Annotated in this window: 39 protein-coding genes and 3 pseudogenes; 33 read left to right on the top strand and 9 right to left on the bottom strand. The window is 70.5% G+C overall.

Going from position 1 to position 42,829, the window contains the following annotated elements:
• Window positions 1–119: 119 nt before the first annotated feature.
• Window positions 120–776: a bifunctional DNA primase/polymerase gene (locus WH07_RS12700; RefSeq protein ID WP_046499630.1), complete on the bottom strand. Its 657-nt coding sequence runs from the start codon at window positions 774–776 to the stop codon at window positions 120–122.
• Window positions 777–1,203: 427 nt separating this feature from the next.
• Here WH07_RS12700 and nsdA point away from each other — a divergent pair, with 427 nt between their 5' ends.
• From nsdA to ffh, 5 genes are all read left to right on the top strand, one after another.
• A complete protein-coding gene (nsdA, locus tag WH07_RS12705) occupies window positions 1,204–2,682 on the top strand; it encodes a transcriptional repressor NsdA (RefSeq protein WP_046499632.1) in 1,479 nt (492 codons plus the stop codon).
• A 311-nt stretch (window positions 2,683–2,993) separates the two neighbouring features.
• On the top strand, window positions 2,994–4,283 hold the full coding sequence (locus WH07_RS12710) for an ammonium transporter (protein WP_046499633.1): 1,290 nt from the start codon (window positions 2,994–2,996) through the stop codon (window positions 4,281–4,283).
• Entirely contained in the window at window positions 4,280–4,618 is a 339-nt protein-coding gene (locus tag WH07_RS12715; RefSeq protein WP_046499635.1) for a P-II family nitrogen regulator, read from the top strand. Before WH07_RS12710 ends, WH07_RS12715 begins: the two co-directional genes overlap by 4 nt.
• 39 nt (window positions 4,619–4,657) lie before the next feature.
• Window positions 4,658–7,108: a [protein-PII] uridylyltransferase gene (locus WH07_RS12720; RefSeq protein ID WP_046499637.1), complete on the top strand. Its 2,451-nt coding sequence runs from the start codon at window positions 4,658–4,660 to the stop codon at window positions 7,106–7,108.
• A 235-nt stretch (window positions 7,109–7,343) separates the two neighbouring features.
• The gene (gene ffh, locus WH07_RS12725; RefSeq protein ID WP_046499638.1) at window positions 7,344–8,900 is read left to right on the top strand and encodes a signal recognition particle protein; all 1,557 of its coding nucleotides are present in this window, start codon (window positions 7,344–7,346) and stop codon (window positions 8,898–8,900) included.
• A gap of 202 nt (window positions 8,901–9,102) precedes the next feature.
• Here the strand turns inward: ffh and yhfZ are convergent, their stop codons facing one another.
• Entirely contained in the window at window positions 9,103–10,041 is a 939-nt protein-coding gene (gene yhfZ / locus WH07_RS12730) for a GntR family transcriptional regulator YhfZ (RefSeq protein WP_079023175.1), read from the bottom strand.
• 473 nt (window positions 10,042–10,514) lie between these two features.
• On the opposite strand from yhfZ, the gene WH07_RS12735 reads away from it, so the two are divergent.
• The 17 genes and pseudogenes from WH07_RS12735 (at window position 10,515) to WH07_RS12815 (ending at window position 23,962) form a co-directional block, all read left to right on the top strand.
• Complete coding sequence (locus WH07_RS12735) at window positions 10,515–11,108, top strand: hypothetical protein (protein WP_046499640.1); 594 nt, start codon at window positions 10,515–10,517, stop codon at window positions 11,106–11,108.
• 198 nt (window positions 11,109–11,306) lie between these two features.
• Complete coding sequence (rpsP, locus tag WH07_RS12740) at window positions 11,307–11,753, top strand: 30S ribosomal protein S16 (protein ID WP_046499642.1); 447 nt, start codon at window positions 11,307–11,309, stop codon at window positions 11,751–11,753.
• A 2-nt stretch (window positions 11,754–11,755) separates the two neighbouring features.
• Window positions 11,756–11,995 (top strand): RNA-binding protein, encoded by a 240-nt coding sequence (locus WH07_RS12745; RefSeq protein ID WP_030753580.1) that lies wholly within the window; start codon window positions 11,756–11,758, stop codon window positions 11,993–11,995.
• Between the two features lie 86 nt (window positions 11,996–12,081).
• Window positions 12,082–12,654, top strand: a complete 573-nt coding sequence (gene rimM, locus WH07_RS12750; protein WP_046499645.1) for a ribosome maturation factor RimM — start codon at window positions 12,082–12,084, stop codon at window positions 12,652–12,654.
• Complete coding sequence (gene trmD / locus WH07_RS12755; protein ID WP_046499647.1) at window positions 12,651–13,472, top strand: tRNA (guanosine(37)-N1)-methyltransferase TrmD; 822 nt, start codon at window positions 12,651–12,653, stop codon at window positions 13,470–13,472. The genes rimM and trmD overlap by 4 nt, the downstream gene beginning before the upstream one ends.
• A 131-nt stretch (window positions 13,473–13,603) precedes the next feature.
• Window positions 13,604–13,954 (top strand): 50S ribosomal protein L19, encoded by a 351-nt coding sequence (rplS, locus tag WH07_RS12760; protein WP_046499649.1) that lies wholly within the window; start codon window positions 13,604–13,606, stop codon window positions 13,952–13,954.
• A gap of 83 nt (window positions 13,955–14,037) precedes the next feature.
• Window positions 14,038–15,012, top strand: coding sequence for a signal peptidase I (lepB, locus tag WH07_RS12765; protein WP_079023176.1), 975 nt, complete (start codon window positions 14,038–14,040; stop codon window positions 15,010–15,012).
• Window positions 15,005–16,086: pseudogene (gene lepB, locus WH07_RS12770) on the top strand (signal peptidase I); the annotation flags it as partial. The gene lepB (WH07_RS12765) and the pseudogene lepB (WH07_RS12770), both read left to right, overlap by 8 nt.
• Entirely contained in the window at window positions 16,004–16,975 is a 972-nt protein-coding gene (gene lepB, locus WH07_RS12775; RefSeq protein ID WP_046499693.1) for a signal peptidase I, read from the top strand. The pseudogene lepB (WH07_RS12770) and the gene lepB (WH07_RS12775), both read left to right, overlap by 83 nt.
• 206 nt (window positions 16,976–17,181) lie before the next feature.
• Window positions 17,182–17,937: a signal peptidase I gene (lepB, locus tag WH07_RS12780; RefSeq protein ID WP_046499653.1), complete on the top strand. Its 756-nt coding sequence runs from the start codon at window positions 17,182–17,184 to the stop codon at window positions 17,935–17,937.
• A 55-nt stretch (window positions 17,938–17,992) separates the two neighbouring features.
• Entirely contained in the window at window positions 17,993–18,469 is a 477-nt protein-coding gene (locus WH07_RS12785; protein ID WP_106409561.1) for an NUDIX hydrolase, read from the top strand.
• A gap of 55 nt (window positions 18,470–18,524) precedes the next feature.
• Window positions 18,525–18,833 carry a DUF2469 domain-containing protein gene (locus WH07_RS12790; protein WP_014675276.1) on the top strand — a complete coding sequence of 103 codons (309 nt, stop codon included), beginning with the start codon at window positions 18,525–18,527 and terminating at the stop codon, window positions 18,831–18,833.
• Window positions 18,834–19,042: 209 nt separating this feature from the next.
• A complete protein-coding gene (locus WH07_RS12795; RefSeq protein WP_046499699.1) occupies window positions 19,043–19,474 on the top strand; it encodes a YraN family protein in 432 nt (143 codons plus the stop codon).
• Window positions 19,474–21,102 carry a YifB family Mg chelatase-like AAA ATPase gene (locus WH07_RS12800; RefSeq protein ID WP_046499657.1) on the top strand — a complete coding sequence of 543 codons (1,629 nt, stop codon included), beginning with the start codon at window positions 19,474–19,476 and terminating at the stop codon, window positions 21,100–21,102. Before WH07_RS12795 ends, WH07_RS12800 begins: the two co-directional genes overlap by 1 nt.
• The gene (gene dprA / locus WH07_RS12805) at window positions 21,099–22,265 is read left to right on the top strand and encodes a DNA-processing protein DprA (RefSeq protein ID WP_046499658.1); all 1,167 of its coding nucleotides are present in this window, start codon (window positions 21,099–21,101) and stop codon (window positions 22,263–22,265) included. Before WH07_RS12800 ends, dprA begins: the two co-directional genes overlap by 4 nt.
• Window positions 22,266–22,506: 241 nt before the next feature.
• The gene (gene whiG, locus WH07_RS12810) at window positions 22,507–23,343 is read left to right on the top strand and encodes an RNA polymerase sigma factor WhiG (protein ID WP_046499660.1); all 837 of its coding nucleotides are present in this window, start codon (window positions 22,507–22,509) and stop codon (window positions 23,341–23,343) included.
• Window positions 23,344–23,404: 61 nt separating this feature from the next.
• Window positions 23,405–23,962 (top strand): TetR/AcrR family transcriptional regulator, encoded by a 558-nt coding sequence (locus WH07_RS12815; protein WP_046499662.1) that lies wholly within the window; start codon window positions 23,405–23,407, stop codon window positions 23,960–23,962.
• A 256-nt stretch (window positions 23,963–24,218) separates the two neighbouring features.
• On the opposite strand, the pseudogene WH07_RS37440 reads toward WH07_RS12815, so the two are convergent.
• A pseudogene (locus WH07_RS37440) lies at window positions 24,219–24,650 on the bottom strand (peptidoglycan DD-metalloendopeptidase family protein); the annotation flags it as partial.
• 276 nt (window positions 24,651–24,926) lie between these two features.
• On the opposite strand from WH07_RS37440, the gene rpsB reads away from it, so the two are divergent.
• The 9 genes from rpsB to WH07_RS12860 all read left to right on the top strand — a co-directional run bounded on the left by rpsB (window position 24,927) and on the right by WH07_RS12860 (window position 34,863).
• Complete coding sequence (gene rpsB / locus WH07_RS12820) at window positions 24,927–25,814, top strand: 30S ribosomal protein S2 (RefSeq protein ID WP_046499664.1); 888 nt, start codon at window positions 24,927–24,929, stop codon at window positions 25,812–25,814.
• 97 nt (window positions 25,815–25,911) lie between these two features.
• Window positions 25,912–26,748 carry a translation elongation factor Ts gene (gene tsf / locus WH07_RS12825; protein ID WP_046499666.1) on the top strand — a complete coding sequence of 279 codons (837 nt, stop codon included), beginning with the start codon at window positions 25,912–25,914 and terminating at the stop codon, window positions 26,746–26,748.
• A gap of 158 nt (window positions 26,749–26,906) precedes the next feature.
• A complete protein-coding gene (gene pyrH, locus WH07_RS12830; RefSeq protein ID WP_046499667.1) occupies window positions 26,907–27,671 on the top strand; it encodes a UMP kinase in 765 nt (254 codons plus the stop codon).
• A gap of 127 nt (window positions 27,672–27,798) precedes the next feature.
• On the top strand, window positions 27,799–28,356 hold the full coding sequence (gene frr, locus WH07_RS12835) for a ribosome recycling factor (protein WP_046499668.1): 558 nt from the start codon (window positions 27,799–27,801) through the stop codon (window positions 28,354–28,356).
• Window positions 28,356–29,441 (top strand): phosphatidate cytidylyltransferase, encoded by a 1,086-nt coding sequence (locus tag WH07_RS12840; protein ID WP_046499670.1) that lies wholly within the window; start codon window positions 28,356–28,358, stop codon window positions 29,439–29,441. The genes frr and WH07_RS12840 overlap by 1 nt, the downstream gene beginning before the upstream one ends.
• A gap of 123 nt (window positions 29,442–29,564) precedes the next feature.
• Window positions 29,565–30,671, top strand: a complete 1,107-nt coding sequence (gene rlmN / locus WH07_RS12845; protein ID WP_046499672.1) for a 23S rRNA (adenine(2503)-C(2))-methyltransferase RlmN — start codon at window positions 29,565–29,567, stop codon at window positions 30,669–30,671.
• Between the two features lie 348 nt (window positions 30,672–31,019).
• On the top strand, window positions 31,020–32,090 hold the full coding sequence (locus tag WH07_RS12850; RefSeq protein ID WP_046499674.1) for a thiamine ABC transporter substrate-binding protein: 1,071 nt from the start codon (window positions 31,020–31,022) through the stop codon (window positions 32,088–32,090).
• A 110-nt stretch (window positions 32,091–32,200) separates the two neighbouring features.
• Complete coding sequence (locus WH07_RS12855; protein ID WP_046499676.1) at window positions 32,201–33,814, top strand: ABC transporter permease; 1,614 nt, start codon at window positions 32,201–32,203, stop codon at window positions 33,812–33,814.
• Window positions 33,814–34,863, top strand: a complete 1,050-nt coding sequence (locus WH07_RS12860) for an ABC transporter ATP-binding protein (protein WP_046499678.1) — start codon at window positions 33,814–33,816, stop codon at window positions 34,861–34,863. Before WH07_RS12855 ends, WH07_RS12860 begins: the two co-directional genes overlap by 1 nt.
• Before the next feature lie 90 nt (window positions 34,864–34,953).
• Here WH07_RS12860 and WH07_RS12865 read toward each other — a convergent pair whose 3' ends face one another.
• The 4 genes from WH07_RS12865 to WH07_RS12880 form a co-directional block, all read right to left on the bottom strand.
• Window positions 34,954–36,105, bottom strand: coding sequence for a hypothetical protein (locus tag WH07_RS12865; RefSeq protein ID WP_046499680.1), 1,152 nt, complete (start codon window positions 36,103–36,105; stop codon window positions 34,954–34,956).
• Window positions 36,087–36,815, bottom strand: a complete 729-nt coding sequence (locus WH07_RS12870; RefSeq protein ID WP_046499701.1) for an ABC transporter ATP-binding protein — start codon at window positions 36,813–36,815, stop codon at window positions 36,087–36,089. The genes WH07_RS12865 and WH07_RS12870 overlap by 19 nt, the downstream gene beginning before the upstream one ends.
• Window positions 36,816–37,055: 240 nt before the next feature.
• Complete coding sequence (locus WH07_RS12875) at window positions 37,056–38,435, bottom strand: aspartate aminotransferase family protein (protein WP_198533794.1); 1,380 nt, start codon at window positions 38,433–38,435, stop codon at window positions 37,056–37,058.
• Window positions 38,420–38,935 (bottom strand): Lrp/AsnC family transcriptional regulator, encoded by a 516-nt coding sequence (locus WH07_RS12880; protein WP_046499681.1) that lies wholly within the window; start codon window positions 38,933–38,935, stop codon window positions 38,420–38,422. Before WH07_RS12880 ends, WH07_RS12875 begins: the two co-directional genes overlap by 16 nt.
• A 184-nt stretch (window positions 38,936–39,119) precedes the next feature.
• On the opposite strand from WH07_RS12880, the gene WH07_RS12885 reads away from it, so the two are divergent.
• Complete coding sequence (locus WH07_RS12885) at window positions 39,120–40,559, top strand: gamma-aminobutyraldehyde dehydrogenase (protein WP_046499683.1); 1,440 nt, start codon at window positions 39,120–39,122, stop codon at window positions 40,557–40,559.
• Window positions 40,560–40,655: 96 nt separating this feature from the next.
• Here WH07_RS12885 and WH07_RS12890 read toward each other — a convergent pair whose 3' ends face one another.
• Window positions 40,656–41,429, bottom strand: coding sequence for a glycerophosphodiester phosphodiesterase (locus tag WH07_RS12890; RefSeq protein ID WP_079023180.1), 774 nt, complete (start codon window positions 41,427–41,429; stop codon window positions 40,656–40,658).
• Window positions 41,414–42,439 (bottom strand): adenosine deaminase, encoded by a 1,026-nt coding sequence (locus WH07_RS12895; RefSeq protein WP_046499686.1) that lies wholly within the window; start codon window positions 42,437–42,439, stop codon window positions 41,414–41,416. The genes WH07_RS12890 and WH07_RS12895 overlap by 16 nt, the downstream gene beginning before the upstream one ends.
• A gap of 152 nt (window positions 42,440–42,591) precedes the next feature.
• Between WH07_RS12895 and WH07_RS12900 the strand changes: the two are divergent.
• Window positions 42,592–42,829 (top strand): annotated as a pseudogene (locus tag WH07_RS12900) (DUF4190 domain-containing protein); the annotation flags it as partial.

A 42,829-nucleotide genomic window follows, 5' to 3' on the forward strand; every position in this document is an offset into this window, starting at 1 on the left:
GGGTGCCCGAGGGGCGGGAGGGCATCCCAGCGCCCCGCCTCTCGGTTTTTCTCGTTCTTACGGGTTCTGCTGCTGATCTACGGAGTTCTCCCCGCGGAGCCGGTCCTACGAAGCCGGTCCTACGAAGTCGACGACCGGTGGCAGATGTACGCCAGGGTGCCCAGCAGCAGCCGGGCCTGGGGCGGGTCGGCGGCGGTGTCCAGCGACGGAGGACGCAGCCAGCGGACCGGACCGAGACCCGGCACCTCCGAGGGCGGCGCCGGCACATGGCTGCCCGGCCCCAGGCCGTGCAGGTCCAGATCGGCGTCGTCCCAGCCCATCCGGTAGAGCAGCTCAGGCAGTTCGGTCGCGGCGCCGGGCGCGACGAAGAAGTACGTACGGCCCGTCGGCGTCGCCAGGACCGGGCCCAGCGGCAGCCCCATCCGTTCGAGCCGCACCAGCGCGCGGCAGCCCGCCTGCTCCGCCACGTCGATGATGTCGAAGCCGCGGCCCACCGGCAGCAGCACCGCCGCGCCCGGCGCCCCCGACCAGGCCCGGGTGACCTCGTCCAGCGTGGCGCCCGCCCGGACCTCGGGGCGGAAGTCCAGCGGATGCGCCCCCGGCGCCGCGCAGTCCGCCGCGCCGCAGGAGCACCGGCCGCCCGCGGCGCGCGCCCCCGGCACGACGTCCCAGCCCCAGAGCCCGGTGTACTCCGCCACCGCGGTGCACTCTGTCGCGCGGCCGCGGCGCCGTGAGCCGGACCGCATCTCCCGGATGCCGCCGATCGTGAAGCCCATGCCCCCTCCAACGGGTCGTACTCACCGGTGGTTACGTCTCGCAGTCTGCCCGTGACACTCCGTCGCCACCGGGGCGGTACGGGCGGCGCCAAGGGGCACTCGGGGGAGTGCGCCCGGCAGCGCGCGCCCCGGCGTGCGACGTTCCGCCCGCCGCTGATCATTGTGTGTCAAGTGAATCGCGCCCCGTCATAGGCGAGTTCATTCGAAGGGGTGGCGAATGGTGGCGTTTGTGGAATCACCCTCGCTGGACGGGTGATCGTAGGATTACTTTCAGTGCACGGACCGTGGGGAAATCCACACGCGTGGGTATGCCGGGGGCATCCCGGTTTCCTGTTCGACGGGGCTCAACCCCGGGACAGGCGGCCGCGATTCACGGCATTCTGGTACCGGTTCGCGCGACAGGGCTTCAGCGGATGGGGGCGTTCCAGTGGGCGGCAGCGGCGCAGGCGGTACGAATACCGGCAAGCGTCCGAATGGGCATCTCGCCTCGTGGTTCGTGCGCAGCGGCTGGTCGAAGGGCGAGCTGGCGCGTCAAGTCAACCGCAGGGCGCGCCAGATGGGCGCGCACCACATCAGTACGGACACCTCGCGGGTGCGCCGCTGGCTCGACGGCGAGCAGCCACGCGAACCGATCCCGCGCATTCTCTCCGAGCTGTTCTCCGAGCGATTCGGTTCGGTCGTGAGTATCGAGGACCTCGGGCTGCGCACCGCGCACCAGTCGCCCTCGGTCTCGGGCGTCGATCTGCCCTGGGCGGGACCGCAGACCGTGGCCCTGATCAGTGAGTTCTCACGGAGCGATCTGATGCTGGCGCGGCGCGGCTTCCTCGGGACCTCGCTGGCGCTGGCCGCGGGCCCCGCCCTGGTCGAGCCCATGCAGCGCTGGCTGGTGCCCATCCCCTCGGGTGATCCGGGCGGCCCCGGGATCGAGCCCGTACCCTCGCAACGGCCGTCCAAGCTCTCCGGGCCCGAGCTGGAGCTGCTGGAGTCGACCACCGCGATGTTCCGGCAGTGGGACGCGCAGTGCGGCGGCGGTCTGCGGCGCAAGGCGGTCGTCGGCCAACTCCACGAGGTCACCGACCTGCTCCAGGAGACACAGCCCGAGGCCACCGCGCGACGGCTCTTCCGGTGCGCGGCCGAGCTGGCGGAGCTGGCCGGCTGGATGAGCTATGACGTCGGTCTCCAGCCCAATGCCCAGAAATACTTCGTCCTGGCCCTGCACGCGGCGAAAGAAGCGGGGGACAAGCCGCTCGGCTCGTACATCCTCTCGTCCATGAGCCGCCAGATGATCCATCTGGGCCGGCCCGACGACGCGCTGGAGCTGATCCATCTCGCGCAGTACGGGAGCCGCGGCTGCGCCACGCCCCGGACCCAGGCCATGCTGTATGCGATGGAGGCACGCGCGTACGCAAACACCGGACAGCCCGGAAAGTGCAAGCGGGCGGTGAGAATGGCCGAGGACGCGTTCTCCGACGCGGGGCTCGACAGCGAGCCGGAGCCCGACTGGATCCGCTTCTTCACCGAGGCCGAGCTCAACGCGGAGAACGCCCACTCGTACCGCGATCTGGCCTATGTCGCAGGCCGCAGCCCCACCTACGCCTCCCTCGCCGAACCGCTGATGCGGCGCGCCGTCGACCTGTTCGAGAAGGACGACGAGCACCAGCGGTCGTACGCGCTGAACCTGATCGGCATGGCCACCGTCCATCTCCTCAAGAAGGAGCCCGAGCAGTCCACGGCCCTGGCCCAGAAGGCGCTGAAGGTGGCGCGCAAGGTGCGCTCCGAGCGGGTGAACACCCGGCTGCGCAAGACCGTGGACACCGCCGCCAGGGACTTCGGCGATGTCGCCGGGGTCGCCGAACTCACCGATCTGCTCACCGCCCAGCTTCCCGAATCCGCCGAAGCCGTCTGAGCCGGCGGGCCCCCGTGCCCGCCTCCGGAACCCCGGCCGCGGCCGTCACCCCGTACAGTCCGACACGGCTCCCCCGCCGCCAGGTCAGCAGGGTGCGGGCCGCGGCCGGTTTCCGATGTCCGCAGAGGGTGTCCAGGGCCGCCGCGGAGATCCGGTGGTTCATCGGCTCGTAACACGGGTGACGCCTTCGTCACGGGTGTGAAACATCGAGCGGCACTGGCCGAAACCGCGTTGCGCCAATCTCCTCAGCACAGTCGGCCCATACCTTGAGCATCCGCACGGGCCGTTCCGACCGCGAGGAGACGCTGGCCTTGAATGGCGCAGATACCGCATTCGTACTGATCAGTGCCGCGCTCGTCATGCTGATGACGCCCGGCCTGGCATTTTTCTACGGCGGCATGGTGCGGGTGAAGAGCGCCCTCAACATGCTCATGATGTCCTTGATCTCGCTCGGTATCGTCAGTGTGCTGTGGGTCCTCTACGGATACTCGCTCACCTTTGGTGACGACATCGGCGGCGGGCTCCTCGGCAACTTCGACCATGTCGGCTTCCAGGGCATTTCGGTCGACTCCCTGACCGGGGGCAAGGAAGGCATTCCGGTCTTCGCTTTCGCTCTCTTCCAGCTCATGTTCGCCGTGCTCACTCCGGCACTGATAAGCGGTGCGCTCGCCGACCGTGTGAAGTTCAGCGCCTGGGCGCTGTTCATCACCCTCTGGGTCTCCGTGGTGTACTTCCCGATCGCCCACTGGGTGTGGCAGTCCGACGGCTGGCTCTTCAAGCTCGGCGTGATCGACTTCGCCGGTGGTACGGCGGTCCATATCAACGCCGGTGTGGGCGCGCTCGCCGCCGTACTCGTCGTCGGCAAGCGGATCGGTTTCAAGAAGGACCCGATGCGGCCGCACAATCTGCCGCTGGTCGTCCTCGGCGCCGGTCTGCTGTGGTTCGGCTGGTTCGGCTTCAACGCCGGTTCCGCGCTCGCCGCCAACGGCACCGCCGCCATCATGGCCTTCAACACGCAGATCGCCACCGGCGCCGCGATGCTGGGCTGGCTGATCTACGAGCGCATCCGCCACGGCGCGTTCACCACGCTGGGCGCCGCCTCCGGCGCGGTCGCCGGCCTGGTCGCCATCACCCCGTCCGGTGCCGCGGTCAACCCCTTCGGTGCCCTGCTCATCGGTGTCGTCGCCGGCGCGGTCTGCTCCTGGGCCGTCAGCCTCAAGTTCAAGCTCGGGTACGACGACTCCCTCGACGTGGTCGGTGTCCACCTCGTCGGCGGTGTGATCGGCACCCTGCTCGTCGGTCTTCTCGCGGTCGACGGTGTCGGCGGCGGTTCGCAGCTCGGCAAGCAGGCCGTCGGAGCCTTCTCGGTGATGGCGTACTCCTTCGTGGTCTCCTGGATCCTCGCCAAGATCGTCGATGTCACCATCGGCTTCCGCGCCTCCGAGGACGACGAGACCAGCGGTGTCGACATGGCCTTCCACGCCGAGACCGCGTACGACTACAGCGCGGTGGGTGGATCGCCCTCGGGACGTAGTAGCGTCCCCGCCGCCAGCCAGGACGGGACCATCGCCTCGGCGACCAACAAGAAGGTGGACGCATGAAGCTCATCACCGCAGTCGTGAAGCCGCACAGGCTGGACGAGATCAAGGAGGCCCTCCAGGCCTTCGGCGTCCACGGGCTCACGGTCACGGAGGCCAGCGGATACGGCCGGCAGCGCGGCCACACCGAGGTCTACCGGGGTGCGGAGTACACCGTCGACCTCGTACCGAAGATCCGTATAGAGGTACTGGTCGAGGACGACGACGCGGAAGAGCTGATCGACGTGGTCGTGAAGGCCGCCCGCACCGGCAAGATCGGTGACGGGAAGGTATGGAGCGTCCCGGTCGAGACCGCGGTCCGGGTCCGGACCGGCGAGCGCGGCCCGGACGCACTCTGATGACCTGCCGGTCGCGGCACTAGAGACGGGAACGACTGGGTGACGAGCCTCGAAGAGACGACCGGCCGGGCGGACTCGGGACCCAGCGGGTACGCGGCGGCACGGCTGCGCCTTCTCCAGGAGAAGGCCCAGCCGGGGCCGCCGCGCCGGGCCGCCCTGGCGCGGCTCACCGACGACTGGCTGAACGCGCTGTTCGGCACCGCCGCCCAGGAGGCCGGGGTGCGCGGCGCGGCCCTGGTCGCGGTCGGCGGATACGGACGCGGCGAGCTGTCGCCGCGCAGCGACCTCGATCTGCTCCTCCTGCACGACGGCAAGGCGGGACCCGGCGCCATCGCCGCCCTCGCCGACCGGATCTGGTACCCGGTCTGGGACCTCGGGCTCGCCCTCGACCACTCCGTACGCACCCCCGCCGACGTACGGAAGACCGCGGCCGAGGACCTCAAGGTGCAGCTCGGACTTCTCGACGCCCGGCATGTCGCCGGTGATCTGGGCCTGGTCACCGGGGTGCGGACCGCGGTCCTCGCCGACTGGCGCAACAGCGCGCCCAAGCGCCTGCCCGCCCTCGACGAGCTGTGCCGGGAGCGCGCCGAGCGCCAGGGCGAACTGCAGTATCTGCTGGAGCCCGACCTCAAGGAGGCCAGGGGAGGTCTGCGCGACGCCACCGCCCTGCGCGCCGTCGCCGCGTCCTGGCTCGCGGACGCGCCCCGCGAAGGGCTCGCCGACGCCCGCCGCGCGCTCCTCGACGTACGGGACGCCCTCCATCTGACCACCGGCCGCGCCACCGACCGGCTCGCCCTCCAGGAACAGGACCCGGTCGCCGAGGAACTCGGCCTGCTCGACGCCGATGTCCTGCTGCGCCAGGTGTACGAAGCCGCGCGCACCGTCTCGTACGCCTCGGACGTCACCTGGCGCGAGGTCAACCGGGTGCTGCGGTCCCGGTCCGTACGCCCACGGCTGCGCGCCATGCTCGGCAGCAGGCCCGCCCCGGAGCGCACCCCGCTCGCCGACGGTGTCGTCGAGATGGACGGCGAGGCCGTTCTCGCCCGTACGGCCCGCCCGGAGCGCGACCCCGTACTGCCCCTGCGCGCCGCCGCCGCCGCGGCCCAGGCGGGACTTCCGGTCTCCCTGCACGCCGTACGGCATCTCGCCGCCGCCGCGAAACCGCTGCCGGTGCCCTGGCCCGCCGAGGCCCGCGAGGAACTCGTCACGCTGCTCGGCGCCGGCGAGGCCACCGTCCCCGTGTGGGAGGCCCTCGAAGCCGAAGGACTGATCACCCAGCTCCTGCCCGACTGGGAGCGGGTCCGCTGCCGCCCCCAGCGCAACGCCGTGCACACCTGGACCGTAGACCGCCATCTCGTCGAGACCGCCGTGCAGGCCTCCTCGCTCACCCGCCGGGTGAGCCGCCCCGACCTGCTGCTCGTCTGCGCCCTGCTGCACGACATCGGCAAGGGCTGGCCCGGCGACCACTCCGTGGCCGGCGAGGTCATCGCCCGCGATGTGGCCGCGCGGATCGGCTTCGACCACGAGGACATGGGCGTCATCGCCACGGTCGTACGCCACCACCTCCTGCTCATCGACACCGCGACCCGGCGCGATCTGGACGACCCCGCGACCGTCGCCTCGGTCGCCGCCCGCATCGGTTCGGTCACCACCCTGGAACTGCTGCACGCCCTCACCGAGGCCGACGCGCTCGCCACCGGGCCCGCCGCCTGGTCGTCCTGGCGTGCCTCGCTCGTCGGCGATCTCGCCGCGCGGGTCGCCGCCGTCCTCGAGGGCGACGCCCCCGCCGAGCCCGAACCCGCCGCGCCCAGTGCCGAACAGGAGCGGCTCGCCGTGGAGGCGCTGCGTACGGGCGGTCCGGTCCTCGCGCTGCACGCCCAGCCCGAGCCCCCGCTGGAGGACGGCGCGCCGGAACCGGTCGGCGTCGAACTGCTCATCGCCACGCCCGACCGGCCGGGAGTCCTTCCCGCGGCGGCGGGGGTGCTCGCCCTGCACCGGCTCACCGTACGGGCGGCCGATCTGCGCGCCGTCGAACTGCCCACGGAGCTGGGCGGCACCACCGATGTGCTGCTGCTGAGCTGGCGGGTCGCCGCCGAGTACGGCTCGCTCCCGCAGGCCACCCGGCTCCGCGCCGATCTCGTACGCGCCCTGGACGGCTCACTCGACATCCCGGCCAGGCTCGCCGAGCGTGAGGCCGCCTACCCGCGGCGCCGGGGTGTGCAGGCGCCGCCGCCCCGGGTGACGGTCGCGCCGACCGCCTCGCAGCTCGCCACGGTCATCGAGGTCCGTGCCCAGGACGCGCCGGGGCTGCTGCACCGGATCGGCCGCGCCCTGGAGGAGGCGGCGGTACGGGTGCGCAGCGCGCATGTCTCGACGCTCGGCGCGAACGCCGTGGATACCGTCTATGTCACCCGCGCCGACGGCTCCCCGCTTCCCGAGCCGGACGCGACGGCCCTGGCACAGGCACTGGAGGACGTGTTGCGTGGGTAACCGTGCGTGCGCGTGATCGTTGTTTCGGACGTCGACGCCGCGCATGCAGGGATGTTCCACCCAGTCAGCAGATCCTCAAGATCGCTAACGAACGATCCCCGCGAATGCGGGGCCGCAAGCCGGCAAGAAGGCCTCGTCCGGGTATTTCCATCGGGCTGGGGCCTTCCTGTTTGCCCGGCCGGATACTCTGGAGAGCAATTCACTTCGCCCCCGACCCTGAGGACCCACGAGCGCTGTGTTCGATACCCTCTCCGATCGCCTCTCAGCGACTTTCAAGACCCTTCGCGGCAAGGGGCGGCTGTCCGAGGCGGACATCGACGCCACCGCGCGCGAGATCCGTATCGCCCTCCTCGAAGCGGATGTCGCACTGCCTGTCGTCCGCGCCTTCATCGCGAATCTCAAGGAACGGGCTCGCGGTGCCGAGGTCTCCCAGGCGCTGAATCCAGCCCAACAGGTCCTCAAGATCGTCAATGAGGAACTGGTCGGCATCCTCGGCGGTGAGACCCGGGTCCTGCGCTTCGCCAAGCAGCCGCCCACCGTGATCATGCTCGCCGGCCTCCAGGGCGCGGGCAAGACCACCCTCGCCGGAAAGCTGGGCCTCTGGCTCAAGGGCCAGGGCCATACGCCGCTGCTCGTCGCCGCCGACCTCCAGCGCCCCAACGCCGTCAACCAGCTCTCCGTCGTCGCCGACCGCGCGGGTGTCGCCGTGTACGCGCCGGAGCCGGGCAACGGCGTCGGCGACCCGGTCACGGTCGCCAGGGACTCGATCGAGTACGCGAAGACCAAGCTGCACGACGTGGTGATCGTCGACACCGCGGGCCGCCTCGGTATCGACCAGGAGCTGATGAAGCAGGCCGCGGACATCCGCGACGCCGTCAGCCCCGACGAGGTGCTCTTCGTCGTCGACGCGATGATCGGCCAGGACGCGGTCAACACCGCGGAGGCGTTCCGCGACGGGGTCGGCTTCGACGGTGTCGTCCTCTCCAAGCTGGACGGTGACGCCCGGGGCGGCGCGGCCCTGTCGATCGCGCATGTCACCGGCAAGCAGATCATGTTCGCGTCCAACGGCGAGAAGCTGGAGGACTTTGACGCCTTCCACCCGGACCGTATGGCGTCCCGCATCCTCGACATGGGTGACCTGCTCACCCTGATCGAGCAGGCGGAGAAGACCTTCAGCCAGGCCGAGGCCGAGAAGATGGCCTCCAAGCTGGCGAGCAGCAAGGGCGGCAAGGACTTCACGCTCGACGACTTCCTGGCGCAGATGGAGCAGGTCAGGAAGATGGGCAGCATCAGCAAGCTGCTCGGGATGCTGCCCGGCATGGGGCAGATCAAGGACCAGATCAACAACATCGACGAGCGGGACGTGGACCGTACCGCCGCGATCATCAAGTCCATGACCCCCGGCGAGCGCAACGACCCGGTCATCATCAACGGCTCGCGCCGGGCCCGTATCGCGCGGGGTTCCGGGGTCGAGGTCAGCGCGGTCAAGAATCTGGTGGAGCGGTTCTTCGAGGCCCGCAAGATGATGTCGCGGATGGCTCAGGGCGGCGGGATGCCGGGAATGCCCGGGGTGCCAGGAATGGGTGGCGGCCCCGGCCGTGCGAAGAAGAAGCAGAAGCCGGCCAAGGGCAAGCAGCGGTCCGGGAACCCGATGAAGCGGAAGGCCGAGGAGCAGGCGGCTGCGGCACGGCGCGAGGAGGCGGCGCAGGCGGGCGGGGCGTTCGGACTGCCGGCCGGGGACCAGGGCAAGGACTTCGAACTGCCGGACGAGTTCAAGAAGTTCATGAGCTGACCGGCCCCGCGATGGACCTGCGGCCGGCCTCGCGGGCCGGGTTCGCGGGCCTACGGGTTCCGCGCGGCTCAGTCGGCTGCGCCACCGTCTCCCGACTGAAGTCCGCGCCCATCATGTCGTCGGACGATCGGACAGTAACCAGGATTCTGTATTCTTAGTCGCGCCCTGAGTCCTCCGTACAGCTCCTCCGATGTCCGCGGGCTCAGTACGAGGGGGTGCGCACACCGTTCAGTACCTCGGTCTGGAGCGTGGTGACGACGGACAGGTCGAGGGAATCCCGTACGGCCTCCAGCGCCTTGGCGCCCTCGGTTCTGCCGATGATCGCCGCATGCGAGTTGCGCAGCGCCAGATCGCGGGTGACGTCGTCGCCCAGCGGCAGCACATCCACCCCCGGCCCGAGCCGGCCCTGTGCCTCGTCCAGGTTCCAGACGGTCGCGTCGGCCAGATCGTCTTCGAACAGTTCACGGAGCTGCATGTACGAGGCCTCCACCCAGGTGATGTCGTCGCGCCCGGCGAACGCGCGCTCGGCGAGCATGCGCTGGTCCTCCGAGGCGTGGTCGACGGCGACCCGCAGCCCCGGGGTGTCCGGCGAGGAGCCGTGCCGCAGCAGGAGCCCGTGCGCCCCGACGTAGGTGGCGGGTCCGAGATCCGCCACCAGTTCGACCGGATGCTCCTCGATCAGCCGGTCGGCCGCGAAGCGCGAGAGCACCACCAGATCGACCTTGCCGTCGAGCAGAGCGGTGGTACGGGCACCCGCGCCCCGCATGAACGTGATCGCGAAGGGCGCCCCGGCCTCCTCGAAGGCGGCGCGCAGCCCCGTGGCGAGCCCCTCGTACCGACGGGAGTACGGCAACGGCATCGCGGCCAGCAGTGTGCCGAGCCCGGAGAGCCGCCACAGCGTCGAGCGGTCGGAGCGGACGAGGAAGGTGCCGAGATGGCCCCGGGCGGTCGTCTCGACGGCCCCGGCGCTCTCCAGAAGCCGGAGCGCTGCCTGCACCGTCCCGTTCCCGACCCCCAGCTCCGCCGCGAAGTCACGGACCCGGGGCAGCCGGGTGTCCGGTTCGTGGTTCAGCAGCAGCACGGCGAGCTGTCGTGCCGCCAGGCCATTACGGGTCAGAAAACGCTCGTCCAGGCCGGTCACGGAACGGACAGTAAACAGGATCCTGGATACTGGCAAGAGTCCCCGGCACGATCCCTCGCCCCCGGCATGATCCCTGGAAGCGGAGCCCGGGGGCCGAAAACGAGCGGTGGTCCGGGCGCCGGGGCGGGGCGGTTTCGGAAATAGAAAGCGCTCCCGGTACTGTCGCCGTCGTGGCCCGAGCCCCGTCACCGCAGGGCGCCGCCCCGGCCCCGTCGCACCTGCCCGCCCGCGTACCCCGCCCGGCGAACGGCGGGGACGGCGAAGACAGCGAGAAGACCGGCCAGACGTAGATCGTCTACGCGTCCCGGCGTACGCGGCGCTACGTACCACCTTGGGGCGAGCTGTGAGGCTTCTCCGCAGTTCGACGCACCCGCCCTCGTCAGGACGCATCAATGGCAACTGACGGGTACGTGAAAATTATTTGGGATGCCCCGTAATGGAACCCGGGAGGGCTCCGGCTCGTTGTTCACGACGTGAGCACGACACCACCTGTTCTCGCCGCAGAGCTGGCACAGGCGTGGGCCGATATTCAGCGGTCCCACCCCGAGCTGCCGGATCTCGCCGCGCCAGAGTCCCTGATCGGAGAGTCCTCGTCCGCCTGCGGCGCCGAGCTCTCCTTCGAACGACTGCTTCATGAAGCGGTCCATGGCATCGCCGCAGCCAGAGGTGTCCGCGACACCTCGCGAGCGGGCCGTTATCACAACCGCCGATTCCTTGCGATCGCCGAGGAGATGGGCCTCGACCATCCCGAGGAGCCGCATCCCAGCAGCGGTTTCTCCCTGGTCTCGCTCAGTCCCGAGGCCAAGCGCCGATATCGCCCCACCATCGAGCGGCTCCAGCGCGCCCTCAAGGCGCACACGGTCGCGACGGCCGCCGACACCAAGCGCAGCTTCCGCGGTCCGGCCGCCCGGCACGGCTCGTCCGGTGGCGGGGTCCGCGTCAAAGCCGTCTGCGACTGCGGCAGAAACGTACGGGTCGTCCCGTCGGTCCTCGCCCAGGCGCCGATCATGTGCGGTGGCTGCGGAAAGCCGTTCCGTATCCCGGAGGTCGTGGGCGCCGCGAGCTGAACACCCGGGCACCGGAGCGGGACACCCGCGACGTCCTGCCGTGGTGCGCGCGTGTGGCAGAATGGCGAGCTGTACTCGACAGTCGCACAGGACCCCTCTCTCCTCCGGCTGACGCGTCCATCGGGCGGATCGGGTACCGCAACCCCACGCGGCATCCCGTTGTGCCCAACCACGTCAAGACCAGGAGACACCACTCCAGTGGCAGTCAAGATCAAGCTGAAGCGTCTGGGCAAGATCCGTTCGCCTCACTACCGCATCATCGTCGCCGACTCCCGTACCCGCCGCGACGGCCGGGCCATCGAGGAGATCGGTCTGTACCACCCGGTGCAGAACCCCTCGCGCATCGAGGTCGACTCGGACCGCGCGCGGTACTGGCTGTCCGTCGGCGCCCAGCCGACCGAGCCGGTCCTCGCGATCCTCAAGCTCACCGGCGACTGGCAGGCGCACAAGGGTCTGCCGGCCCCCGCGCCGCTGCTCCAGCCGGAGCCGAAGGCCGACACGCGCGCCCTCTTCGAGGCCGCCGCGAAGGACGCCGGTGACGAGCCCAAGGGTGAGGCGATCACCCAGAAGGCGAAGAAGTCCGACAAGAAGGCCGACGAAGCCGGGACCGAGTCCTCGGCCGCCGCCGAGTCGACCGAGGCCTGAGCATGCTCGAGGAGGCTCTCGAGCACCTCGTGAAGGGCATCGTCGACAACCCGGACGACGTGCGGGTAGCCTCGCGCAACCTGCGCCGTGGCCGTGTGCTGGAGGTCCGGGTCCACCCCGACGACCTCGGCAAGGTGATCGGCCGCAACGGCCGCACCGCACGCGCTCTGCGGACCGTCGTGGGCGCCATCGGCGGCCGTGGCATCCGCGTCGACCTCGTCGATGTGGACCAGGTCCGCTGACAGAGCTGGAACACCGGCACGGGCCGGGGAGGGCCACACCGCCTTCTCCGGCTTTTGCTGCTTTTGGAAAAGAAAAGGTGCCTGTAGTGCAGTTGGTGGTCGGGCGGGTGGGCCGCGCCCATGGGATCAAGGGCGAGGTCACCGTAGAGGTGCGTACGGACGAGCCCGAGGTACGGCTCGGACCCGGCGCCGTACTCGCCACGGACCCGGCGGACGCCGGACCGCTCACGATCGATTCGGGCCGGGTGCACAGCGGCAGACTGCTGCTGCGCTTCGAGGGCGTACGGGACCGTACGGGCGCCGAGGCGCTGCGCAACGTGGTGCTGATCGCCGAGGTCGATCCCGGGGAACTCCCGGAGGACCCGGACGAGTTCTACGACCACCAGCTCATGGACCTGGACGTGGTGCTCGCCGACGGCACCGAGATCGGCAGGATCACCGAGATCACGCATCTGCCCTCGCAGGACCTGTTCATCGTGGAACGGCCCGACGGCAGCGAGGTGATGATCCCGTTCGTCGAGGAGATCGTCACGGAGATCGATCTGGAGGAGCAGCGGGCCGTCATCGAGCCGCCGCCGGGACTGATCGACGACCGCGCGGAAGTCGCCGGTGAGCGCGGTACGTCCGGCCGTGACGCGTCCGGCGGGGACGGCTCATGAGAATCGACGTCGTCACGATCTTCCCCGAGTACCTGGAGCCGCTGAACGTCTCGCTGGTCGGCAAGGCCCGCGCGCGCGGCCGTCTCGACGTCCATGTGCACGACCTCAGGGAGTGGACGTACGACCGGCACAGCACCGTCGACGACACCCCGTACGGCGGCGGGCCCGGCATGGTCATGAAGACCGGGCCCTGGGGCGACGCCCTCGACGAGATCCTGGCGAGCGGGTACGAGACCGGGGCGCACGGCCCCGCCCTGGTCGTCCCCACCCCCAGCGGCCGCCCGTTCACCCAGGAAGTGGCCGTGGAACTGTCCGAGCGGCCCTGGCTGCTCTTCGCACCCGCGCGGTACGAGGGCATCGACCGGCGGGTCATGGACGAGTACGCCACCCGTCTGCCGGTCTTCGAGCTGTCCATCGGTGACTACGTCCTGGCCGGCGGGGAGGCCGCCGTACTGGTCATCACCGAGGCGGTGGCCCGGCTGCTGCCCGGAGTCCTCGGCAACGCGGAGTCGCACCGCGACGACTCCTTCGCCCCCGGCGCGATGGCGGATCTGCTGGAGGGCCCGGTCTACACCAAGCCGCCCGAGTGGCGTGGGCGCTCCATCCCGGACGTCCTGCTCAGCGGCCACCACGGCCGTATCGCGCGCTGGCGCAGGGACGAGGCGTTCCGGCGGACGGCACTCAACCGGCCCGATCTGATCGAGCGCTGCGACCCGAAGGCCTTCGACAAGAAGGACCGCGAGATCCTCTCGATCCTGGGCTGGGCACCCGAGCCGGGTGGCCGATTTTGGCGCAGGCCCGAGGCCATGGAAGAATAGGCCGATGCCGTACGTCCGGTGTGCGCCCCTGCCACAGGGGGAACGACGCCCGCCCGACGCGAACGGCACCCCGAACTCTCCTCCAGACATCCGCCGATGACCTGTGGCATCGGCGAGGAAGCAGAACCGTCATGTCCAGCCTGCTCGACACCGTCGACGCCGCCTCGCTCCGCAGCGACCTCCCCGCCTTCCGCCCCGGTGACACGGTCAACGTGCACGTGAGGGTCATCGAGGGCAACCGCTCCCGTATCCAGCAGTTCAAGGGCGTGGTCATCCGCCGCCAGGGCTCGGGCGTCCGCGAGACCTTCACGGTCCGCAAGGTCTCCTTCTCCGTCGGTGTGGAGCGCACCTTCCCGGTGCACAGCCCGATCTTCGAGAAGATCGAGCTGGTGAGCCGCGGTGACGTCCGCCGCGCCAAGCTCTACTACCTGCGCGAGCTGCGCGGCAAGGCCGCCAAGATCAAGGAGAAGCGCGACAACTGAGCCGCGCCTGCCGGGCGGACCGGGCTTGGCGTTCGTCACGTCGCGCCCGGGTCCACAGGGGCGCCGGATAAGCTCTGGCCCCGATGGACACCGAAGCACAGCACACGGAGCGCGACCGCTCTTCCGGAGCCCCGCTGGGGACGGGGGGGCGGTCGCGCTCCGTGCGTTCGTCAGAGGGGCTGTCCACCCCCGCTGTCGTGGCGCCGCGGGTGACGGGGGCACGAAGGTTCTCCCGGCTCCCGGGGCTGGGGCTGGGGCTGGGGCTGTCCAGGTATTCCGGGCGCTCAGGACTCTCCGGGCCGTCAGGACTTTCCGGTCTGTCTGGTCTGTTCGGTCTGTCCGGGCTTTCGTGGCGCAGAGCCGGGCTGAGCGGGCTCCTCTGCGCGGTTGTCGTCCTGCTCTTCAGCGCCTTCGTGGTGCAGCCCTTCCTGATTCCCAGCGGCTCGATGGAGCCCACGCTCCAGGTCGGGGACCGGGTGCTGGTCAACAAGTTGGCGTACCGTTTCGATACCGGGCCGGAGCGCGGTGATGTGGTCGTCTTCGACGGCACCGGTTCCTTTGTCCAGGAGCCGCCGGAGGAGAACCCCGTCGTCGGGCTGCTGCACGGGGCCGCCGCGGCTCTGGGGCTCGCCGAGCCCGCCGAGACCGACTTCGTGAAGCGCGTCGTCGGCGTCGGGGGCGACCGGGTGGTCTGCTGCGACAAGGGGGGCAGGGTCGAGGTGAACGGCCGGGCCGTGGACGAGCGGCGCTATCTGTACCCCAGGGACACGCCCTCCCGGGTCCCCTTCGACATCGTCGTACCAGCGGGCACGCTGTGGGTCATGGGCGACCACCGGGCCAACTCGCGCGACTCCAGGGACCATCTCGGCGACCCGGGCGGCGGCATGGTGCCCGTCGACAAGGTCGTCGGACGGGCGGACTGGATCGGCTGGCCGCTCGGCCGCTGGTCCTCGCTGGAGCGCTCCGACGCCTTCCGGTACGTACCGGCCCCGGGTGTCCGGGACGTACCGGCTCCAGGCCTCCAGGACGCACCGGCCCCGGGCGGCGCCCATGGGTAAGCGTGGCCGGCCCGCGGCCCATGGCTCGGACACCAGACTGCCCACCGGCACCCGGCCCACCAGCGGCCGGGCGCTACCGGGCCGTGCGGAGCGGCGCAAGCTCGCCCGCCGGGTCAAGCGGCGCCGCCGCAGGTCCGCGATGGCCGAGATACCGATTCTGATCACCGTGGCGCTGCTGATCGCGCTCGTCCTCAAGACCTTCCTGGTGCAGGCCTTTGTGATCCCCTCGGGTTCCATGGAGCAGACGATCAGGATCAGCGACCGCGTCCTGGTGGACAAACTGACCCCCTGGTTCGGCTCCAAACCCGAGCGCGGCGATGTGGTGGTGTTCAAGGACCCGGGCGGCTGGCTCGACGACGAGCAGCCCCCGCCGGACAACTCCCCGTTCGTCGTCAAACAGGTCAAACAGGCGCTGACCTTCATCGGACTGCTGCCCTCGGCCGACGAGCAGGATCTGATCAAGCGGGTCGTCGCGGTCGGCGGCGACACCGTCACCTGCTGCGACAAGGACGGCAAGGTTTCCGTCAACGGTGTGCCGTTGACCGAGCGGTATCTGCACCCGGAGAACGTGCCCTCGCAGGTGCCCTTCCAGGTCCAGGTGCCGGAGGGGCGGATCTTTGTGATGGGCGACCACCGGTCGAACTCGGCCGACTCGCGCTTCCATCTCAGGGAGGAGTTCCGCGGCACGGTCTCCGAGGACGGGGTGGTGGGCCGGGCCGTCGTCATCGCCTGGCCGTTCGACCACTGGCGCGGCCTGGAGGAGCGGGAGACGTACGCTTCGGTGCCGGACGCGCGTGCCGCGCCGACGACGGCGCGGGGAGCGTCGAATAGTGTGTCTTCCCAGGATCTCAACGGATTGATCCGGCTCCCGAGCCCTGCGGAACTCCCGCTCGTTATGGGAGTGGTGGGCCTGTCCCGTATCGGTGGCAGGCGGTCGCGCCGCGTAATCGCGCGGAGCAGTCGCACGGAGTGAGGAGTGGATGTGGGGGACGTGGCGGTCGGCGCACGATCCGGACACGATGGTCCCGAAGAGGGACGCGAGCAGCTCGCCGAGTCGCCCGAAGCAGTGACGGACGATACGACGGAACGCAGGAGTACGGCTCACGCGGCGCACAACGGGCACGTGGCCGGGAGTCACCAGGGCGACGGGCAGGACGGTGACGGAGCCGGGCCCGACGACCGTGGATCCACGGCGGCGCGCCCGCAGCGTTCCTTCTGGAAGGAACTGCCCCTGCTGATCGGTATCGCGCTGCTGCTGGCGCTGCTGATCAAGACCTTCCTGGTGCAGGCGTTCTCGATCCCCTCGGACTCGATGCAGGACACCCTCCAGCGGGGCGACCGGGTCCTGGTGGACAAGCTCACGCCGTGGTTCGGCTCCGAGCCGGAGCGCGGCGAGGTCGTGGTCTTCCATGACCCCGGTGGCTGGCTGGAGGGCACGCCCACCCCCAGTCCGAACATCGTGCAGAACTTTCTGAGCTTCATCGGTCTGATGCCCTCCTCCGAGGAGAAGGATCTGATCAAGCGCGTCATCGCGGTCGGCGGTGACACGGTGGAGTGCAAGAAGGGCGGAAAGGTCCAGGTCAATGGACATCCGCTCAATGAGGAGGGGTACATCTACCCCGGCAACACTCCTTGTGACGACGAGCCGTTCGGGCCGATCAAGGTTCCCGAGGGCCGGATCTGGGTCATGGGCGACCACCGGCAGAACTCGCTGGACTCGCGCTACCACCAGGAGCTGCCCGGCCGGGGCACGGTCTCCACGGACGAGGTCGTCGGACGCGCCTTCGTCGTCGCCTGGCCGGTCAACCGGTGGTCCTTCCTTCCGGTGCCGGACACCTTCGACCAGTCCGGGCTGAGCGCCGCGGCTTCCACGGCCGTTCCCGGCGCCCTCGGGGTGGCCGGAGCGCTGCCGGTCGTGCTGTGGCGCAGGCGGAGGCTGACCGGCGGGGGTACCGCCGGGTAGGGTGCGGTCCCGGACCGCCGTCCGAGACCTCTTCACGGAGGCATGGGGCGGCCATTCTCCGGAACGGGGGGAGCGCTGGGATGAGCGGCACAAGCGGAACGGTCGGGACGGGAAGCCCCGGGCCGGGACAACCTGGGGCGGGAAGCCCCGGGCCGGGACAGCCGGGGACCGGGCGCCAAGGGACCCGGCGTACGGAGCCCGGAGCGGTGCCGGAAGCGGTGAGTGGCGGCCACGGTCGCCTCGGCAGTGTGCTGTCGGGGCTGGCCGTGGCCGTCGGCTGTGTGCTCTTCCTCGGCGGATTCGTCTGGGGAGCCGTGGAATACCGGCCGTACACCGTGCCCACCAACTCGATGAGCCCGACCGTGAAGGCGGGCGACCGGGTGCTGGCCCAGCGGATATCCGGCGGCGACGTACGGCGCGGGGATGTGGTGGTCTTCAGCGACGCCGACTGGGGCAACCTTCCGATGCTGAAGCGCGTGGTCGGAGTCGGCGGCGACACGGTCGCCTGCTGCGACACGGACGGCAGGCTCACCGTGAACGGCAAGCCGGTCCGCGAACCGTACGTCCAGGGAATGCCCGGCGGGCAGGCGTCCACGACCGAATTCAGCGCGAAGGTGCCCGAGGGGCAGCTCTTTCTGCTCGGAGATGAGCGCAACGGCTCACTGGACTCCCGCGTCCACCTCCAGGACCAGGCACAGGGCTCCGTACCGGTCGCGTCGGTGGACGCGCGTGTCGATGCCGTGGTGTGGCCGGTGGGCAGCCTGGTCGGCCGGCCGGAGGCGTTCGCGGCGCTGCCGGGCGGAGTGTCCGGGCCGGGGCCGGTGAAGCTGGTCGCGGCGGCGATTCTGGGCGGGGCCCTGCTGATTCTGGGCGGTGCGGCGTACGGACCGGTCGCGCGGTGGCTGTCGGCGCCGCGGAGGGCCCGTGGGGCACGGGAAGGGGCGTCCGCCGGTGTCCGCTGAGGGGGAGCCGCGCACACCGGCTGAGGGAGAGCCGCGCACGTCGGCTGCGGGGGAGCTGCGCAAGGTGGCCCGGGTGGTGCTGCTCGACCCCCAGGACCGGATTCTGCTGCTGCACGGATTCGAGCCGGACGATCCCGGCGACGACTGGTGGTTCACGCCCGGCGGCGGCCTGGAGGGGGACGAGAGCCGCGAGGAGGCCGCGGTGCGCGAGCTGGCGGAGGAGACGGGTATCACACAGGTGGAGCTGGGGCCCGTGCTCTGGCGTCGGATCTGCTCTTTTCCCTTCGACGGGAGACGCTGGGACCAGGACGAGTGGTACTTCTTGGCACGTACGGCGCAGACCGAGACCTCGGCGGACGGGCTGACGGAGCTGGAGCTGCGCAGCGTCGCGGGGCTGAGGTGGTGGACCTCCGCCGAACTGCTGGCGGCGCGTGAGACGGTGTACCCGACCAGGCTCGCCGAACTGCTGCGTACGCTGCTCGAAGAGGGTCCTCCGGATACGCCGGTGGTCCTCGCCCCCGAAATCGTCTAGGGGTGCGGGGCGTCGGAGCACAATGGGGGGACGTACGGCTGAAGGGGAACATGCCATGAGCGCCGAGGACCTCGAAAAGTACGAGACCGAGATGGAGCTGAAGCTCTACCGGGAGTACCGCGATGTCGTCGGTCTGTTCAAATATGTGATCGAGACCGAGCGTCGTTTCTATCTCACCAATGACTATGAGATGCAGGTGCACTCAGTACAGGGTGAGGTCTTCTTTGAGGTCACGATGGCGGACGCGTGGGTCTGGGACATGTACAGGCCGGCCAGGTTTGTCAAGCAGGTCCGGGTGCTCACGTTCAAGGACGTGAATATCGAGGAGCTGAACAAGAGCGACCTCGAACTGCCCGGCGGCTGACGGGCTTGAGCCGGGCGGTCGTGCCGGGGGGCCTGCCGTGGCGTGGTGCGGGGTGGTGGACTGTGCGGCGGGCCGGGTGGCGGCCGGTCACCCGCGAGGGTGGCCGGGTTATCCACAGTCGATGACTTGTCCACCAAGATCCACTCATTGCGGGCGGTCGCGTCACAGTCGGTGCCGGAGGTGGTGCCGGAATGAACGCGACGAACGCGATGAACGCGACCAGCGCTGCGGACGCGGCGAATGCGACGAGGGCTGCGAACGCGGCGAATGCGACCAGGGCTCTGGGGAGGTACGGCGAGGAGCTGGCCGCGCGGAGACTGGCCGAGGCGGGGATGACCGTACTGGCCCGCAACTGGCGGTGCGGCAGGACGGGCGAGATCGACATCGTGGCCCGGGACAGCGATGCCCGGGGCGGCGCGGTGCTGGTCGTCTGTGAGGTGAAGACCCGCAGGGCCGGTTCGTTCGAACATCCGATGGCCGCGGTCACCGAGGAGAAGGCGGACCGGCTCAGACGGCTCGCGGCCTCCTGGCTGGAGCGGTGCGGCGGTCCGCCGCCCGGCGGAGTGCGGATCGATCTCATCGGAGTGGTGCTGCCCCGGCGCGGCGCGGCAGAGATCGAGCACGCGCGGGGGGTGGCCTGATGGGGTTCGCGCGAGCGTGCTCGGTGGCACTGGTGGGTGTCGAGGGCGTGGTGGTCGAGGTCCAGGCGGATCTTGAGCCGGGAGTGGCCGCGTTCACCCTGGTGGGGCTCCCGGACAAGAGCCTGGTGGAGAGCCGCGACCGGGTCAGGGCGGCGGTGGTGAACTCCGGTGCCGAGTGGCCGCAGAAGAAGCTCACGGTCGGGCTGAGCCCCGCTTCCGTACCGAAGAGCGGCAGTGGATTCGATCTCGCCGTCGCGGCGGCGGTGCTCGGGGCCGCCGACCGCATCGATCCCCGGGCCATCGCCGATCTGGTCCTGATCGGGGAGCTGGGCCTGGACGGGCGGGTCAGACCGGTGCGCGGGGTGTTACCCGCGGTGCTCGCGGCGGCCGAGGCCGGTTACGAGCAGGTGGTGGTTCCCGAGCAGACCGCGGGCGAGGCGGCCCTGGTGCCGGGGGTGTCGGTCCTCGGGGTACGGAGCCTGCGGCAGCTCATCGCCGTACTGACCGACGACGCGGTGCCGGACGAGCCCCGGGACACCATGGCGGGGCGCCCGGACGCGATGCTGGCGGGGCTGATGGTGCCGGGCGCGGGCGTCGGCACGGGACTCGCGGCCGGAAACGGCGAGAGCGAGGGACACCGGCCCGACCTCGCGGATGTCGCCGGTCAGGCCTCGGCCCGCACTGCACTGGAGGTGGCCGCGGCGGGCGGCCACCATCTGCTCCTCCAGGGCCCGCCGGGTGCGGGCAAGACCATGCTGGCCGAGCGGTTGCCCGGGGTGCTGCCGCCTCTGACCCGGCAGGAGTCGCTGGAGGTCACGGCGGTGCACTCGGTGGCGGGCATCCTGCCGCCCGGCGAGCCACTGGTCCGTACGCCGCCGTACTGCGCACCGCACCACTCGGCCACCATGCAGTCCCTGGTCGGCGGCGGCAACGGACTGCCGAGACCGGGCGCGGTGTCCCTGGCTCACCGTGGTGTGCTCTTTCTGGACGAGGCGCCGGAGTTCTCGGGCCGGGCGCTGGACGCTCTGCGCCAGCCGCTGGAGTCGGGGCATGTGGTGGTGGCGCGCAGCGCGGGGGTGGTGCGGCTCCCTGCCCGTTTTCTGATGATCCTCGCCGCCAATCCCTGCCCCTGCGGCCGGCACACCCTGCACGGCGCAGGATGCGAATGCCCGCCCTCGGTGATCCGCCGCTACCAGTCGCGGCTGTCCGGGCCGCTGCTGGACCGGGTGGATCTGCGCGTCGATGTCCGGCCCGTCCACCGCGAGGACCTGGTCGGACAGGGCGGCAGGGGCGAGCCCACGGCGGCGGTCGCCCAGCGGGTACGGGAGGCCAGGGCGCGGTCGGCGGCCCGGCTGGACGGCACACCCTGGGCCGTCAACAGCGAGGTGCCCGGCCATGAGCTGCGCACCCGCTGGCCGGTCGCCTCCGGCGCGCTCGCCGCGGCCGAACGCGATCTGGAGCGCGGACTGCTCACAGCGCGTGGCCTGGACAGGGTGCTGCGGGTGGCCTGGACCGTCGCTGATCTCGCCGGGCGCGACCGCCCCGAAGCGCGGGATGTCGCGCTCGCGCTGGAACTGCGCACCGGTATCGCCCGGGGCGCCGTGCCGGTGGCCGGGGGTGTGACATGACGTCCGGTGCCCGCCCGGCGGAGCGGCTGGCGCGGGCCGCGCTCACCCGGGTGCTGGAACCCGGGGACGAGCACGGCGGGCGGTGGCTGCGGGAGTTCGGTGCCACCGGACTGCTCGCGCTGCTCACCTCGCCCGGCGCCGGTCGGGGTCGGCTCACCGGCGTCGGGGAGCAGCGGCTCGACGGCTACCGCGCCCGGGCCTTGGCGGCGGTACCCGAGCGCGACCTCGCAACGGTCACCCGGCTCGGCGGCCGGTTCGTCTGTCCGGGCGACACCGAGTGGCCCAGCCAGCTCGATGACCTCGGCGACGCCAGGCCCATTGGGCTCTGGGTGCGGGGCAGCCCGGATCTGCGGATCTGGTCGCTGCGCTCCGTAGCCGTGGTCGGCGCCCGGGCGTGTACCTCGTATGGGGCACATATGGCGGCCAGTATCGGCGCCGGGCTCGCCGAACGCGGCTGGGTGGTGACCTCCGGCGCCGCGTTCGGGGTGGACGGCGCGGCTCACCGGGGCGCGCTGGCCTCCGGCGGGGCGACCGTGGCGGTGCTGGCCTGCGGGGTCGACGTGGTCTATCCGCGCGGCCACGCCGAGCTGATCGGGCGCATCGTCGAACAGGGCCTGGTCATCGCCGAACTGGCGCCGGGCGACCACCCCACCCGCAGCAGATTCGTGCTGCGCAACCGGGTGATCGCCGCGCTCACCCGGGGCACCGTCGTGGTGGAGGCGGAGTACCGCAGCGGTTCCCTGGTCACCGCCCGCGACGCCCAGCGGCTCGGCCGCTTCACGATGGGCGTGCCGGGTCCCGTCACCAGCGGGCTGTCGGCCGGCGTGCACGAACTGCTGCGCGGTGAGGGAGTCCTGGTCACAGACGCCGCCGAAGTGGCCGAGCTGGTCGGCGACATCGGCGAGCTGGCCCCGTGCCGCCGGGGCCCCGTACTGCCGAGGGACCTGCTCGACCCGCTCAGCGCCCGGGTCCTGGAAGCACTGCCCGCCCGGGGCAGCGCCGCCGGGCCGGAGATCGCGCGGGGCGCGGGAACGACTCCGGACGAGGCTCTCGCCAGGCTGTACGAACTCCACTCGCTGGGGTTTGTCGAACGGCATGGCGACGGCTGGCAGTTGGCCGGCCCGGCGACTCCGGCGGTCGCCGTGCGGCGAGGCGGTTCTTGATCTGGGGCATTCGGGTGAAAAGGTGAGAGCGATGAGCCCTGCAACTCCGTCGGTGCCGCCCGGCGGGCCGGCGCGAGCGGTGTCGGCCCGGGATCGAAGATGTGCTCGAAGGCGTCCACCGGGACGGGCGCGGCCGTCCGCTCCTCGGGTGGCGCGACGGCTCAGCCACGCTACGCTCACCTGCATTCCGGCCCCAGCAGACGTCCCCCGCACTTCACAGCAGAACGGCTCAAGGCAACGCATGCCCCAGCACACCTCCGGGTCTGACCGCGCGGCAGCGCCCCCGGCTGCCCGGAGCGCCGTACGGCCCCCCGCGCCCTCGTCGCTCGAAGAGCTGTGGCGGTCGTACAAGGCCACGGGCGACGAGCGGCTGCGCGAGCAGTTGATCCTGCACTACTCACCGCTGGTGAAGTATGTCGCGGGCCGGGTCAGTGTGGGACTGCCGCCCAATGTCGAGCAGGCCGACTTCGTCTCCTCCGGGGTCTTCGGTCTGATCGACGCGATCGAGAAGTTCGACATCGAGCGATCCATCAAGTTCGAGACCTATGCGATCACCCGGATCCGCGGCGCGATGATCGACGAACTCAGGGCCCTGGACTGGATCCCGCGCTCCGTACGGCAGAAGGCCAGAGCCGTCGAGCGCGCCTACGCCACGCTGGAGGCCCAGCTCAGACGCACGCCCTCTGAGGGCGAGGTGGCCGCGGAGATGGGGATCGCGCTGGAGGAACTCCACGCCGTCTTCAGTCAGTTGTCCCTGGCCAATGTGGTGGCGCTGGAGGAACTGCTCCATGTCGGCGGCGAGGGCGGCGACCGGCTCAGCCTGATGGACACCCTGGAGGACACCGCCGCCGACGATCCGGTGGAGGTGGCCGAGGACCGAGAGCTGAGACGACTGCTGGCCCGTGCCATCAACACGCTCCCCGACCGCGAGAAGACCGTGGTCACGCTCTACTACTACGAGGGCCTCACCCTCGCCGAGATCGGCCATGTCCTCGGTGTGACCGAGAGCAGGGTCAGCCAGATCCATACGAAGTCGGTGCTCCAACTGCGGGCCAAGCTGGCCGACGTGGGACGCTGACGCTGTACCCCGGCCGCCCGATCCGTAAAGTGGAGGCGTGCCCAGGATTCGAGCGGCCTCCGTGGCCGAGCACCGGACCATGCAGCGTGGCGCCCTCCTGGACGCCGCACGCTCCCTTCTGTCCGAAGGCGGCACGGAAGCGCTGACCTTCCCCGCCCTCGCCGAGCGCACAGGCCTCGCCAGGTCCTCCGTCTACGAGTACTTCCGCTCCCGCGCCGCCGTCGTCGAAGAACTGTGCGCCGTGGACTTCCCCCTCTGGGCGGCCGAGGTCGAGGAGGCCATGGCCGGCGCGGACACCCCCGAGGCCAAGATCGAGGCGTATGTACGGCAGCAGCTCACGCTGGTCGGCGACCGGCGCCACCGTGCCGTCGTCGCCATCTCGGCGAGCGAACTCGACGCGGGGGCCCGCGAGAAGATCCGCGCCGCGCACGGCGGCCTGATCGCCATGATCGTGGAGGCCCTCGCCGAACTGGGCCATCAGCAGCCCCGGCTCGCCGCGATGCTGCTCCAGGGGGTCGTGGACGCGGCGGTTCGCCGTATCGAATTGGGCGCGGCCGAGACCCCGGGGGAGATCGCCGAGGCCGCGGTCTCGATGGCCCTGCGCGGTGTACGGAGCTGAGCCCCGGGCGCCGCCCCGCGCGGTGGACCCAGACTGCCAGCGCGAGCAGGACGATCGTGTGCACTGCACCGCCCGCCGTCGACGCGGCAGAAGGCGCCGGCCTGGGCAGGACGGCCATCGGCGGTTCTGGGACACCCACGACCGGGAGCAACCGCGAGGGGCCCAGCCGCAGCAGCTCCGGCGGCAGCAGGGACAGCGGGTCCAGATAGACCGTGCCCCTCAGCAGCCCCCAGTGCAGACAGCTCGCGGCACAGTGCGACGACCCGGCGCCCAGCCGGGCCACCACCTGCCCCGGAGCCACCGCATCCCCCTCGGAGACCAGCGGTTCCACCGGCTCATAGGTGATCCGCAGAGGCGGCGCCCCCGTACCGGACAGAGCGATCGCCAGCACCCCGCGGCCCGCGACCCGGCCCGCGAACGACACCCGGCCCCCGGCAGCGGCCCGTACCACCGAGCCCGGCGCGGCGGCCAGATCCACCCCGCGGTGCCCCCGGCCGTACGCCGACTCCGGCGGCTCCCAGCCGCGCAGCAGCACCGGCCGCGCCCCCACCGGCCAGACCCGGCCTCCGCCATCACTGCCCCCATCGGCAGTGGCCGCGACCGCGGAGCCGGCGGTGAAGAGCAGGAGGAAGGAGACGAGGAACGAGAGGGCGACAACAGGACGCGCACCGACACGGACAGTGATCATGTCCCCACCGTGCCGCACCCGGCACAACCGCGCTGATCATGCCCCGGAACTGTGGACCACCGACCGGTTGTGGATATCGCCGTCACCCGGGGGTGCGACGGTCCCGTACACTTCTTGTGGCGATCCGGGTCACCGGGTCGACTTCGCACGCCCCGGCATCGGGCCCTTCGCACCGATGCCAGCGCTTCTCGGTCCTCCGTGGCACAGCGCACCGGGGCGTCAGGTGCGGCCGCCGTCCGGCGGACGCGACAACCGAGTATCTCAAGGAGTACGGCCATGGCCGTCGTCACGATGCGGGAGCTGCTGGAGAGCGGCGTCCACTTCGGTCACCAGACCCGCCGCTGGAACCCGAAGATGAAGCGCTTCATTTTCACCGAGCGCAACGGCATCTACATCATCGACCTGCTCCAGTCGCTGTCGTACATCGACCGCGCCTACGAGTTCGTCAAGGAGACCGTCGCGCACGGCGGCTCCATCATGTTCGTCGGTACGAAGAAGCAGGCCCAGGAGGCCATCGCCGAGCAGGCGACGCGCGTCGGCATGCCCTATGTCAACCAGCGCTGGCTGGGCGGCATGCTCACCAACTTCTCCACCGTCTACAAGCGCCTCCAGCGTCTGAAGGAGCTTGAGCAGATCGACTTCGAGGACGTGGCCGCCTCCGGTCTCACCAAGAAGGAGCTGCTGGTCCTCTCCCGCGAGAAGGCCAAGCTGGAGAAGACCCTCGGTGGTATCCGCGAGATGCAGAAGGTGCCCAGCGCCGTCTGGATCGTCGACACCAAGAAGGAGCACATCGCCGTCGGTGAGGCGCGCAAGCTCCACATCCCGGTCGTCGCGATCCTCGACACCAACTGCGACCCCGACGAGGTCGACTACAAGATCCCGGGCAACGACGACGCGATCCGCTCCGTCACCCTGCTCACCCGTGTGATCGCCGACGCCGTCGCCGAGGGCCTCATCGCCCGCTCCGGTGTCGCCACCGGTGACTCCAAGCCGGGCGAGAAGGCCGCGGGCGAGCCCCTCGCCGAGTGGGAGCGCGACCTGCTCGAAGGCGAGAAGAAGGCCGATGACGCGGCCGCCAAGCCTGAGGCCGAGGTCCAGGCCTCCGCCGAGACGGAGAAGGCCGCCGACGTGGACGCCGCGGCCGCGGACACCGAGCAGGCCTGACCCCTTAACGGTTCCGGCAGTCGACGGCGGGGGCCGCACCACGGCCCCCGCCGTTCCCCCGTAGATCTTTCAGACCTTCGAGAGAGAATTACAGATCATGGCGAATTACACCGCCGCCGACGTCAAGAAGCTCCGTGAGCTCACCGGCGCCGGCATGATGGACTGCAAGAAGGCACTGGACGAGGCCGACGGCAACGTCGACAGCGCCGTCGAGTTCCTCCGAGTCAAGGGTCAGAAGGGCGTCGCCAAGCGCGAGGGCCGTTCTGCCGAGAACGGCGCGGTCGTCTCCCTCATCTCCGAGGACAAGACCTCCGGCGTTCTGCTTGAGCTGAAGTGCGAGACGGACTTCGTCGCCAAGGGTGACAAGTTCCAGAACGTGGCCAACGCCCTCGCCGCGCATGTCGCCGCGACCTCCCCGGCCGACCTGGAGGCGCTCCTCGCCTCCGAGATCGAGGCCGGCAAGACCGTTCAGGCGTATGTGGACGAGGCGAACGCCAACCTGGGCGAGAAGATCGTCCTGGACCGCTTCGCGCAGTTCACCGGCGGTTATGTCGCCGCCTACATGCACCGCACCATGCCCGACCTCCCGCCGCAGGTCGGTGTGCTGGTCGAGCTGGACAAGGAAGACGCCCAGGTCGCCAAGGACGTCGCGCAGCACATCGCCGCCTTCGCCCCGAAGTACCTCAACCGCGACGAGGTCCCGGCCGAGACGGTCGAGAACGAGCGCCGTGTCGCCGAGGCGACCTCGCGCGAGGAGGGCAAGCCCGAGGCCGCCCTTCCCAAGATCGTCGAGGGGCGCGTCAACGGCTTCTTCAAGGAGGTCGTGGTCCTGGAGCAGGCGTTCGCGAAGGACAACAAGAAGTCCGTCCAGAAGGTCCTGGACGAGGCCGGTGTCAGCCTGAAGCGCTTCGCGCGCATCAAGGTCGGCATCTGAGTCCGTACGCGATCAACCGAAGACCCCGATAGGGTCTGACGCAGTCGTCCGCGTACGCGCCCGGCGACCGCAGATCTGACGAGGAGGCCATTGCCGCACTGGGAACCCGCGAGGACCCCCGGCAATGGCCTTCTTCGTATGCGCACGAGGAGATCTCCATGGAACAGGCCGACAAAGCCGACAAGAGCGACGACGGTACGAAGCACGGCCGCTTCATGCTGAAGCTGTCCGGCGAGGCGTTCGCCGGCCGGGGAGCACTCGGCGTCGACCCCGACGTCGTACACGCCATCGCCCGCGAGATCGCCGCCGTGGTGCGGGACGGCGCCCAGATCGCGGTCGTCATCGGCGGTGGCAACTTCTTCCGGGGCGCCGAACTCCAGCAGCGCGGCATGGACCGGGCACGCTCCGACTACATGGGCATGCTTGGTACGGTCATGAACTGCCTGGCCCTCCAGGACTTCCTGGAGAAGGAAGGCATCGACTCCCGCGTCCAGACCGCCATCACCATGGGCCAGGTCGCGGAGCCGTACATCCCGCTGCGCGCCGTACGGCACATGGAGAAGGGCCGCGTGGTCATCTTCGGCGCCGGTATGGGCATGCCGTACTTCTCCACCGACACCACCGCCGCGCAGCGCGCCCTGGAGATCGACGCCCAGGCGCTGCTGATGGGTAAGAACGGGGTGGACGGGGTTTACGACTCGGACCCCAAGACCAACCCCGACGCGGTCAAGTTCGACGCGCTGGAGTACAGCGAGGTGATCGCGGGCGATCTGCGTGTCGCCGACATGACGGCGATCACGCTGTGCCAGGACAACAAGCTGCCGATCCTTGTCTTCGAATTGCTGAAGGAAGGCAATATCGCGCGTGCGGTCAAGGGTGAGAAGATCGGCACGCTCGTGAGCGACCAGGGCACCCGGACCTGATCCGGGGCCGCCCCGTACGGGATGGACAGAGCCCTGCCGGTCGGACACCGTGCAGGAGTAGACGCGACGCAGGTTCCGACGGCCCGCTGCGCACACCGGGCCCACTCAAGACACGCAGGAGCAAGTGGTGATCGAAGAGACCCTCCTCGAGGCCGAGGAGAAGATGGAGAAGGCCGTCCTGGTCGCCAAAGACGACTTCGCCGCGATCCGCACAGGACGGGCGCATCCAGCGATGTTCAACAAGATCGTGGCGGACTATTACGGTGCCCTGACCCCGATCAACCAGCTCGCCTCGTTCGCCGTGCCCGAGGCGCGGATGGCCGTGGTCACCCCGTTCGACAAGAGCGCCCTGCGCAATATCGAGCAGGCGATCCGCGACTCCGACCTCGGCGTCAACCCGAGCAATGACGGCAACATCATCCGGGTGGTGTTCCCCGAGCTGACCCAGGACCGCCGCAAGGAGTTCATCAAGGTCGCCAAGACCAAGGCCGAGGACTCGAAGATCTCGATCCGGGCGGTACGCCGCAAGGCCAAGGAGACCATCGACAAGCTGGTCAAGGACGGCGAGGTCGGCGAGGACGAGGGCCGCCGCGCCGAGAAGGAGCTCGACGACACGACCGCGAAGTATGTCGCGCAGGTCGACGAGCTGCTCAAGCACAAGGAAGCCGAGCTGCTCGAGGTCTGATGAACGACTCTTCCCGGGGGGCCCCGTCAGCGGCCGGTTACTCCGGTTACACCGATTACTGGGGACCGGCCGACCACGGGGCCGCCCCGGCGGGTCCCGCGTACGACACGCTGGACACACAGCAGACTCGGCCCATGCCCATCGTGCCCGACGGACCCGCCGGCGGCGGGGACCAGGATGACGACCGGGGGGCCGCCCGGCCGGGCCGCCCCCTGTTCCGTGACGAGCCTCCACAGGAGCCCATGGGAGCACCTCAGCCACCACCCCAGAAGAAGCGGGCGGGCCGTGATCTGCGCGCGGCCATAGGCGTGGGCCTCGGCCTGGGTCTGCTCGTCGTGGTGTCGCTCTTCGTCGTCAAGGCCGTGTTCGTCGGCGTGGTCGCGGTCGCGGTGGCCGTGGGGCTGTGGGAGCTGACCTCGCGGCTGGATGAGAAGAAGGGCATCAAGGCGCCCCTGGTTCCGCTGGCCGTCGGCGGCGCCGCGATGGTCGTCGCCGGATATGTGCGCGGTGCCGAGGGCGCCTGGGTCGCGATGGCCCTGACGGCGCTCGCGGTGCTGGTCTGGCGGATGACCCAGCGGCCCGAGGGCTATCTGAAGGACGTCACCGCCGGGGTCTTCGCCGCGTTCTACGTACCGTTCCTGGCGACCTTCGTGGTCATGATGCTCAGGCCGGACGACGGGCCGTGGCGGGTGCTGATGTTCATGGTGCTGACGGTCGTCAGCGACACGGGCGCGTACGCGGTCGGCTGGCGCTTCGGTACGCACAAGCTCGCGCCGCGCATCAGCCCCGGCAAGACCAGGGAGGGACTGGCGGGAGCCGTCGTCTTCGCCATGGTGGCCGGCGCGCTCTGCATGCAGTTCCTGATCCACGACGGAATCTGGTGGCAGGGGCTGCTGCTGGGACTGGCGGTCGCGGCCAGCGCCACGCTCGGTGATCTCGGCGAGTCCATGATCAAGCGGGATCTCGGCATCAAGGACATGGGCACGCTGCTGCCCGGGCACGGCGGCATCATGGACCGGCTCGACTCCCTGCTGCCCACGGCGCCGGTGGTCTGGCTGCTGCTGGTGATCTTCGTAGGCTCGTGACGCTTCGCAGGTTCCTGCCGAGCGCGGCCCGGCCAAGGGTCTGACCAGCGGCGATACCGCACGGGGGCCCGTTGTCCACAGGACAGCGGGCCCCTGCCGCATGTCTGCGACACTGGTTCCACCATGCCTGTACCTGGAGAATTGACTTTTGTCGCGCCCCGCGGGGCCAAGAAGCCGCCGCGGCACCTCGCCGACCTCACCCCCGCCGAGCGCCGCGAGGCCGTCGCCGCGGTCGGCGAGAAGGCGTTCCGTGCCAACCAGCTTTCGCAGCACTACTTCGCGCGGTACGCACACGATCCGCAGCAGTGGACCGACATCCCGGCCGCCGCGCGTCAGAAGCTCGCCGCGGAGCTGATGCCCGAGCTGATGTCGGTGGTGCGGCACATCTCGTGCGACGACGACACCACCCGTAAGACGCTGTGGCGGCTGCATGACGGCACGCTGGTCGAGTCGGTGCTGATGCGCTATCCGGACCGGGTCACGATGTGCATCTCGTCGCAGGCCGGCTGCGGGATGAACTGTCCCTTCTGTGCCACCGGACAGGCCGGTCTCGACCGCAATCTGTCCACCGCGGAGATCGTGCACCAGATCGTCGACGGGATGCGCGCGCTGCGCGACGGCGAGGTGCCCGGCGGCCCCTCCCGGCTGTCGAACATCGTCTTCATGGGCATGGGCGAGCCGCTCGCCAACTACAACCGGGTGGTCGGCGCGATACGCCGGCTGACCGACCCCGAGCCCGACGGCCTGGGTCTGTCCCAGCGTGGGATCACGGTCTCGACGGTCGGTCTGGTGCCCGCGATGCTGCGCTTCGCCGACGAGGGGTTCAAGTGCCGCCTCGCGGTCTCCCTGCACGCGCCCGACGACGAGCTGCGCGACAGCCTCGTCCCGGTCAACACCCGCTGGAAGGTACGGGAGGTGCTGGAGGCGGCCTGGGAGTACGCGGAGAAGTCCGGCCGCCGGGTCTCCATCGAGTACGCCCTCATCCGTGACGTCAACGACCAGGCCTGGCGCGGCGACCGGCTGGGCCGGCTGCTCAAGGGCAAGCGGGTGCACGTCAATCTGATCCCGCTCAACCCGACCCCGGGATCGAAGTGGACGGCGTCACGCCCCGAGGACGAGAAGGCGTTCGTCGAGGCGATCGCGGCTCATGGCGTGCCGGTGACGGTACGGGACACCAGGGGCCAGGAGATCGACGGGGCGTGCGGGCAGTTGGCCGCCTCGGAGCGCTAGACGGCCGCGGGGTAATGTTGGTCTGAACGCATTGCATATGTTCCGACAGGGGAGCGCCACAGCGCTGAGAGTGTGGCACATGTCCGTGAGAGCGGGCAGCGGCCGCAGACCCTCTGAACCTCGCCCAGGTCATTCTGGGTAGGAAGTTCGGTCACCACTCAAGCTGTTGCGCCCTGCCCGGAGTCCGGCCGGTCCCGCCGGTCCTGACCCCGGGCAGGGCCGCGTCTTCTCCTGGACTTCCCAGGAGGAAAATCAGTGAGCACCACCATCGGCACCACCAGCGCCACTGGCACCAGTAGCGCAGCCAGTAACAGAGGTACGGCCGCCCGCGGCAGGACGGCCGTCGCCGTGCTTGCCACCGCGCTCGGCGTCTCGGTCCTCGCCGCCTGCGGCGGATCCGACGGCTCTGCGCCGTCCGGCGGCAGCGGCGGCACGGAGTCAAAGACCGTCACCCTCGTCAGCCATGACTCGTTCAACGCCTCGCCCGCCGTGCTCAAGGAGTTCACCCGGCGGACCGGCTACACGGTCAAGGTCCTGAAGAGCGGCGACGCGGGCGAGGCACTCAACAAGGAGATCCTGACCAAGGGTTCGCCCCAGGGCGATGTCTTCTTCGGCGTCGACAACACCCTGCTCTCCCGCGCCCTCGACAACGGCCTGTTCACTCCGTACAAGGCCAAGGGCCTGGACCGCGTCGACACAGCCGCACAGCTCGACCGCGATCAGAACCGGGTCACACCCATCGATACCGGAGACATCTGCGTCAACTACGACAAGAAGTACTTCGCGGACAAGAAGCTCGCGCCGCCCCAGTCGTTCGACGATCTGGTCAAGCCGCAGTACAAGAACCTGCTCGTGACCGAGAACGCCGCGACCTCCTCGCCCGGCCTCGGTTTCCTCCTCGGCACGGCCGCGCAGTACGGCGACAACGGCTGGCAGGACTACTGGAAGAAGCTCAAGGCCAACGGCGTCCAGGTCGTCGACAGTTGGGAACTGGCCTACAACGAGAACTTCTCGGGCTCGGCCGGCGGTAAGAAGGCCAAGGCCGACCGCCCGCTCGTCGTCTCGTACGCCTCCAGTCCTCCCGTAGAGGTCCTGTACGCCGAGCCGCAGCCGCAGCAGGCGCCCACCGGAGTCGCCACCGGCACCTGCTTCCGGCAGACCGAGTTCGCCGGGCTGCTCACGGGCGCGAAGAACGAGGCGGGCGGCAAGGCCCTGGTGGACTTCCTGATCAGCGACACCTTCCAGGCGGACATGCCGCTGAACATGTTCGTCAACCCGGTCGTCAAGAGCGTGAAGCTGCCCGAGCTGTTCACGAAGTTCGGCGCGACGGTCCCCGAGCCCGGGACCGTGGCACCCGACAAGATCGCCGCCAACCGTGAGCAGTGGATCCAGTCGTGGACCTCACTCGTGGTGAAGTAGCCGGCGAAGCGGCGAGCCGGGCCCGGCCGGCCCGCCCCGGCCCGAAGGGAACCCGCCCCACCTCCAAGAGAGAGCGGGCCGGCCGCGCGCATGCCGTCCGGCTCGCCCTCATGGCCGTACCCGTGGCGTTCTTCGCGGTCTTCTTCGCCTATCCCGTGACCGCGATCGTCGGCCGCGGTCTCAAGGCCGACGGCACCTGGCAGTTCGGCCGCGTCGGTGAGGTGCTGAGCCGTCCCGACATCCTCGGTGTCCTCTGGTTCACCACCTGGCAGGCGCTGGCGTCCACCGCGGTCACCCTGCTGATCGCCCTGCCCGGCGCTTATGTCTTCGCGCGCTTCGACTTCCCCGGCAGGCATGTGCTGCGCGCGGTGGTCACCATCCCCTTCGTCCTGCCGACCGTCGTCGTCGGTACGGCCTTCCTGGCGCTGCTCGGGCGCGGCGGACTGCTCGACGAACTGTGGGGCATACGACTCGACACCACCGTCTGGGCGATCCTTCTCGCGCATGTCTTCTTCAACTACGCGGTGGTCGTACGGACCGTGGGCGGTCTGTGGTCACAGCTCGACCCGCGCCAGGAGGAGGCCGCGCGGGTGCTCGGCGCGGGACGGTTTGCCGCCTGGTGGCGGGTGACGCTGCCGGCCCTCGCGCCCGCCGTGGCGGCGGCGGCCCTGATGGTCTTCCTCTTCACCTTCACCTCCTTCGGCGTCGTACAGATCCTGGGCGGCCCGGCCTACTCCACGCTGGAGGTGGAGATCTACCGGCAGACCGCGCAGTTGCTCGATCTGCCCACCGCCGCCGTGCTCACCCTCGTCCAGTTCGCGGCGGTCGCGGCGGTGCTGGCGGTGCACGCCAGGACCGTACGGAGGCGGGAAGGCGCGCTGAGACTCGTCGATCCCGCGCGGACGGCGCGCAGGCCGCGCGGGACCGGGCAGTGGGCGCTGCTCGGCGGGGTCCTCGCCACCGTTCTGGTGCTGATCCTGCTGCCGCTCGCTGTGCTCGTCGAGCGCTCGCTCGACGCGCCGGGAGGGTATGGCCTCGGCTTCTACCGGGCGCTCGGCTCGCTCGACGCGAGCGGCGGAACGTTCCTCGTACCGCCGCTGGAAGCCGTCTGGAACTCGCTGCGGTACGCGCTGGCCGCGACGGGCGTCGCCCTGGTGGTGGGCGGACTCGCCGCCGCCGCGCTGACCCGCCGCGCGGGCCGGCTCGTCCGGGGCTTCGACGCGCTGCTGATGCTCCCGCTCGGGGTCTCGGCCGTCACCGTCGGCTTCGGTTTTCTGATCACGCTCGACAAACCGCCGCTGGATCTGCGGACCTCCTGGATCCTGGTGCCGCTCGCCCAGGCGCTGGTGGGCGTGCCCTTCGTCGTGCGGACCATGCTGCCGGTGCTGCGCGCGGTGGACGGACGGCTGCGCGAGGCGGCGGCGGTCCTCGGCGCGTCCCCGCTCCGCGTCTGGCGCGAGGTCGATCTGCCGCTCGTACGGCGGGCGTTGCTGGTCGCGGCCGGTTTCGCGTTCGCCGTCTCACTGGGCGAGTTCGGGGCGACGGTGTTCATCGCACGCCCCGACCGGCCAACGCTGCCGGTGGCCGTGGCCCGGCTGCTGGGACGGCCCGGCGAACTCAACTACGGGCAGGCCATGGCCCTGTCCACCGTACTGATGCTGGTGTGCGCGGTATCGCTGCTGGCGCTGGAACGTATCCGTACCGACCGCTCCGGGGAGTTCTGATGGCCCTGCTGACCCTCTCGGACGTCACCGTTCGGTTCGGTGCCCGTACCGCCCTCGACGCCGTGGACCTGGAGATCGCCGAGCACGAGACGGTCTGTGTGCTGGGGCCGAGCGGGAGCGGCAAGTCGACACTGCTGCGGGTGGTGGCCGGGCTGACCGCGCCGGACGGCGGGCGGGTGCTGCTGGACGGCGCCGACCGGACGGGGGTGCCGACGCACCGGCGGGGGGTCGGGCTGATGTTCCAGGACCACCAGCTCTTCCCACAGCGCGATGTGGCGGGCAATGTCGCCTTCGGACTGCGGATGCGAGGGGTACCGCGCGGCGAACAGGCGGGCCGGGTCGAGGAACTGCTCGAACTCGTAGGGCTGCCGGGCGCCGGGCGGCGGGCCGTCGCCGCGCTCTCCGGCGGTGAGCAGCAGCGGGTCGCGCTGGCGCGGGCACTGGCCCCCCGGCCCCGGCTGCTGATGCTGGACGAGCCGCTCGGGCAGCTCGACCGGAGTCTGCGCGAGCGGCTGGTGGTCGAACTGCGCGGTCTCTTCGGACGGTTGGGTACGACCGTGCTCGCCGTCACCCATGACCAAGGGGAGGCGTTCGCGCTCGCCGACCGGGTCGTGGTGATGCGGGACGGACGCGTCGCCCAGACGGGCACCCCGGTGGAGGTCTGGCAGCGCCCCGCCTCGGCGTTCGTGGCACGCTTCCTAGGTTTCGACAATGTCGTGGACGCGACGGTGAGCGGCGGCGCGGCCGACACGGTCTGGGGACGGATCCCGGTGCCGGACGGATCGGCCCAGGGTGAGCGGTCGGTGCTGGTACGGCCCGCCGGGGTACGGCTGGTCGACCCGGCGGGCGCGCTGCGCTGCACGGTGGAGGCCCGTACGTTCCGGGGCAGCCGGGTCGCGGTGCTGCTGCGCCCCGACGGACCCTCGGGCGGACCGGTACTGGAAGCGGAGTGCGGGCTCCGGGACGCGCCGCGCGTGGGCGCGGCGGTCGGGGTGGCCTTCGCCGCGGAGGACGTGGTGGTACTGGAGGGCAGGGAGAGCGGTCTCTGAGACCGGGCGGCCCGCGGAGCAGTACCCGCGGCGACGGCAAGCGAAGGCCCCCGGACCTCAGCGGGTCCGGGGGCCGTTTTCTCAAGTGGTCTAGGCGGTCAGGGGAATCGCCGCCAGGGCCGCCACCATCCAGGTCAGCGGGGCGAAGATCGTCAGGATCGCGGTCGCCCGTACCGCCGCCGCCGTACGCAGAAGCGTGGCGGGGGCGCCGAGATGGTGCAGCGTCGTGGTGGTGGCGGCGCGGGCCTGCCGGGACTCCGCCGTGGCCGTCAGCAGCGTCGCCGCCGTACAGCCGATCACCAGGGCCGCGCCGAGGCCGGTCAGGGGCCCGAAGGGGCGTACGGCACCGGGCCCGGACAGGGAGGTCGCGGCGAACACACCCGAGATCACCGCACACAGAACGCCCAGCGGGCGGCCGATGTTACGGGCCTCGGTCATCAGGGTGCGCCCCGCCAGCAGCCGGATCGCGCCGGGCCGCAGGATCTGGACCAGCCGCCCGCAGAGATGGGTGATGCCGGGACCGGCCAGGGCGAGACCGATGGCGGTCAGCGACCAGCCCGCCAGCACACCGGCCGAGCTGCCGTCGAACTGACCGGGCAGCGGCGGCGCGGACCCGCCCCCGCTCCTGCTCGCGTACGTCTCGACCGCCAGGCCCGCCGCGGTGAGCGCCACCCCCCAGGGCAGCCCGGACGGGGTGTGCACCGGAGGCGGCACGTTCTCGGCCGGCCGGGCGGCCCTGCGGGTGTGATGCCGCATCGCCATGCCGGTCGCGGCCGTCGCGAAGGTCGGCACCAGCGCCAGCAACGTCAGCATCGCGGCCAGCGGGAGCGACTGGCCCCTGGCGAGCAGCTCGGCGCCCTGGCCGCCGAGGGGCGAACCGGTCGGATCACTGCGGAGATGGAGGAAGAGCAGCAGCGCCAGCGCGCTGCCGAACGCACAGGAGACCGCGGTCGAGGTGGCCGCCAGGGTGGTCAGCCGGGCCGGGCCGAGGCCCACCGCCGACAGTCCGGTGCGCGGCCGGGTGCCCGGTTCCGTACGGGCCACCGCCACCGCGAACTGGACCGTCGCCGCCAGCGGGATCAGACACCAGAGCAGGCGGGCCGCGGAGCCGGCCGGATGGCCCATGGCCCAGCCCAGCGTGCACAGCAGCAGAAAACCGACCCCGGCGGACGCCGCCACGACCAGCAGCCGGCGCACCAGGACCAGAGGACGGGCGCCACGGCCTAGACGGAGAGCGAGCACGCGGCCTGGCCTTCCGCTTCGGTCGGTCCCAGCGAGCTGATCCGACGGCCGTCCAGCAGGGAGACCGTACGGTCGGCGAGCGCCGCGACCTCCTCGTCCAGGGTGGCGAGGACGACGGTGATGCTGTGCGAGCGGGCGGCGGTGGTCAGCGTACGGATCACCTGCGCCCGGTCGGTACGGTGCAGCGGTGCGGTCGGCTCGTCGGCGAAGAGCACCGAGGGCGTGGTGACCAGGGCGCGCGCCACCGCGATCCGCTGCCGCTGGGCCTGGAGCAGGGCGTACGGACGCTTGCGCGCGCACTGCCCGATGTCGAGCCGGTCCAGCCACTCCAGCGCGGTGACCTTGGCGACCCGGTGCGAGGCGCCGCGCAGCAGCAGCGGCAGCGCCGCGTTCTCCCAGGCGGTCAGCTCGGGCACGAGGGCGGGCTCGGGGTCGATCCAGCTGAACCGGTCCCTGCGCAGCCGCTCGCGCAGCACCGCGCTCATGGTGTGGACCGGTGAGTCGTTGAACCAGACCTCGCCCTCCTGCGGGACCAACTGACCCGACAGACAGCGCAGAAGAGTCGTTTTGCCGCTGCCGCGCGGGCCGCACACGGCAAGGATCTCGCCCTCGCGCACGCCGAGCGAAACACCGTCGAGCGCGGGCGATCCGTTGTGGGAGTAGGTCAGGGAACGCGCCCAGAGCACGTCGTTGTCCGGCGGGGCCACCATGGCGTACACCTCGGTTCTGGTCGGACTTACCTCCGCCGTCCGGGTGAACGAAGGCGGCGACGATCGGTCACAGGGCACGCTAGGTATTCGGAACCGGGGGATCGGACAGCACACGGCCCGGGTGCCGCCCTTCTCACTCGAAAGGGCGCACCCGGGCCGTCATGCGGGTGGTGTGACGATTCTTCAGCACCGGTCGCGGGCGGTCGCCCGGTCACGCAGGGCCGGGCGTCAGGCCGGGCGTCAGAGCTTGGTCCATGCCTCCGTCAGCACCGACCGCAAGATTCCCTCGATCTCGTCGAAGACCGACTGGTCCGACACCAGCGGCGGCGCGAGCTGGACGACCGGGTCGCCGCGGTCGTCCGCGCGGCAGTAGAGCCCGTTCTCGTACAGCTCCTTGGAGAGGAACCCGTACAGCACGCGCTCGGTCTCCTCGTCCGTGAAGGTCTCCTTGGTCGCCTTGTCCTTCACCAGCTCGATGCCGTAGAAGAAGCCGTTGCCGCGGACATCGCCGACGATCGGCAGGTCGAGCAGCTTCTCAAGGGTGCCGAAGAACGCGCCCTCGTTGTCGAGGACATGCTGGTTCAGGCCCTCGCGCTCGAAGATGTCGAGGTTGGCGAGGCCGACGGCCGCGGAGACCGGGTGGCCGCCGAAGGTGTAGCCGTGCAGGAAGGTGTTGTCGCCCCGGTAGAACGGCTCGGCCAGCCGGTCGGAGACGATACAGGCGCCGATCGGTGAGTAGCCCGAGGTCATGCCCTTGGCGCAGGTGATCATGTCCGGTACGTAACCGAACTTGTCGCACGCGAACATCGTGCCGAGGCGGCCGAACGCGCAGATCACCTCGTCGGAGACGAGCAGCACGTCGTACTGGTCGCAGATCTCGCGGACCCGCCGGAAGTAGCCGGGCGGCGGCGGGAAGCAGCCGCCCGCGTTCTGCACGGGCTCCAGGAAGACCGCCGCGACCGTCTCGGGGCCCTCGAAGAGGATCTGCTGCTCGATCTGGTCGGCGGCCCAGCGGCCGAAGGCCTCGGGGTCGTCGCCATGGATCGGCGCCCGGTAGATATTGGTGTTCGGGACCTTGTGCGCGCCCGGGACCAGCGGCTCGAACGGCGCCTTCAGCGCGGGGAGTCCGGTGATGGACAGGGCTCCCTGGGGGGTGCCGTGGTAGGCGACGGCGCGTGAGATGACCTTGTACTTGGTGGGCTTGCCGGTCAGCTTGAAGTACTGCTTCGCGAGCTTCCAGGCGGTCTCGACCGCCTCGCCGCCGCCGGTGGTGAAGAAGACCTTGTTGAGGTCGCCGGGCGCGTAGTGGGCCAGCCGCTCGGCCAGCTCGACGGCCTTGGGGTGGGCGTAGGACCACACCGGGAAGTACGCCAGCTCCTGCCCCTGCTTGTAGGCGGTCTCGGCCAGCTCGTGGCGGCCGTGCCCGGCGTTCACCACGAACAGCCCGGAGAGGCCGTCGAGGTAGCGCTTGCCCTTGTCGTCGTAGATGTAGGTGCCCTCGCCACGCACGATGGTGGGCACGGGCGCGTTCTCGTAGGACGACATGCGGGTGAAATGCATCCACAGGTGGTCGTACGCGGTCTTGGAGAGGTCCTTGCTCACGGCTATCGGGTTCCCCACATATAGGTCTGCTTCTTCAGCTTCAGATAGACGAAACTCTCGGTGGAGCGCACGCCGGGGAGCGCGCGGATCCTCTTGTTGATGACATCCAGCAGATGGTCGTCGTCCTCGCAGACGATCTCCACCATCAGATCGAACGAGCCCGCGGTCATCACCACGTACTCGCACTCGTCCATGGCCGCCAGGGCGTCCGCGACCGACTCCGTGTCGCCCTCGACATTGATGCCGACCATGGCCTGCCGCCGGAATCCCACGGTGAGCGGGTCGGTGACGGCGACGATCTGCATCACGCCCTGGTCGAGCAGCTTCTGGACGCGCTGGCGCACGGCCGCCTCGGAGAGGCCGACGGCCTTGCCGATCGCGGCGTACGGGCGCCGCCCGTCCTCCTGGAGCTGTTCGATGATGGCGAGGGAGACGGCGTCGATCGAGGACGACGAGCCGTTTCCGCCCCGGGAACCGGGGCCCGGGTCTGTTCTGGAGTCTGCGCTACGACTGGCCACGAGCCTCACTGTGCACTGCGACTCGTCCGTCCCGCAACCCTCTATCGATGATATTCGTTGTTGAAGGGCCGCAATATCACCGAATCCGAAGTTCCCGGGGCGTCGGCCTGTCGAAAGCGTCGGCCGAAGGATTAGGGTGGAACTGTCTCACCCATCGGACATCCGACCAGAAGGAGGGGTGGCAGTGACCACCGAGCTGCGCCGGCTGCGTAACTACATCAACGGGGAGTTCCGGGACGCCGCCGACGGACGGACCATCGAGGTGGTCAACCCGGCGACGGGCGAGGCGTACGCCACGTCCCCGCTCTCCGGGCAGGCCGATGTCGACGCCGCCATGGAGGCCGCGGCGGCCGCCTTCCCCGGCTGGCGCGACACCACCCCGGCCGAGCGCCAGCGGGTGCTGCTCAGGATCGCGGACGCGGTCGAGGAGCGGGCGGAGGAGCTGATCGCGGCCGAGTCGGAGAACACCGGCAAGCCGCTGGAGCTGACCCGTACGGAAGAGATCCCGCCGATGGTGGACCAGATCCGCTTCTTCGCGGGCGCCGCACGGCTGCTCGAAGGCCGCTCGGCCGGCGAGTACATGGAGGGCTTCACCTCGATGGTCCGCCGTGAGCCGGTCGGTGTCTGCGCGCAGGTCGCACCGTGGAACTACCCGATGATGATGGCCGTGTGGAAGTTCGCTCCGGCGCTCGCCGCGGGCAACACCGTCGTACTGAAGCCGTCGGACACCACCCCCGCCTCGACCGTGCTGCTGGCGGAGATCATCGGGGCGATCGTGCCCAAGGGCGTCTTCAACGTGCTGTGCGGCGACCGCGACAGCGGCCGGACGATGGTCGAGCACCCGATTCCGGCGATGGTCTCCATCACCGGTTCCGTACGGGCCGGGGCGCAGGTCGCCGAGTCGGCGGCCAAGGACGTCAAGCGGGTCCATCTGGAGCTGGGCGGCAAGGCGCCGGTCGTGGTGTTCGAGGACACCGACATCGCCAAGTCCGTCGAGGACATCGCGGTGGCGGGCTACTTCAACGCGGGCCAGGACTGTACGGCCGCCACCCGCGTCCTCGTCCACGAGTCGATCCACGACGAGTTCGTGGCGGCGCTCGCGAAGGCCGCGTCCGAGACCAGGACCGGTGCCGCGGACGACGAGGACGTGCTGTACGGGCCGCTCAACAACGCCAACCAGCTCAAGCAGGTCGCCGGCTTCATCGAGCGGCTGCCCGCGCACGCCAAGGTCCAGGCGGGCGGCCACCAGGTCGGCGACAAGGGCTACTTCTACGCGCCGACCGTCGTCTCCGGTCTCAAGCAGGACGACGAGATCATCCAGAACGAGGTCTTCGGCCCGGTCATCACCGTGCAGTCCTTCACGGACGAGGCGCAGGCGCTGGAGTACGCGAACGGCGTCGAGTACGCGCTCGCCTCCTCGGTGTGGACGAAGGACCACGCGCGGGCGATGCGGATGTCTAAGGCGCTGGACTTCGGGTGTGTGTGGATCAACGCCCACATTCCGCTGGTCGCGGAGATGCCGCACGGCGGGTTCAAGAAGTCCGGCTACGGCAAGGACCTGTCGGCGTACGGCTTCGAGGACTACACGCGCGTCAAGCATGTGATGACCTCGCTCGACGCCTGAGCGCTGTCTTCAAAGCCGGTACGCGGGGCGGGAAGCCCGCTCGCGGGGCGGGCGGTGGACCTCATGTCCGCCGCCCGCCCCGCACGCCGTTGGGCGTCAGGGCTCTTCCTGCGCCGTCCGTACGGGATCCCGGTGGGCCGGGGCGGCCAGCAGGGCGGCCAGCACATCGATGCGGTTGGTGGTGATCGCGTCGACGCCCCGGGCGATCAGCCTGCGCATGGTGCGCCGGGTGTCGGCGGTCCAGGCCGAGACGAGCAGTCCGTCCCGGTGGTTGCGGTCGGCGAGTGCGCGGCTGACCAGTCCGAAGTGGTAGTTGAGCCAGCGCGGCCGCACCGCCGCGAGCAGCGTGGGGCGGGGCGGCGCGAGCGTCGTCCAGGTCAGCGCGATCTCGGCGTCCGGGTCGGCGGCGCGGACGGCGAGCATCGTGCGCGGGCCCGCGCAGTAGTACACCCGGTCTTTGGCCCCGCCCTCGCGCACCTCGGCGACGACCGTCCGTACCGACCTCTCCGTGGCGCCCGGCAGATCTATCAGGAGGCGGGCGCCGTCCGTCGCCGCGAGCGCGTCCCGCAGCGCCGGAACCGCGCCGCCGGTCAGCCCGTCCAGCTCCTGGTGGGTCAGCTCGGCGAGGCGCCGGTCGTGCTCCCAGAGCCGCCTCAGCGTGGAGTCGTGCAGCAGTACGGGCACACCGTCCCGGGTGAGCCGGACGTCGATCTCGACCGCGTCCGCCCCCCGCTCCAGCGCGGAGCGCACCGACGCGAGGGTGTTCTCACGGAACCGGTAGGGATCGCCGCGGTGGCCCACGGCGGTCACCGTACGCACGGGTCCCGCGCGGTCACCGGACATCATCGCCGCCGCTACCGGGCGAGCCATTTGGCGGTGTACGTGTCGATCTCCGTGGCGAGCCGCACCTTGCTCCCCGGGTCCAGGAAGGACGCCTCGACACCGTTCTTCGCGAGATCGGCCAGCCCCCGCTCGTCCAGGCCGAGCAGCCGGGCCGCGACCGCGTACTCCTGGTTGAGGTCGGTGCCGAACATCGGCGGATCGTCGCTGTTGACCGTGACCAGCACACCGGCCGAGACCATCGCCCTGATCGGGTGCTCGTCGAGATCGGCGACCGCGCGGGTGGCGATGTTGGAGGTCGGGCACACCTCCAGCGGGATGCGGTGCTGGGCGAGATGCGCGAGCAGCTCCGGGTCCTGGACGGCGCTGGTGGCATGGCCGATGCGCTCGGCGCCCAGCTCGCGCAGCGCGTCCCAGACCGTCTCGGGACCGGTCGTCTCACCGGCGTGCGGCACGGAGTGCAGCCCGGCGGCGATGGCGCGGTCGAAATAGGGCTTGAACTGCGGCCGGGGCACACCGATCTCGGGGCCGCCGAGACCGAAGGCGATCAGGCCCTCGGGGCGCAGCTCGACCGCGAGGCGGGTGGTCTCCTCGGCCGCTGCGAGCCCGGCCTCGCCGGGGATGTCGAAGCACCAGCGCAATATGACGCCCAACTCGGACTCGGCGGCCTTCCTGGCGTCCTCGATGGCCTCCATGAAGGCCTGCTCGGGGATGTTGCGGCTGGTCGAGCTGTACGGCGTGATCGTCAGCTCGGCGTAGCGGATGTTCTGCCGGGCCATGTCACGGGCGACCTCGAAGGTCAGCAGCCGGACGTCCTCGGGCGTGCGCAGCAGATCGACGACGGAGAGATAGACGTCGATGAAGTGTGCGAAGTCGGTGAAGGTGAAGTACTCGGCGAGCGCCTCCGGATCGGCCGGGACCTTGGAGTCCGGGTGCCGCGCGGCCAGTTCGGCCACGATGCGTGGCGAGGCGGAGCCGACATGGTGGACATGCAGCTCGGCCTTGGGCAGCCCCGCGATGAAGGGGCGCAGATCGGTCATCGGGTCCTCCGCTTGGTGGGGCTGGTGCCCGCGGTACGGCGTCCGGCCGGGGTCTCGGCCCAGCACCGCTCGGGTCAGGGATCATCGTAGGCCGGGCCGGTTCCGCGTCCAGCGGAGGCCGTAGCATGACGGAATCACGATGGGGGAGGCCCATGTCAGACAAGAGCGAGCAGCCGTCGGGCGGCTACGAGCCGAGTGATCCCTGGGCTCCGCCGGAGCACAAGGCGCCGCAGAACGACCCCGTGGCGTGGCCGGAACCGCAGCCGCCGGCCACCGGATCGGTGCACGACCAGCAGACGGTCGCCGGGATACCCGGCTCCGGGCCCGAGCCCGGCGCCGTACCGCCGCCGCCGGTCGCGCCCGGCGGACCGGCCCAGCCCGCCCCGGGGC

The organism is Streptomyces odonnellii, from assembly GCF_000981895.1.
Taxonomy (GTDB): Bacteria; Actinomycetota; Actinomycetes; order Streptomycetales; family Streptomycetaceae; genus Streptomyces; species Streptomyces odonnellii.

Excerpts from the sequence above, each read along its gene's own strand:
- WH07_RS12700 (WP_046499630.1), bottom strand. The coding sequence starts at position 776 with ATGGGCTTCACGATCGGCGGCATCCGGGAGATGCGGTCCGGCTCACGG.
- WH07_RS12715 (WP_046499635.1), top strand. The coding sequence starts at position 4,280 with ATGAAGCTCATCACCGCAGTCGTGAAGCCGCACAGGCTGGACGAGATC.
- WH07_RS12745 (WP_030753580.1), top strand. The coding sequence starts at position 11,756 with ATGCTCGAGGAGGCTCTCGAGCACCTCGTGAAGGGCATCGTCGACAAC.
- trmD (WP_046499647.1), top strand. The coding sequence starts at position 12,651 with ATGAGAATCGACGTCGTCACGATCTTCCCCGAGTACCTGGAGCCGCTG.
- rplS (WP_046499649.1), top strand. The coding sequence starts at position 13,604 with ATGTCCAGCCTGCTCGACACCGTCGACGCCGCCTCGCTCCGCAGCGAC.
- lepB (WP_079023176.1), top strand. The coding sequence starts at position 14,038 with ATGGACACCGAAGCACAGCACACGGAGCGCGACCGCTCTTCCGGAGCC.
- WH07_RS12790 (WP_014675276.1), top strand. The coding sequence starts at position 18,525 with ATGAGCGCCGAGGACCTCGAAAAGTACGAGACCGAGATGGAGCTGAAG.
- WH07_RS12795 (WP_046499699.1), top strand. The coding sequence starts at position 19,043 with ATGAACGCGACCAGCGCTGCGGACGCGGCGAATGCGACGAGGGCTGCG.
- WH07_RS12800 (WP_046499657.1), top strand. The coding sequence starts at position 19,474 with ATGGGGTTCGCGCGAGCGTGCTCGGTGGCACTGGTGGGTGTCGAGGGC.
- dprA (WP_046499658.1), top strand. The coding sequence starts at position 21,099 with ATGACGTCCGGTGCCCGCCCGGCGGAGCGGCTGGCGCGGGCCGCGCTC.
- whiG (WP_046499660.1), top strand. The coding sequence starts at position 22,507 with ATGCCCCAGCACACCTCCGGGTCTGACCGCGCGGCAGCGCCCCCGGCT.
- rpsB (WP_046499664.1), top strand. The coding sequence starts at position 24,927 with ATGGCCGTCGTCACGATGCGGGAGCTGCTGGAGAGCGGCGTCCACTTC.
- tsf (WP_046499666.1), top strand. The coding sequence starts at position 25,912 with ATGGCGAATTACACCGCCGCCGACGTCAAGAAGCTCCGTGAGCTCACC.
- pyrH (WP_046499667.1), top strand. The coding sequence starts at position 26,907 with ATGGAACAGGCCGACAAAGCCGACAAGAGCGACGACGGTACGAAGCAC.
- WH07_RS12840 (WP_046499670.1), top strand. The coding sequence starts at position 28,356 with ATGAACGACTCTTCCCGGGGGGCCCCGTCAGCGGCCGGTTACTCCGGT.
- rlmN (WP_046499672.1), top strand. The coding sequence starts at position 29,565 with ATGCCTGTACCTGGAGAATTGACTTTTGTCGCGCCCCGCGGGGCCAAG.
- WH07_RS12855 (WP_046499676.1), top strand. The coding sequence starts at position 32,201 with ATGGCCGTACCCGTGGCGTTCTTCGCGGTCTTCTTCGCCTATCCCGTG.
- WH07_RS12860 (WP_046499678.1), top strand. The coding sequence starts at position 33,814 with ATGGCCCTGCTGACCCTCTCGGACGTCACCGTTCGGTTCGGTGCCCGT.
- WH07_RS12870 (WP_046499701.1), bottom strand. The coding sequence starts at position 36,815 with ATGGTGGCCCCGCCGGACAACGACGTGCTCTGGGCGCGTTCCCTGACC.
- WH07_RS12890 (WP_079023180.1), bottom strand. The coding sequence starts at position 41,429 with ATGGCTCGCCCGGTAGCGGCGGCGATGATGTCCGGTGACCGCGCGGGA.
- WH07_RS12895 (WP_046499686.1), bottom strand. The coding sequence starts at position 42,439 with ATGACCGATCTGCGCCCCTTCATCGCGGGGCTGCCCAAGGCCGAGCTG.